The following is a 51,288-nucleotide window of genomic DNA, read 5'->3' on the forward strand; positions in this document are numbered from 1 at the left end:
CCTCGGTCTCGACGGCCGCGTGCTGGGGGAGAAGATGCCGGCCCTGCCCGAGGACACGCTCAACCTCACGCCGGCTCCGCCGATCAAGCCGAAGATCCTCGCGCCCACGCCCACCATCGTGAAGGTGATGGCCGAGCCTGCCCCTGCCGGCAAGAAGAAGAAGGCGCAGGGCACGCAGGGACGCAAACGGCGCTGACGGCGCGGCAGCCGCCTGAGCGGCCAAGGACGCGCCTAGATTTACGACCTGACCAGACCCACCGGACGGAGCACCGTTGTCTTCCACGGCGACACGCAAGGCGGCCAGCCGCCCGCAGGACGCCCGCCGGGGTGCGCCCGCGTTCCGGCTCCGCTTCGGCCTGATCGTGATCGCGATGGTGCTCTCCTTCTTCGGCGCCCGCTTGGTGCAGCTCCAGGGCATCGATCCGAACTCCTACGCCGAGATGGCGGCTGCGGAGAGCGTGGAGACTCGGATCCTGCCCGCCGAGCGCGGCGACATCCTGGACCGCAACGGGCTGCCGCTGGCCGACTCCGTCCGCGGGAAGATGGTCGTCGCGGACCCCGTGATGACAGCCGACGACGCCCCGGAGCTGGCTACCCTGCTGTCCCAGCGGCTCGACGTCGACTACTTCGAAGCCCTGGCGCGGCTGCGCGAGGGCGGCAGCCAGTTCGAGTACATCGCTCGGCGGGTGCCGAGCACGATCGCGACCGACCTGGTCGCCGAGCTGGCCGAGGCCGGCTACGAGGGCATCACGCTGCGCGACGACCCGATCCGCAGCTATCCCGCCGACGACGTGGGCGCCAACCTCCTCGGTTTCATCGGCACCGACGAACCGCTCTACGGGTTTGAGCGCACCTTCGACCGCCAGCTGTCGGGGACCGACGGCACGGCTCGCTTCACGGTGGGAGGCGGCAACCGGATCCCCCTCGGCGAGAACACGTTGGTCCCGCCGAAGAACGGCGCCCCGCTGACCACCACGGTCGACATGGACCTGCAGTGGTTCACCCAGCGCGTGCTGGCCCAGACCTTGCAGCAGTACAAGGCCCTGAGCGGCGTCGCCATCGTCATGGACTCCCGCACCGGCGAAGTCATGGCACTGGCGGACGCCCCGACCTTCGACGCCAACAAGGCGCTCGAGTCCGAGAAGGACGACCTGGGCTCACGAGCGATCAGCGACGCCTACGAGCCGGGCTCGGTCGAGAAGGTCCTCACTGCGGCCGCCCTGATCGACGCCGGGAAGGTCACCCCGCGCACCAAGCTGCGCATCCCGCCCTCCCTGCCGCGACAGGACCGCGTCATCGGTGACTGGTTCGACCACGGCAACATCAAGCTGACCATGGCCGGGGTCATCGCCAAGTCCTCCAACATCGGCACGGTGCTTGCCGCCGACGCCTTCACCCCGCTCGAGCTGGTCGGCTACCTCCAGAAGTTCGGCCTCGGTCAACGCACCGACATGGGGCTGCCAGGGGAGTCGGCGGGCATCCTGACTCCCGGTGACGTGATGACCTCCCAGACCAAGGACCGTGTCGCCTTCGGACAGTCGGTCTCGGTCAACGCAGTCCAGATGGCCGCGGCCGTCAACACGATCGCCAACGGCGGCGTACGCATCTCGCCCAGCATCATCAAGGGCTCGGCCACCACCGAGGACGGCACGGTCGTCGGCACGGACGTCGCGACCGAGACGAGGGTGGTCAGCGAGCAGGCGGCGAGGCAGACGGCCCGGATGATGGAGCGCGTCGTGGACCCGGAGGCAGGTGTCGCCCCCGGGGCACAGGTCCCCGGCTACCTCGTCGCCGGCAAGACCGGGACGGCCCAGCGGGTCTCGCCGACGTGCGGCTGCTACGACGGCTCCACGACGGTGTCCTTCGGCGGGTTCGCGCCCGCCGACGACCCGCGCTTCACCGTCTATGTCGTGGTGCACAAGCCGCAGGTCGACGGCGGTGGTGGCTCGATCGCCGGTCCCGCGTTCTCCCGGATCATGGGCTACGCCCTGAGCCGCTACCGGGTGCCGCCCACCGACGGCAAGCCGTCGCGGCTTCCGGTCGAGTGGTGAGCGGGCAGCGATACCCTCCGCTGGTGGCAGGTGATCCGAACACGCTCCCCGGGCGACCCTCCGCTCCGACCCGGACGCAGCTGAGCGACCTCGCGGACTGGCTCGCACGGTCGACGCCTTTGCACACGGACGGCGACCTCGACGTCGCGGTCACCGGCATGTCGCTGAGCACGCAGCGGATCCAGGACGGCGACCTGTACGCCGCCCTCCCGGGCACCCGCGCGCACGGCGCGACCTTTGCGGCCGACGCCCTCGCTGCCGGCGCGGTGGGCGTGCTCACCGACGAGGACGGTGCACGGCTGCTCCCCCCGGGAGCCGTGGCTGTCGTGGTCGACCAACCCCGGCGCGTGCTGGGCCGGCTGGCAGCGCGGATCTACGGCGATCCGGCGTCGGCGATGCGGATGATCGGTGTCACCGGGACCCAGGGCAAGACCACGACCACGCGCCTCCTCGACGACGGGCTGGCCGCCGCGGGGGTCACCAGTGCCGTGATCGGCACCGTAGGCACCCGCGTGGCAGGGGCCGACATCAAGACCTCGCTCACGACCCCGGAGGCACCCGACCTGCACGGCCTCTTCGCGCTGATGCGTGAGCGCGGGGTCGAGGCCTGCGCGATGGAGGTCTCGTCGCACGCGCTCGTCCTCGGTCGCGTCGACGGGGTGGTCTTCGACGTGGCCACCTTCCTCAACCTGGGGCGGGATCACCTGGACTTCCACCCCGACGTCGACGCCTACTTCGCTGCCAAGGCCTCGCTGTTCACCCCCGAGCGTGCGCGGGTGGGCCTCACCAACATCGATGACGAGTTCGGCCGGCGACTGCTCGACCATGCGTCGATACCGATGCACACCTTCTCCATGCACTCCCCGGCAGACTGGCGTGCGACCGACGTCGAGCCCGACGGCTCCGGGACCACCTTCACCGTCCAGGGCCCCGAGGGCCTCGCGGTCACGGTCCGGGTGCCCGTGCCCGGTGCGTTCAACGTCTCCAACGCGCTGGCCGCCCTCGCATCGGCCGCCCTCGCGGGTCTGGACGTCGCCCGAGTCGCCGACGGGATCGGTCAGGGTGCGGGCGTGCCGGGGCGGCTCGAGCAGGTCGTCGCCGGTCAGGACTTCGTCCTCGTCGTCGACTACGCGCACAAGCCCGACGCCGTCGAGGCTGTCCTCGCGGCGCTGCGCCCGCTCACCGACGGCCAGGTCATCGTGGTCCTCGGTGCCGGCGGCGATCGTGACCCGGGCAAGCGACCGATGATGGGCGAGATCGCGGCTCGCCTGGCCGACGTGCTGATCGTCACCGACGACAACCCGCGCACCGAGGACCCAGCCGCCATCCGCGCCGCGGTCCTGACCGGCACGACCGACGGGGCGGCCGAGGTCCTGGAGATCGGCGACCGTCGCGAGGCCATCGTCGAGGCCGTACGCCGAGCAGCCCCCGGCGACGTCGTCCTGGTCGCCGGCAAGGGACACGAGACCGGCCAGGAGATCGAGGGCGAGATCCATCCCTTCGACGACCGGGTCGTCGCAGCAGATGCGGTCGCCCGGGTGGTGGAGGAGCGATGATCGAGATGACGCTCGCCGAGATCGCCGAGGTCGTCGGCGGGACCGCTCACGGTGACGCCACGGTCACCGGCGCTGCCTTCATCGACACGCGCACGCCCGAGGCGGACGGGCTGTTCGTGGCCCTGCTCGGCGACCGGGTGGACGGACACGACTTCGTCGACCAGGCCGTGGAGGCCGGCGCGGTCGCCGTGCTGGGGAGTCGGGTCACTGGTGCTCCCACCGTCGTGGTCGAGGACGTCGTGCTGGCCCTCGGCGACCTGGCACGCCATGTCCTGCAGGAGCTCGACGGCGTGACGACATACGCCCTGACCGGTTCGCAGGGCAAGACCGGGACCAAGGACTACCTCGCGGCGATCCTGGAAGGTGACGGCCCGATCGTCGCCACCCGCGGCAACTTCAACAACGAGATCGGCGTGCCGCTGACCGTGCTGCGCGCGACCCCCGAGACCAAGCACCTCGTGGTGGAGATGGGTGCACGTCACGTGGGCAACATCGCCTACCTGTGCGGGATCGCGCCGCCGGACATCGCGGCGGTCCTCAACGTCGGCACCGCACACATCGGTGAGTTCGGCAGCCGGGAGGCGATCGCCCAGGGCAAGGGGGAGATCGTCGACGCGCTGACCTCCGAGGGCACCGCCGTGCTCAACGCGGGGGACGCGATCGTGGCCGCGATGACCACGCGCGCCGCTGGTCGCGTGATCACCTTCGGCGACCAGGGCACCGTGCGGGCGACCGAGATCTCCACCGACGACCTGGGTCGTCCCTCCTTCGACCTCCAGTGGCGGGGGAGCGGGGCCACGGTCCACCTCCCCGAGCTGGGGTTGCACCAGATCGACAACGCGCTCGCCGCGGCCGCCATGGCACTCGCGGCCGGACGTGACCTGGACGCGGTCGCTGACGGCCTGACGGATGCACAGCCGCCGTCGCGCTGGCGCATGGAGCTGCACGAGCGCGCCGACGGGACCGTCATCGTCAACGACGCCTACAACGCCAACCCGGAGTCCATGGGCGCGGCGCTGGACGTCCTCCACGGCATCCGTACCAGGACCGGTCGTCGCACCATTGCGGTGCTCGGCGAGATGTTCGAGCTGGGCACCGGCTCCGTCGCTGCCCATCAACAGGTCGGGCGCAAGGCAGCCACCGCCCAGGTCGACGTGCTCCTCACCGTCGGGAAGATGGCCCGCCACATGGCTCTGGCCGCCGAGGACGACGGTGCCTGGCACGGTGAGGCGATTGTCACGGTGGGGCGTGACGAGGCACTCGGATGGCTGCGAGACAATGTCTCGGCTGCAGATGTCGTCCTGGTGAAGGCATCGCGAGGGGCGGCCCTGGAAGTCCTGGCGCTTGCCCTCACCGACACCGACCCGGACGAGACACCTGCAGAAGGGAGCAGCACCCCGTGAGAGCGATCCTGTTCGGCGGCGGGCTGTCCTTGCTGATCTCGTTGATCGGCACCCGTTACGCCATCGCCGTCCTTGCGCGCCGGGGCTACGGCCAGGAGATCCGCGACGACGGCCCCACGACCCACCACACCAAGCGCGGCACGCCGACCATGGGCGGGCTCGTCATCATCCTGGCCTCCGTGCTGGGCTACTTCGCAGCCAAGCTCATCACCGGGCAGCTGCCGTCGGCCTCCGCCATGCTGCTGATCTTCCTCTTCGTGGGACTGGGCACCGTCGGCTTCCTTGACGACTTCATCAAGATCAGTCGGCAACGCAGCCTCGGCCTGCGCAGCCGGGCCAAGATCATCGGCCAGACCCTCATCGCGGTCGTCTTCGCGATCCTCGCGCTCTCACCCGCGCTCGCCGACGACCGGGGCAAGACACCGGCGTCGCACCACATCTCGTTCATCCGCGACTTCGACTCGTGGACGCTGCCCACGGTGCTGGTCGTGCTGATGATCTGGCTGATCGTCACCGGCACCAGCAACGCCGTCAACCTCGCCGACGGCCTCGACGGACTGGCCACGGGCGCGTGCGTGATGGTCTTCGGCGCCTACACACTGGTCAACATCTGGCAGAACAGCCAGTCGTGCGCCCTGCAGCCGGGCGGCTCCTGCTACGAGGTGCGCGACCCGCTCGACCTCGCGGTGGTCGCAGCAGCGATCACCGGCGCCTGCTTCGGCTTCCTGTGGTGGAACGCCTCGCCCGCGCAGATCTTCATGGGCGACACCGGCTCGCTGGCCCTGGGCGGGGCGATGGCCGGTTTCGCGATCATGACCCGCACCGAGCTGTTGTTGCTCGTCATCGGCGGGCTGTTCGTGGTCATCACGCTCTCGGTGATGATCCAGGTCTCGGTGTTCAAGCTCAGCAGGGCGAGTGGACTGTTCCGTTCAGTGTTCCGGGTCAAGGCCGGCCACCGGGTCTTCCGCATCGCCCCCCTCCAGCACCACTTCGAGAACCTCGGCTGGGAGGAAGTCACCATCGTGATCCGCTTCTGGATCATCACCGGCCTGTGCGTGGCGACCGGCCTGGGCATCTTCTACGCCGAATGGGTGGCCGGGATCGGATGATCACCCCACGACGTTCTTCGCCTCCTCCGCTGCGCTCCTCCGACGAACAACACCGCGGGGACCCCGGATGACGGGTCCCGACCTCGACGCCCTGGGCAGGCGCGACTCGTGGGACGGTGTCCGCGCGGTCGTTGCCGGCTTCGGTGTCTCCGGCTTCGCGGCCGCCGACAACCTCCTGTTCCTCGGTGCTGACGTCACGGCCCTGGACGAGGCCAGCTCGGACGAGAAGGCAGAGAAGGCCACCCTGCTGGACAGCCTCGGGGCCACCATCCGGCTGGAGAGCGGCGCCACCGACGTGTTGCCCGACGACGTCGACCTCGTGGTCACCTCACCGGGGTGGAAGCCCTCGGCGCCGCTGCTCGCCCAGGCCGTCTCTCGGGGCGTCCCCGTCTGGGGCGAGGTCGAGCTCGCGTGGCGGCTCCGCGACCCCGACCACGTCGCGCCCTGGCTCGCCGTCACCGGCACCAACGGCAAGACCACCACGGTGCAGATGCTCGACTCGATCCTGAAGGCGGCCGGGCTGCGGAGCGCGGCGGTCGGCAACGTCGGTCGTCCGATCGTGGAGGCGGTGATGGACCCCACGCCGTACGACGTCTTCGCGGTCGAGCTCTCGAGCTTCCAGCTCCACTACACGCACTCGATGAGTGCCGAGGCGGCCGTGGTGCTCAACGTCGCGGAGGACCACCTCGACTGGTACGACGGCCCGGAGCCGTTGTCCGAGCGGATGACCCGCTACGCAGCGGACAAGGGACGGATCTACGAGCGCGCCCAGCGGTCGTGCGTCTACAACGTCGCGGACCCGGAGACGCAGCGGCTGGTGGAGGAGGCCGACGTCGTCGACGGCGCCCGGGCCATCGGTTTCACCCTCGGGATGCCGAGCGTCGGCATGGTCGGCATCGTCGAGGACATCCTCGCCGACCGGGCGTTCATCGAGGAGCGTTCGGGCAGCGCAGCCGAGCTGTGCACGCTGGCCGATCTCGCCTCGCCCGCACCCCACTTCGTGGCCAACGCCCTGGCCGCCGCGGCCCTGGCCCGCTCGCACGGCGTCTCGCAGGAGGCCGTCCGCGACGGGCTCCGCTCCTTCCGCCCCGACGGACACCGGATCGCCCACGTGGCCCAGACGGATGGGATCACCTGGATCGACGACAGCAAGGCCACCAACCCCCACGCGGCGATGAGCTCGTTGCAGGCCTTCGAGTCAGTGGTGTGGGTCGCGGGCGGGCTCGCCAAGGGGGCGCGCTTCGACGACCTCGTGCAGGCCGTCCGTCGTCGGCTCCGGGGCGTCGTCCTGCTCGGACGTGACCGACAGGTCATCGCCGAGGCCCTTTCGCGACACGCGCCGGATGTGCCCGTCATCGACATCGGTGACAGCGAGACTGGGCTGGCGATGGCACGTGTCGTCGACGCGGCCGCACGTCTCGCCCGGACGGGAGACACCGTGCTGCTGGCGCCGGGATGCGCGTCCATGGACATGTTCGCCAACTACGGCGCCCGAGGTGACGAGTTCGCCGCCGCGGTGCACCAGTGGCTGGCGAGGCCGAGCAACTGACCACAGACTGACCACCGACTGACCGGGGAGGGACTTCGATGGCGACCACCACGCCCGAGGCCCCGACCCAGCCCGCGGAGTCGACCCGCCGTCCGTTCGGCTCGTCGATCCGGGGAGGCTGGACTGCGCTCCGCGATGCCCTCGACCGGCCGCTGTCCTCCTACTACCTGCTGGTCGGAGCGTCTGCGCTGCTGCTCACGATCGGCCTGATCATGGTGCTGAGTGCCTCGAGCGTCTACAGCTACCGCTACTACGACGACTCCTACGCCGTGGTGAAACGCCAGCTGCTGTGGGTGGTCATCGGTCTGCCGTGCGCCTTCATCGCCTCCCGGCTGTCGGTGAGCTGGGTGCGTGGGCTGGCCTGGCCGGCCTACATCGTGTCCTTGTCACTGCTCCTGCTCACCTGGATCTTCGGCCAGGAGCGCAACGGCAACCAGAACTGGCTCGAGCTCGGCCCGGTCGCCATCCAGCCGTCCGAGATCGCCAAGCTCGGCCTGATCCTGTGGGCCGCCAACGTCTATGCCCGCAAGGAGCGCCGGCTCGGCAGCGTGCACCACGTGATGATCCCCGTCGTGCCCGGGATGCTGCTGGCGACCGGCCTCGTCGTGGCCGGTCGCGACCTCGGCACCGCGCTGGTGCTCTTCGCGATCCTGCTGGGCATGCTCTGGGTGGTCGGCGCACCGGCCCGGCTCTTCATCGTCTGCATCGCGGTCATCGGTGCCGTCGCGGTGTTCCTGGCGGCGATGGACAACGAGCGGCTCTCGCGCATCACCACCTTCACCGACCCGTTCAAGGACTACCACGGCACGGGTTGGCAGCCCGCGCACGGCCTCTACGCCCTCGCGAGCGGCGGGTGGTTCGGTGACGGCATCTCGGCCTCGACGCAGAAGTGGGGCGACCTGCCGGAGGCCCACACCGACTTCATCTTCGCCGTGCTGGGTGAGGAGCTGGGACTGGTCGGCACCCTGCTCATCGTCGGCCTGTTCTTCACGATCGCCTTCGCCGCCGTGAGGATCGCCATGCGCACCGACGACCCGTTCGTCCGCTACATGTCCTTCGGCATCGTGGTCTGGTTGATCGGCCAGATGATGATCAACGTCGGCATGGTGCTGGCTGTGCTCCCGGTCATCGGCATCCCGTTGCCGCTCGTCTCGTACGGCGGCTCCGCACTGCTGCCGTCCTTGGTCGCCCTCGGCATCCTGGCCGGCTTCGCCCGTCGCGAGCCGGAGGCGGCGCAGGCCCTTGCCGCCCGCCGTCGCAACCGCTCCGCGGGGCTCTCCGCCGGTCGTTAGGAACTCCCTCACATGCGCATCCTGCTCGCCGGCGGTGGCACCGCTGGTCACACCTCGCCCCTGATCGCCACGGCCGACGCCCTGCGCCGGCTCGACCCCAGCGTCGAGATCACCTGCCTCGGCACGCCTCGCGGTCTGGAGAACACCGTCGTCCCGGCGGCCGGTTATCCCCTCGAGCTGATCCCTCCCGTGCCGCTGCCGCGGAGGCCCTCGGCCGAGCTGCTGCGCGTGCCCGGGCGGCTGGGCGGCGCCGTACGCGCCACGCTCGAGATCGTCGACCGCGTCCGGCCCGACGTGGTGGTCGGCTACGGCGGCTACGTCTCGATGCCGGCCTACCTCGCGGCCCGCCGCCGACGCCTACCGCTCGTCATCCACGAGCAGAACGCCCTGCCCGGGCTCGCGAACAAGGTCGGTGCCCGCGTGGCGACCCGGGTGGCAGTGAGCTTCCCCGGCACCCCGCTGCCGAAGGCAGAGCTCGTCGGGCTGCCGATCCGACGGATGATCTCGACCCTCGACCGGGGCGCGATGCGCGCCGAGGCCCGCGCCTTCTTCGGCCTCGATCCGGACCGCCCCACGCTGCTGGTGACCGGCGGCTCCCAGGGCGCACGTCGCATCAACGAGTCGGTCGCCGCCGCGGCGCCGGCGCTGGCTGCCGCCGGCGTGCAGGTGCTGCACGTCGTCGGACCCAAGGGTGAGGCCGCTCCTGAGGTGAGGGGAGTGCCCTACGTCGTCGTGCACTTCGTCGACCGGATGGACCTCGCGTACGCCGCAGCCGACCTGGTCCTGTGTCGCTCGGGCGCTTCCAGCCTCACCGAGGCCGCAGCCGTGGGTCTGCCGGCCGTCTTCGTCCCGCTCCCCATCGGCAACGGCGAGCAGACGCTCAACGCGCGTGCTGTCGTCGAGGCCGGGGGAGCACTGCTGGTCGCCAACGAGGCACTGACCTCCCAATGGGTCACCGCCACCATCCCGGACCTCGCCACCGACGCAGACCGGCTGGCGACCATGGGAGCAGCGGCGGCTGCGCTGGTCCCGCGCGACGCCGACGACAAGCTGGCCGCGATGATCGTGGACGTGGCGCGATGAAGCTGCCGGTCCCCGACGTGCTGCTCCCCGCCGACCAGCTCGGCCAGGTGCACTTCATCGGCATCGGCGGCGCCGGGCTCTCGGCCATCGCCCGGATCATGGCCGCCACCGGCATACCCGTCTCGGGCTCCGACGACCAGGACACCCCCTTCCTGCCGGCGTTGCGCGAGCTCGGGGTGACCTGTCACCTCGGCTACGCCCCTGAACACCTGGCGCACCTCGGCGAGGCTGACACCGTCGTCGTGACGACCGCTGCTCGCGAGGACAACCCCGAAGTGGTCGAGGCGCGTCGTCGCGGGCTGCGTCTCCTGCCGCGCTCGGCGGGGCTGGCCGCCACGATGACCGGCCGCCGTGTCATCGCCGTCGCCGGCACCCACGGCAAGACCACGACCACCGGCCTGCTGACCAACGCGTTGCTCGCCGCCGGCTCGGACCCGACCTACGCGGTCGGTGGGGTGCTGACCGCCACCGGCCGCAACGCCGACGCGGGCTCCGACGACCTCTTCATCGCGGAGGCCGACGAGTCGGACGGCGCCTTCCTCGTCTATCGGCCGCACGCCGCGATCGTCACCAACGTCGAGCCCGACCACCTGGACAACTGGGGCACCGAGGAGGCCTACCGCGCGGCCTTCGACGAGTTCACCACCACGATCGACCCCGACGGGTTCCTCGTGTGCTGCCTGGACGACCCCGGTGCCGCCGCGCTGGCACAGCGGGCCCGGGCCCGTGGGCTCGAGGTGATCACGGTCGGCGTCACCGATGCCTGCGACCTCCGACTGGACGACATCGTCTTCGAGGGGGCCACCTCGAGCACCAGGATCTTCCGGGGCGACACCGAGCTGGGGGAGATGCGGCTGCGCATCCCCGGCCACCACTACGTCCTGGACGCGGCTGCCGCACTGGCAGTCGGCCTGCGGCTGGGCTTCTCGTTCGCGGACCTCACGGCAGGGCTCGCCGCCTTCACCGGGACCGGTCGCCGGATGGAGCTCAAGGGCGAGGTCGGCGGGATCCGCGTCTACGACTCCTACGCCCACCACCACGTCGAGATCGCCGGGGACCTCCAGGCTGCGCGGTCCATCGTCGGCGAGGGCCGACTGGTGGTCGCGTTCCAGCCACACCTCGTCTCCCGCACCCGCACCCTCGGGGCCCAGATGGGCCAGGCGCTCGGGGCGGCCGACGAGGTCATCGTCCTGGACGTCTACCTCGCCCGCGAGGAGGCCGACCCGGCGGTCACCGGGGCGCTCGTCGCTGACGCCGTCCCCCTTCCGGCCGAGCAGGTCGCCTACCTCGCCGACTTCGACGCCGTTCCTGGCGAGCTCGTGCGGCGTGCCCGTCGCGGCGACGTCATCCTGACGCTCGGCGCGGGCAGCATCACCCAGCTGGGACCCCGGATCCTCACCCTCCTGCAGGCACGCGATGACTGACACCCGAGCTCCCGAGTCGCCACACCAGCGGGCCGAGCGGATCACCCGCCAGCGCTTCGCCCGCCGGCAGTGGGCCCGTCGCTGGATGCGGTGGAAGTCCGCCGTCGCGGTCGTGTCGCTGGTCGCCCTCGTGGGGGCAGCACTGTGGCTGGTCTTCTACTCCGCGACCTTGTCCGTCACCCAGGTGGACGTCGTGGGCAACAAGCTCCTCTCCGACGACCGCGTCACCCGGGTCGCGGCTGTGCCTGAGGGCGAGCAGCTCGCCACGGTCGACCTGGAGGAAGCCGCCCGGCGGGTGGAGACGTTGTCCGAGGTCGTGGACGCCGACGTCACGCGGGCCTGGCCCGACACGGTGCTTATCACGCTGACCGAGCGCGTGGCCGTCGCTGTCGTCGAGCTCGGCGGCACGATTCGCGGGCTGGACGCCGAGGGCATCCTCTTCCGCAACTACGCCGCGATGCCGCCAGGGTTGCCGCGCGTCCAACCGCAGACCTCCACCGGCACGGACGCCCTCAAGGAGGCAGCCGGCGTCGTGTCCGCGCTGCCTCGCGACCTCGGCGCCCGGGTCGACCACGTCGAGGTGCAGACCATCGACCAGATCACCCTGGTGCTGCGCGACGGTCGCGAGGTGCGATGGGGGAGTGCGGAGGAGAGCGAGCTCAAGGCCAGGGTGCTGGTCCGGCTCCTCGAGGCGCAGCAGGCGCCGATCTACGACGTGAGCGTGCCCGGGAGCCCGACCTTCAGCGCACGCTGAGGAATATCTCCGCATCGACTCCAGCATCTGTTGCAGCGGTTCGGCGTGTCTGCCCGGACCTGCCGGTCGGCCGTGCCTATGGTCATGACCAACGCGAGGTTGACATAACTATAACCCTCAGGCTCACCGTTAGAGTTCCGCGGTGCTGAGGGCTAGGCCATGACAACCGGACGACTTCCCCGAACGAGACCCACACGAAGCGACCCCCTAGTCACGAGAGGCCTGCAGCCATGGCAGCAGCACAGAACTACCTGGCGATCATCAAGGTCGTGGGTATCGGTGGAGGCGGCGTCAACGCCGTGAACCGCATGATCGACGTCGGCCTCAAGGGTGTCGAGTTCATCGCGATCAACACCGACGCCCAGGCGCTGCTCATGAGCGACGCCGACGTCAAGCTCGACATCGGCCGCGAGCTCACCCGCGGGCTCGGTGCCGGCGCCAACCCCGACGTGGGCACCCGGGCAGCCGAGGACCACGCCGATGAGATCGAAGAGGTCATGAAGGGCGCCGACATGGTGTTCGTGACCGCCGGCGAAGGTGGTGGCACCGGGACCGGTGGCGCCCCCGTGGTGGCGCGCATCGCCCGTTCGCTGGGCGCCCTGACCATCGGTGTGGTGACGCGACCCTTCGCCTTCGAGGGACGCCGTCGTGCCAACGCCGCGGAAGAGGGCATCAGCCAGCTCCGCGAAGAGGTCGACACCCTCATCGTCATCCCCAACGACCGCCTGCTCTCGATCAGCGACCGCAACGTCTCGGTCCTCGACGCGTTCAAGCAGGCTGACCAGGTCCTGTTGCAGGGCGTCTCGGGCATCACCGACCTGATCACCACCCCCGGACTGATCAACCTCGACTTCGCCGACGTCAAGTCGGTCATGGCCAACGCCGGCTCTGCCCTCATGGGCATCGGTTCGGCACGTGGCGAGGACCGCGCGGTGCAAGCCGCGGAGATGGCGGTGTCGTCCCCGCTGCTCGAGGCGTCGATCGAGGGCGCCCACGGCGTCCTGCTCTCGATCGCCGGCGGCTCCGACCTCGGCCTGTTCGAGATCAACGAGGCGGCCGCGCTGGTGTCCCAGTCGGCCCACGCCGAGGCCAACATCATCTTCGGTGCGACCATCGACGACGCGTTGGGTGACGAGGTGCGGGTGACCGTGATCGCCGCCGGCTTCGACGGGGGTATGCCGAAGCGCCGGTCCGAGGGCAACGTGCTGCGCCCCAGCGTGCCCGTGCAGACGCAGGCCGAGACCCGGGCGGCCGCCCAGGACCTTGCTGCGAGCAGGTCCACCACGCCGGACTCGGTCGTCGGCCGGTCCACGCCCAACCCGGCGCTGGTGACGGCCTCGGCACCCCACGGGTCGACGGCCCAGTCCGTCGCCCAGCCGGCGGCGGCACCCAGGCCGACCAGGTCGGTCCAGTTCGACGACGACGACCTCGACGTCCCGGACTTCCTGAAGTAGGTGTTCGTCTTCCGCAGCTCGTTGGAGGCCACGTCGACCGACTCCCGCACGTCCCGGGTCGACGTGGCCTTCACCGATTCCTCTCTCGACCTGGGGGAGGGGTCGGACGCCGACGCACCGCGCCTGGCCGACGCGCTCTCCCGGCTCGAAGCGGCCTGTGGGGTGCGCCCCGTGCGGATGCGTCAGGTGCACGGTGCTGACGTGCAGACAGTCGAGGCGTCCCCGGACTCCCCGGCCTCCCCGCCGGCGGAGGTCGACGCCCTCGTGACCCGGCAGCCGGGCCTCGCCCTGGTCGCCCGCGCGGCCGACTGCGTTCCGGTGCTGCTCGCCGACGCGGAAGCGGGGGTCGTCGGCGCCGTGCACAGCGGCCGGGTCGGTCTGGTGGCAGGCGTCGTCCCGCAGCCGTCGGCAGGATGCGCGAGCTCGGCGCCTCCCACCTCACCGCGTGGGTCGGGCCCCACATCTGCGGTCGGTGCTACGAGGTGCCCCCCGCCATGCGAGACGAGGTCGCGGCCGTGATCCCCGAGTCGTATGCCGAGACCTCCTGGGGCACACCGTCCCTGGACATCGGCGCCGGCGTCCGGGCCCAGCTGGCGACCCAGGGTGTCGCCGTCATCGCGGTCGACCGATGCACCCACGAAGACCCTGAGCTGCACTCCTACCGCCGCGACGGCGCCGCGGCGGGCCGATTCGCAGGCGTCATCTGGAGGTCGGTATGACGCGCGCCGACGAGCTCGGCGCCAACCTGCTCGCCGTACGCCGCCGCATCGCCGACGCGTGCGAGACGGCCGGGCGTTCTCCGGACGAGGTGTCGCTCACCGTGGTCACCAAGTTCTTCCCGGCCTCCGACGTGCGCATCCTGACCGAGCTCGGCGTGAGCGACGTCGGGGAGAACCGCCACCAGGAGGCGGCAGCGAAGGCGGCCGAGTGCGCCGACCTGGGTCTGCGCTGGCACTTCATCGGCGGGTTGCAGAGCAACAAGGCGGCCGCAGTGGCCACCTATGCCGACGTCGTCGAATCCGTCGACCGGACCAAGCTGGTCGCCGGTCTCCAGCGCGGTGCCCACGAGCGCAGTCACCCCGTCGACATACTCCTGCAGGTCAGCCTCGACCCACCCGGAGCCGAGCATCGCTCCGGGGTGGATCCCGGCGACCTGAGCGCTCTCGCGAGCGCCGTCGAGCAGGCGGGCGCGTTGAGACTCCGAGGGCTGATGGCCGTCGCGCCGCTGGGGGAGCAGCCGGACAGCGCCTTCGCCCGCCTGGCCGAGATCCACGCCGAGCTCGTCTCGGCACACCCCTCGGCCACCGAGCTCTCCGCCGGCATGAGCGGCGACCTGGAGTCCGCCATCCGTCACGGCGCGACACGCGTGCGTGTCGGCTCCGCGGTCCTCGGTCCGAGGCCTGCTCTCCAGTAATGTCCGAGAAGACGTACACGACCCGCGAGCGCGCAGATGCGCCTCGTCGACCGGAGGATCACTGTCATGAGCGGCGCGATGCGCAAGATCGGCGAGTACCTCGGCCTGCTCGAGGACTCCGGTCAGTACGACGACTTCGACGAATACGAGACCAGCCAGCACGACGCGGTCGACGAGCGTCCGACGCCGACTGTCCGCGACCGTCGCCCTGCCCCTGTGTCCGACCTCTCCGAGCGCCGTCGTCCGGCCTCGGTCTCACCTGGAGTGGTTGCCGAGTTGAGCCGCATCACCACGCTGCATCCCCGCAACTACAACGAGGCACGCCTCGTCGGCGAGAACTATCGTGACGGCACCCCGGTGATCATGAACCTCTCCGAGATGGACGACAACGATGCCAAGCGCCTCGTCGACTTCGCCGCCGGGCTGATCTTTGCCACCCGTGGCACCATCGAGCGCGTCACCAACAAGGTGTTCCTGCTCTCCCCGCCCAACGTCTCGGTGTCCACCGAGGACAAGGAGCGGATCGCGGAGAACGGCTTCTTCAACCAGAGCTGAGTTTACGTGTCGATCGTCGGGCAGATCCTCTCCTTCGCCTTGGGGATCTTCATCGCCTTCCTCTGGATCCGCTTCATCGTCGACTGGGTCCAGGTCTTCGCCCGCAACTGGACGCCGCGTGGGTTCCTGCTGGTGGTGCTGGAGGCTGTCTACTCGGTCACGGACCCGCCGATCAAGGCGCTGCGCCGGGTGATTCCCCCGCTGCGCCTGGGCAGCATCGTCCTCGACCTCAGCTTCCTCATCGTGCTGGTGAGTGCCATCTTGCTGCGGAGCCTGATCCGCAGTTACATGATCTAGAACCATCAGCCACACGGGTCACTGACCATGGCCGGCCTCCGGGGGCTAGTGTGTTGGCTGCAGTGAACTCCTGCTGCACGAGTTCCTCCGATTCTGGTTTTCTTCGATTCAGTTCGCCGACGTGAAAGTTTGGGTGAGGTCATGCCGCTGACGCCTGAGGACGTGAGCAACAAGCGCTTTACTCCTGTTCGCCTCCGTGAGGGGTACGACATGGGAGAGGTCGACCAGTTCCTCGACGAGGTGGAAGCAGAGCTCGCCAGGCTGACCAAGGACAACGAGGACCTTCGTTCGAAGCTCTCGGCTGCTCAGTCGGGTGCCTCCTCGGCCCCGGCCCCCGCACCGACGCCGGTTGCCGCGCCCGAGCCCGTGAGGCAAGCCCCCGCACCGGCGCCTGCGCCTGTCGCGGCTCCAGCCCCCGCCCAGCCCCAGACGCTTCGCGTCGAGACCGTGGCGCAGGCGTCCAACGCTGCTGCCCGGTTGCTCGAGATCGCCACGCGCAACGCCGACGAGCTCGTCGACGAGGCGAAGAACGAGGCCGACAAGATCGTCGGCGCCGCTCGCACCAAGGCCGAACGCCTCGAGGCGGAGTCCAAGGCCAAGGCCGACCGGCTCGAGGCCGACGCACGGCAGCGCTCGCAGATGCTCGACTCCGAGACCGCGGAGCGCCGCCAGCAGATGTTCGGCGACCTCGAGCGCGACCGCGACAAGCTCAACGGCGAGGTCGAGACGCTGCGCGCCTTCGAGCGCGAATACCGCTCGCGTCTCAAGACCTACTTCAGCCAGCAGCTGGAGGCGCTCCAGGGCAACAACTCCGTTGCTGACATGCCCAGCGGGGACACCCCGGCGCCCAAGCGGCTCCGCTCGATCCTCGGCGAGGAAGAGGCCTGAGAGTCTCAACCCCGCGCGATCACGTCCGACGAAACGGCCGGTCCCTCCTGGGGGCCGGCCGTTTTTTCACCCCTGTGGGCGAGGCGCTTTGAGCGCTGGGGTCACCAGCGACTACCCTCCACCCACGCGTGTGGCCCCGACGCCACACCCACGGCCGCCGCTAGGAGACCCGCACCCATGGCCCGCACCACTCCCAAGTCCCTCGCCGGCAGCGCTGCTGCTGCGGCCAAGAGGGTGATCGGCCGCGGCTCCGCGGCGTCCAGCGGCACGGCCTCGTCCACGACGACGAAGGCGAAGAACGGGTCGTCGGCCAACGGCACGCCGGCCAAGAGTGCCGTCAAGGCCACTGCAGCGAAGAAGGCTCCTGCGAAGGCGGCTTCCGCTGCTAAGACCCCGGCGAAGAAGGCTCTGGCCCAGGCGGCTCCCGCTGCGAAGACCCCGGCGAAGAAGGCTCTGGCCCAGGCGGCTCCCGCAGCCAAGAAGGCTCCCGCGAAGAAGACGGCTCCCGCAGCCAAGAAGGCTCCCGCGAAGAAGGCGGCTCCCGCAGCCAAGAAGGCTCCCGCGAAGAAGGCGGCTCCCGTGGCCAAGAAGACCCCGTCGAAGACGCCGTCAGTGAAGAAGGTCCCCGTGGCGAAGAGCGCTCCTACGAAGAAGTCGACCAAGAAGGCCCTCGCTGGGTCACTGGTCGTCAAGGTCGGCGAGGACTCGTGGACCAAGGCGGAGCTGGACGAGGTCATCGCCGAGCTCCATGGCCAGCACGACAAGCTCGCTCACGTCATCGAGGACGCCGAGGCTGAGCTGGCGGGGCTGATGAAGGACGCTGGAGACGGCGCCGGTCACGACCAGGCGGACATGGGTGCGACCAGCTTCGAGCGCGACCACGAGCTGACCGTGGTCAACATCGAGCGCGACATGGTGGCGCAGATCGACAAGGCGCTCGCACGCATCGACGACGGGACCTACGGCATCTGCGAGGCGTGTGCCGAGCCGATCGGCAAGATGCGGCTGATGGCTTTCCCCCGTGCCACACTGTGCCTGCCATGCAAGCAGCGCGAGGAACGTCGCTGAATTCCAGCCACGTCGACCCGGTCTCCGGGCAGACTCGACGCGGCAGCACGTGGTGGCTCTTCGCCCTGATCGGCACTGCGGCGTACGCACTCGACGTCGGCACGAAGCAGTGGGCGCTGAGCGCCTTGGCGGACCGCGACATCAAGGTCGTCGGCGACTTCTTCGTCCTGCACCTGACATTCAACCCCGGAGCGGCGTTCAGCACGGGCACCCAGTTCACGTTCGTGCTGAGCTGCCTTGCCGTGCTGGCGGTCTGCGTCGTCCTCGTGCTCAGCCTGCGGCTCGCGAGCACCTTGTGGTCCGTGGCCTTCGGGCTGCTGATCGGTGGCGTGGGAGGCAACCTCACCGACCGGATCATCCGCGACCCGGGAGTGATGCGCGGCCACGTCATCGACTGGCTGATGCTGCCCAACTGGCCCGTCTTCAACATCGCCGACATGTGCATCATGGGCGCGGCCGGCATCATCATCCTCCAGAGCATCCGGGGCGTGACCCTGCGCGGTGAACGAGTCACCGACGACAAGACCGCCACCGCGGAAAGCGATTCATGAGCAGCTACTCCGACCACCGCACCGTGCTCGTCCCCGAGGGCCTGGCGGGTGAGCGCGTCGACGCGGCGATGGCACGGATGTTCGGGCTCTCCCGCACGAAGGCCGCCGACCTCATCGCCCAAGGACTCGTGCAGGTCGACTCCGCCTCCGTCGGCAAGAGTGACCGTGTGCACGCGGGCTCGATGCTGGACGTCACGATCCCCGCTGAGACCGATCCCCTCGAGGTGGTCCCGGAGATCGTGGAGGGCATCAAGATCATTCACGACGACGAGGCGATCGTCGTGATCGACAAGCCCGTCGGGGTCGCTGTGCATCCCTCACCAGGCTGGTCCGGGCCTACCGTGGTCGGGCACCTCGCCGGCGCCGGCTTCCGGATCTCGACCTCCGGAGCCAAGGAGCGCGAGGGGATCGTCCAGCGCCTCGACGTCGGGACCTCGGGCGTGATGGTGATCTGCAAGTCCGAGCGCTCCTACTCGGTGCTGAAGAACGCCTTCCGCGACCGCACGGTCGACAAGACCTACCACGCGCTCGTCCAGGGTCATCCCGATCCGCTTGTGGGCACCGTGGACGCCCCGATCGGCCGACACCCCAGGCACGACTACAAGTTCGCGGTGATGGCCGACGGTCGCCACAGCATCACCCACTACGAGACGCTCGAGGCACACCGCTTCGCCTCGCTGCTGCAGGTGCACCTCGAGACCGGTCGCACCCACCAGATCCGCGTGCACATGGCAGCGCTCAAGCACCCCTGCGTCGGCGACGTCACCTATGGCGCCGATCCGTCGCTGAGCCGCCGCCTGGGCCTGGAGCGCCAGTGGCTGCACGCGACGAAGCTGGGCTTCGAGCACCCGAGCACCGGTGACTACGTCGAGTACGAGTCGACATACCCCGACGACCTTGCCCACGCCCTCGAGGTCATCCGAGATGAGCGCTGACGCCTCCGTCCGTCTGGCCACCGAGGCCGACCTGGCCGCGGTCGCTGAGGTCTACCTGACCGCACGCGATGCGGCCTCGATGCCGCCTCGCATCCACTCCGCCGACGACGTGCGTACGTGGGTGGGGTCGTGGGACCTGTCGGCGCGCGACGTATGGGTGGCCGAGACCGGCAGCGTCGTCGTCGGCTTCGCCAACCTGACACCGGCCTGGCTGGACGGGCTTTATGTCGCACCGGAGGCTCAGTGCGCCGGGATCGGCTCGACGCTCCTCGATCTCGCCATGGCCGTGCGACCCGACGGCTTCGGGCTGTGGGTCTTCGAGGTCAACCATCCCGCGCGCGCCCTCTACCGGCGCCACGGCTTCCTGGAGCTGGAACGCACCGACGGCGCAGCCAACGAGGAACACGCCCCCGACGTGAAGATGGTCTGGCCCGGAGCAGAACCGCTGACCTACTTCCGATCGCTGATCGACGAGGTGGACCTGCTGCTCGGCGACGTCCTGGCTCGCAGGGCAGCGCTGACCCGGGTCGTCCAGGACCACAAGCGGGCGACCTCCACCGTGCCCGATCCCTCCCGGGACTCCGCCCGGGAGCACGAGATCGTGGCGCGCATCGCTGGCGTCGTCCCCGAGCTCGGGCCCGAGCGGGTCGCCCGCATCGTGCACGCGATCATCAGCGAGTCGCTGGACGCCTCCAGATGAGCGTCCTGCTGCACCTCAACGGCGCGCCGGGCGTGGGGAAGTCGACGATCGCGGAGCGACTCGTCGCGTCCCGCCCGGGGTGGCTCAACTGCGACATGGACGTCCTGCGCACGCTGATCGGTGGCTGGCAGGACGACTTCTCCGCGGCCGGGGCGCAGATCCGGCCGGTGGCGCGCGAGATGATCGGCGTGCAGCTCGCATCGGGGCGAGGCGTCGTCCTCCCGCAGATGATCATCCAGGACCGAGAGCTCGCGCAGTTCAAGTCCCTGGCAACCCTGTGCGGGGTGCCCTACCTGCATGTGTTCATCGACGCTCCGCGACAGGAGCTGGCGATGCGGTGGCAGCGGAGCGCAGGCTCACCGTCGGCTGCCGTCTCGCGCCGGATCCTGCGCGAGCTGGGTGGCACCGATGCCGTGCTGATGGCTGGCGGCCTGGCGCGTGAGCTGGCGGTGGTCGACCGCGCCGTGTTCGTCACGTCCTGCAAGGACAGGATCGACGAAGCCGTGGAGCAGGTCGCGAACCTGTTGCCCTAGCGTTCGAGCATGCAGATGGACGGAGACATCTCGGAGCGCTATCGCGACTTCGCGTCGTACGCCGAAGGCGACTCGGACTGCTTCGTCGAGTGGGCCCTCGGGGTGGCCGACGATCCGGAGGTCCACGCCTGGCTGTCGGGGCTGCCCCGGGGCAAGCAGCAGCCCAACCTCGTGTTCGCGGCAGCGCGATGGCACGGCGCGGAGTCGCCGGCGCCGTACGCCGAGCTGAAGCGGGTCCTGCAGGAGCACAGCGAAGCGGTGATGGCGACGATCCGTGACCGGGCGACCCAGACCAACGAGGTGGGCAGGCTCGCCACGCTGGTGCCGGTCTTCGCCGGGATCGCGGCCGAGAGTGGACCGCTGAGCCTGATCGAGGTGGGGGCAAGTGCTGGACTGTGCCTGTATCCCGACCGGTACGACTACGCCTGGCCGCCCGCGGGCGCCCTGGAGGGCAGCGGCGGACCCACACTGACGGCCGCGGCGACGGGACAGCTCCCGGTGCCGACGCGACATCCGCTGATCGCGTGGCGCGGGGGAGTGGACCTCAATCCGCTCGATGTGCGGGACGAGGACGCCATGGCGTGGTTGACGAACCTCGTGTGGCCCGAGCAGGACGACCGAAGGACCCGGCTGCGGGAGGCCATCGCCGTGGCCCGGCGAGAGCCGCCGGGCATCGTCCAGGGCGACCTCCAGGCCGAGCTGCCGGGCCTGGTGCGGCGAGCCGCAGAGCACGGCAGCCCAGTGGTGTTCCACAGCGCCGTCATCGCCTACCTGGACGATGACGCGCGCCGGGCCTTCCACGACACGATGACCGAGCTGGTCGCTGACGGCACCGTGCGCTGGGTCAGCAACGAGGGACCGCGGGTCCTGCCCGGTGTGACCCAGGGCCTGGACGTCCCGGCGGGGCGGTTCGTGCTCGGTCTGGACGGGCGCCCGGTGGCCCTGACGCACGGCCACGGGCACTCGATCACGTGGCTCTAGAAGCGGCGCGTGTGTCGTGTCGGTGGGCCCTGCCACACTGACGTAGGCTGGCGCTCTTCCCCCTCAGACGCGTCTGCGAGCCCAGATGCGTGCGTTCCTGCAACCCTTCGGAAGGTGTGGAAGTCCCCTCATGTCGGCAGGTTCAGGAGACAACTTCGCGCACCTGCACGTCCACACCGAATACTCGATGCTGGACGGTGCAGCCCGGCTGAAGGACCTCGCCGAGCGCACCGCTGAGCTGGGCATGCCGGCCATCGCGATGACCGACCACGGCAACGTCTTCGGTGCCTACGAGTTCTACAAGCAGTGCAAAGCCGCCGGGGTGAAGCCGATCATCGGCATGGAGGCCTACTTCACCCCCAACATCAGCCGGTTCGAGCGCAAGCGCGTCAACTTCTACAAGGGCGGTCCCGACGACGTCAGCAGCCGCGGTGCCTACACGCACATGACGTTACTCAGCGAGAGCACCGAAGGCATGCGCAACCTCTTCCGGCTCTCGACCGGCGCCTGGCGTGACGGCTTCTTCCAGCACCCCCGCGCCGACCGGGAGCTGCTCTCGCAGCACAGCGCGGGGATCATCGGCACGACCGGCTGCCCCAGCGGCGAGGTGCAGGTGCACCTGCGCCACGACAACTACGAGGCGGCCCGTCAGACCGCTGCCGACTACCAGGAGATGCTGGGCCGCGACAACTACTTCCTCGAGCTGATGGACCACGGCCTCGACATCGAGCGCCGGGTCCGCGACGGTCTCCTGCGGTTGGCCAAGGACCTCCGGATCCCTCTCCTGGCCACCAACGACTCGCACTACGTCAACAAGGAGGATGCTGCCAGCCAGGAGCACCTGCTGTGCATCAACTCCGGCTCGACGATGGACATCCCGGCCGGTGACGGTCCGGGCCAGCGCTTCGCCTTCTCCGGCGACGGCTACTACATCAAGTCGCCTGCCGAGATGCGGGCGCTGTGGGTCGACAAGTACGACCTGCGCGAGGCCTGCGACAACACGCTGTGGATCGCCGAGCGCTGCGATGTCTCCTTCACCGAGGGCAACGGCACCTACATGCCGCGGTTTCCCTGCCCGGAGGGGCACACCGAGGAGACCTGGCTGATCGAGGAGGTCGGCCGAGGGCTGGCCGCGCGCTATCCCGGCGGCGTCCCTGAGGCCTCTCGCGCCCGTGCCGATTTCGAGATCGGCGTCATCCTCCAGATGGGGTTCCCGGGCTACTTCCTCGTCGTCGCCGACTTCATCAACTGGTCCAAGAAGCAGGGCATTCGGGTCGGTCCCGGCCGCGGGTCCGGCGCCGGCTCGATCGTCGCCTACGCGCTCCGGATCACCGATCTGGATCCGCTGGTCCACGGTCTGCTCTTCGAGCGCTTCCTCAACCCCGAGCGCATCTCGATGCCCGACTTCGACATCGACTTCGACGAGCGTCGGCGCGGTGAGGTCATCAAGTACGTCACCGACAAGTACGGCGACGACCGCGTCTCCTACATCGTCACCTACGGCACCATCAAGGCCAAGCAGGCCGTCAAGGACTCCAGCCGCATCCTGGCCTACCCCTTCGCGATGGGCGACCGCATCACCAAGGCCATGCCCGCCGCGGTGATGGGCAAGGACGTCCCGCTCAAGGAGATCTTCAACCCGGAGCACAAGCGATACGGAGAGGGCGGGGAGTTCCGCGCCCTCTACGAGAACGACGGTGACGTCAAGCGGGTCGTCGACACGGCGATCGGGATCGAGGGCCTCAAGCGGCAGTGGGGCGTGCACGCGGCTGGCGTGATCATGTCCAGCGAGCCTCTGCTCGACATCATCCCGATGCTCAAGCGCCCTGCCGACGGGGCCATGATCACGCAGTTCGACTACCCGACCTGTGAAGCACTCGGCCTGATCAAGATGGACTTCCTCGGGCTGCGCAACCTGACCGTCCTCGACGACGCAGTGAAGAACATCAAGGCCAACCGCGGCGAGGAACTGGTTCTCGAGGACCTCCTGCTCGACGACGAGGCGTCCTACGAGCTCTTGGGCACCGGCAACACCCTCGGGATCTTCCAGCTCGACGGCGGGCCGATGCGCAGCCTGCTTCGTCTGATGCGACCCGACAGCTTCGCCGACATCTCCGCGGTCCTGGCGCTCTACCGGCCCGGCCCGATGGGCGTCGATTCCCACACCAACTACGCCCTGCGCAAGAACGCGAAGCAGGACATCACGCCGATCCACCCGGAGCTCGCCGAGCCCCTGGCAGAGATCCTCGAGCCGACCTACGGCCTGATCGTCTACCAGGAGCAGATCCTGGCCGTGGCCCAGAAGCTCGCCGGCTACTCGCTCGGACAGGCCGACCTGCTCCGCAAGGCCATGGGCAAGAAGAAGAAGGAGATCCTCGACGCGGAATACGTCCCGTTCTCCGACGGGATGAAGGCCAACGGCTACTCCGAGTCGGCCGTCAAGGCGCTCTGGGACGTTCTGGTCCCCTTCTCCGACTACGCCTTCAACAAGGCCCACACGGCGGCGTACGGCCTGATCTCCTACTGGACCGCCTATCTCAAGCAGCACTACGCACCTGAATTCATGGCCGCGCTCCTCACGTCCGTCAAGGACGACAAGGACAAGATGGCCATCTACCTCAACGAGTGCCGCCGGATGAAGATCCAGGTCCTCCCGCCCGATGTCAACGAGTCGCAGGCCGACTTCACCCCGGTCGGGCACGACATCCGCTTCGGCCTGACGGCCATTCGCAACGTGGGCGCCAACGTCGTCGACGGGGTGGTCTCCGGCCGCCGCGAGCACGGTCGCTACGCCGACTTCAACGACTTCATGGACAAGGTCCCCGTGCACGTGTGCAACAAGCGGGTCATCGAGTCGCTGATCAAGGCCGGCGCCTTCGACGAGATGAAGCACAAGCGGCGGGCACTGGTCACGATCCACGAGACGGCCGTCGACCAATACATGGACATCAAGAAGAACGAGGCGATCGGCCAGGACTCGCTCTTCGGCGCAGTTGATGGAGACGGCGACGAGTCAACTGGTTGGGGTGTCAACGTCGTGGTCCCCGACATCGACGACTGGGACAAGACGACCCTGCTCGGCCACGAGCGCGAGATGCTCGGGCTCTATGTCTCCGACCACCCGCTGCTCGGTCTCGAGCACGTGCTCCAGGTGGGCACGGACTGCTCCATCGGTCAGCTGATGCTGGACGAGGAGCGTCCGCACGGGACGACCCTGACGATCAGCGGCCTGGTGACCAGCGTGCAGCGCAAGATGACCAAGAAGGGCGACTCCTGGGCGACGGTGACCCTGGAGGATCTCGACGGCGCCATCCAGGTGCTGCTGTTCCCCAGCGCCTACCAGCTCGCCTCGTCCTATCTGGTCGAGGACGCCATCATCCGGGTCAAGGGGCAGCTCTCGCGGGACAAGGACCAGCCGGAGCTCCGAGCCCAGGAGATCACCGTCCCCGACCTCTCCGACGGCCCGTCGGGCCCCGTCTCGGTCAACCTGCCCCAGACGCGCATCAATCCGGCGGTCGTGGACAGCCTCAAGGACGTGCTGGCGACCCACCCGGGCGTCACCGAGGTGCTGCTCAACGTCCGGATGCGCGACAAGACGATCGTGCTGAAGGTGGGAGACCATCACCGGGTGACCCCCTCGCCGGCGCTGTTCGCCGACCTGAAGCAGTTGTTGGGACCCGGGTGCCTGGCCGGGTGAGCGACCGGATGAGTGACCGGCTGCGCGCCGTCGTCCAGGCTTCTGGCTTCGTCCTGGCCTTCGCCGCGTCCGGCGCAGTCGCTGGCGTGGTGTGGGAGCTCCTGTGGGACGCCCCGGACGGCCTCGTCTTCGAGGGCAAGTGGTACCTCGAGCCCGCCGGACCGGACTACGCCTTCTCGGGGACGGGATGGTACGTCGTCGTGGCCCTCGTCGCCGGCGCCCTCACGGCCCTGGCCCTTGGGTGGCTGTGGCCGCGACACGAGCTGACCAGCCTGGCCGCGATGGTGGTGGGCTCGCTGCTGGCCGGCTGGGTGATGTTCAAGGTGGGGCATGCGCTGGGTCCGCAGGATCCACAGCTCCTTGCTGCGGGCAAGGAAGATCTGAGCACCCTTCCCAGTGACCTCTCTCTCGTGGGGGCGGGCGACGAACCGCGGTTGCTGCTCTTCGACTCGAGCGCGCTCGCCGCCTTCCCGCTGGGCGCCATGACCGCGGCGATCTTCCTCTTCCTGGCGGTGTCGGGCCGCCGGTCGGCCCAGTCGCCGGATGATCGCCCGAGCACGTACGAGAACCCCTACGCTGGGTAGGCTGCAGCCGTCTCGCATCCAGCTTCACTACACGGGGGTTCCCATGTCCAACACCACACCGCCCAGCTCCGGCGGACCCGAATATCTCGAGTCGTCCGCGGGGTCTCCCGTCGAACGAGAAGGAACCTCGGCCGATCGACGCAAGCGGATCATCGCGCTCGGCGGCCTCGCCGGTGTGCTGGCCCTGGGCGGTGGTGCAGTGTGGGCGGCGACCTCCTTCCTCGGCACCGGCGCACAACCGGCCGAGGCACTGCCCGCCGGCACTCTCGGCTATGTCAGCGTTGACCTGGACCCCAGCGGCGACCAGAAGGTCGAGGCCATCCAGACCCTGCGCAAGTTCCCGGCCTTCAAGGACGAGATCAACCTCGACACCGACGACGACCTGCGCGAGCGCCTCTTCGAGGAGATCACCGACTCCGGAGAGTGCGAGGGCCTCGACTACAAGGCCGACGTCGAGCCCTGGCTGGGATCGCGCGCCGCGTTGGCTGCGGTCGACACCGGCGACGACGCACCGTCCCCGGTCGGGGTCGTCCAGGTCACCGACGCGGGCGGGGCCGAGGACGGTCTGGCCAAACTCGTCGAGACGTGCGGCGGTTCCGACGAGACCAGCACCGGCGGCTGGGTCGTCGCGGGGGACTGGGTCGTGATCGCAGAGACCGAGGCCATCGCCCAGAAGGTCGTGGACGCGACCGAGAAGGGTGCCTTGGCCGACGACGACGCCTTCGCCAAGTGGACGGGCGAGGCAGGCGCCGACGGCATCATGTCGTTCTACGTCGCTGCGGAGGCTGCTGACTATCTTGGGCAGGTCCTCGCCAGTCCCGGAATGGGCATGCTTGCGGGAATGGGGGCGGCCCCCCTCACCGCGCTCCCCCCGGGCGCCGAGGGTATGGACGAGAATGGGGAAGTCACCGAGCCGATGCCGACCGAAGTGCCGGAGGAGCTCCAAGAGATGCTCGACAACTTCGACGGTGCCGCCGCCACGGTGCGCTTCGAGGACGGTGCTCTGGAGGTCGAATACGCTGCGTCCAACTACCAGCCCGAGCTCAGCAAGCACTTCACCAACGAGGCCGGCGTCGAGCTGATCGGCGGGCTGCCGGACGACACTGTCGCGGCGTTCGCGCTCGGCTTCGAGCCCGGCTGGGTCGACGGCATGATCGACTACTTCGCGTCCGTGATGCCTGAGTCCGACGGCATGAGCGTGGACGAGCTGATCGCCGAGGCCGAGACGGCCACCGGCCTGGAGTTGCCCGAGGACGCCGAGACGCTCATGGGCGAGGGCATTGCGGTGTCGCTCGGCGGTGGCATCGACGTGGACGCCTTCACCAACGGCGGCCCGGGCGAGCTTCCGCTGGGGGTGACGATCGACGGCGACGCCGACGACATCCAGGCGGTGCTCGACAAGATGAAGGACGCAGCCGGACCGGAGGTCGCCCCCTACCTCGAGGCCACCGAGGTTGATGGACACGCCGTCATCGCGCTCAACGACGACTACCGCGGCAAGCTCGACTCAGGTGGCTCGCTCGGCGACACGGACGTCTACGCCGACGTCGTCGAGGGCGACGAGGCCCAGAGCGTGATGTTCGTCAACTTCAACGCCGACGACGACTGGCTCACCAGGGTCGTCGAGGACGACCCCGAGACCAGCGAGAACCTCGACCCGTTGGCGGCCTTCGGCGTCAGCCAATGGATCGACGGCGACACGATGCACGGCCTGTTCAAGCTGACCACGGACTGAGGCTCCGCAGGTTCACCGGCCGATCGGGGCCGTGATCGCTTCGGTGGTCACGACCAGGTCGGCCGGTGCCAGCTCCACGTCCAGCCCGCGACGACCGGCGGACACGAAGACCGTGGTGTGGTCGAGGGACGACTCGTCCAGGACGGTCCGGTGGGGCTTCTTCTGCCCCAAGGGAGAGATGCCGCCTGCGACGTACCCCGTGGCGCGCTCGGCGGCGGCCACGTCGGCCATCACTGCTTTCCGCCCGCCGAGCACCCGTGCCAGTGCCTTCAGGTCCAGCGAGCGTGCCACCGGCACGATGGCGACCACGAGCGTGCCGTCCAGGTCGGCGAGCAGTGTCTTGAAGACGCGCGACGGCTCGACGGCCAGCGCCTCCGCAGCCTCCAACCCGTAGGACGTGGCGCGCGGGTCGTGCGCGTAGCGGTGCAGCTCGAAGGCAACCCCGGCCGCCGTCAGCACGAGAGTCGCTGGGGTGCCGGAGGTCCGCTTCCTGGCCACCGGGAGGACTAGTTGGGCGACCAGGCGGTGCGGGCCACGTCCGTGGCCGGCAGCGAGGGGATGACGTTGATCGCCCGCAGTTCCTCGCGCAGGAAGCGGGTGACGAGCTCGAGCCGGGCGTGGGGGCTCTCGGCCTCAAGGAGTGCCTGGCGCTCGGCCATCGGCAACGGTGCCAGGGCGGCGAGCGTCCAGGACAGGTTGCCCGGGTCGCGGGGGAGGTGGCCATCGAAGGTCGTGCCCTGCATCTCGCTCAAGGCCGCCCGGTAGGCGGTGAACGTCGCCCGGGCGCGGTCGTGCAGGGCCGCGGTCCCCTCGTCGGGCTCGTCGGGGGAGTCGGTGACGGCACCGTTCGCGAACCCGCCGGTCGTCTCGAGGCCGCCGAGGACGATGCGGTCGCGGGCGGTCGCCACGATCTCGAACGTGCCGTCCTCGTTGCTCTCCACCTCGTTCAGCTGCATGCGTACGCCGACGCGGTAGAGCGACTGGGCACCGTGGTCGCCGACCTCGTAGCCCTCCCGGATGGCCACCGACCCGAAGACCCGGTCGGCCGGGTTCGGGATGCTCAGCAGGTGCTGCACCAGGGCGCGATAGCGGTCCTCGAACACGTGGAGCGGCAGCGTGACGCCGGGAAATAGCACGGTGTTGAGCGGAAACATCGGCAGCGTGTCGGTCACGGTGCCAACCTAACGCGCGCCTGTCCATGTCCACCGGTGGTCGGCGTTGCTGGGTCGTGAGCGGTGACTCCCTAGGATCGGACCATGGATGAGAGCGGTACGCCGACGCGCATGCGCCGGATCGACCTGAGGGCTGCCGATGCCGGCACCTTCGACTACCGCGCGGTCGTCCCGCGCGCCGAGTTCGACGTCGAGGCCGCCACCCATGCCGTCATCCCGATCATCGAGGCGGTTCGCACCCGCGGAGTGGACGCGATCCGGGAGTACTCCCAGCAGTTCGACGGCGTCGACCGCGAGGACATCGCCGTACCCCAGGAAGCGCTGACCCGGGCGCTCGACGAGCTGGACCCGAAGATCCGCGCCGGCCTCGAGGAGGCCATCCGCCGTCTGCGGACCACCTGCGCGGCGGAGCTGGAGGGCGACGTCACCACGCAGCTGGGGGACGGCGCGATCGTCACCCACCGCAAGGTCCCGGTCGACAGGGTCGGGCTCTACGTGCCGGGGGGACTCGCGCCGCTGGTCTCCAGCGTCGTGATGAACGTCGTCCCGGCGCAGGTCGCTGGTGTCGGGTCGATCGCCCTGAGCAGCCCGCCTCAGAAGAACGCAGACGGCCTGCCGGAGCCCACCATCATGGCGGCGTGCGCGCTGCTCGGAGTCGACGAGGTCTATGCCGTGGGCGGGGCCCAGGCGATCGCGATGTTCGCCCACGGGGCGGGTCCCTGTCGGCGCGTCGACCTCGTCACCGGGCCGGGCAACATCTACGTCGCAGCAGCGAAGCGGGTGCTCCGTGGGGTCGTCGGCATCGACTCGGAGGCCGGCCCGACCGAGATCGCGATCCTGGCCGACGACTCGGCTGATGCGGCGTATGTCGCCGCTGACCTGATCAGCCAGGCCGAGCACGACCCGATGGCGGCCTCGGTGCTGGTCACCGACTCGTCCGACCTGGCCGACGAGGTCGACCTCGAGCTGGAGAAGCAGGTGTACGCCACGCGGCACACCAGTCGCATCCGGACCGCGCTGGGTGGGCAGCAGTCCGCGATCGTGATGGTCGACGACATGGCGCAGGGTCTGGAGGTGGTCAACGCCTACGCCGCGGAGCACCTCGAGATCCACACGCGCAACGCCGGCGACGTGGCGGCTCGCGTGCGCAACGCCGGCGCGATCTTCGTCGGCCCGTTCGCGCCCGTGTCCCTCGGCGACTACTGCGCCGGCTCCAACCACGTCCTGCCGACCGCGGGCTGCGCGTGTCACAGCAGCGGCCTGTCCGTGCGTGCGTTCCTCAAGTCGGTGCACGTCATCGACTACAGCCGCGACGCGCTGGCCGAGGTCGCCGAGCACGTCGTCACTCTCGCCGAGGCCGAGGACCTCCCGGGTCACGCCCAGGCGGTCGCGGTGAGGTTCGACCTCCGCAGATTGTCAGGGGACCCGACGTGAGCTTCCCGCCGATCCGGGACGAGCTGCGTGGGATCGAGCCGTACGGCGCACCCCAGCTCTCCCTCGAGCAGGCCCCCGTCCAGCTCAACGTCAACGAGAACCCCTACGGGCCCTCGGCAGCCGCAGTGGCGGACATCGCGACAGCCGTGGCGCACGCCGCGATGACGCTGAACCGCTACCCCGACCGTGAGTTCACCCAGCTGCGGGAAGGGCTTGCCGCCTACCTCAACACCTCCGGCGGCAGCGGGATCACCCCGGAGATGGTGTGGGCTGCCAACGGTTCCAACGAGGTGATGCTGCAGATCCTGCAGGCCTTCGGCGGGCCGGGGCGGACGGCGCTGAGCTTCGCCCCGACGTACTCGATGTATCCCGAGTATGCGCGGGACGCCATGACCGACTGGGTGGTCGGGCACCGTGCCGAGGACTTCTCGCTGGACCTCGACGCAGCGCGCGACCTGATCCACCAGACGCGCCCCAGCGTGGTGCTCCTGCCGTCACCCAACAATCCCACCGGCACGGCGTTGCCGCCCGAGGCGGTCTCGATGCTCTGCGAGGCGGCCGGCGACGGCATCCTGGTCGTGGACGAGGCGTACGGCGAGTTCCGCCGGTCAGGCACGCCGAGTGCGCTCGAGCTGCTGCCGCGACACCGCAACCTCGTGGTGAGCCGGACGATGAGCAAGGCCTTCGCCTTGGCCGGCGCCCGTCTCGGCTACCTCGCCGCCGACCCGGCGATCTGCGACGCGATCCGGGTGGTACGGCTGCCCTACCACCTCTCCGCCGTCACCCAGGCGACCGCGCTGGCAGCCCTGCGCCACGCCCCCGAGCTGCTGGGCCGGGTCGACGATCTCCGGGCCGAGCGGGACCAGACCGTCGCGTGGCTCCGCGAGGAGGGACTCGAGGTGGCAGACAGCGACGCCAACTTCGTGCTCTTCGGCAGGTTCGCCGACCGGCACGCGGTCTGGCAGGGTCTGCTGGGGCACGGCGTGCTGATCCGGGAGACCGGGCCCGACGGCTGGCTGCGGGTGTCCGTCGGCACGGCCGATGAGATGACCGCATTCAAGAACGCACTGACCGACGTGAGGGACAAGACATGAGTCGCAAGCCGAGCCGCACAGCCAGCATCGAGCGCACGACCAGTGAGTCGAAGATCAAGCTCGAGGTCGACCTCGACGGCACCGGACGCTCCGACATCACCACCGGCGTCGGCTTCTACGACCACATGCTCACCGCGTTCGCGCGGCACTCCCTGGTCGACCTCACGGTGCGCGCGGACGGCGACACCCACATCGATGCGCACCACACGGTCGAGGACACCGCCATCGTGCTCGGGCAGGCACTGCGCCAGGCGCTGGGGGACAAGGCCGGCATCCGGCGCTTCGGCGACGCCACCGTGCCGCTGGACGAAGCGCTGGTCCAGGCCGTGGTCGACGTGTCCGGCCGTCCCTACTGCGTCCACACCGGCGAGCCGGAGGGTCAGGTCTACGTCGCGATCGGCGGCCTCCACGGCGCGGCCTACCAGGGCTCGCTGACCCGTCACGTGTTCGAGACGATCTCCTTCCACGCGCACCTGGCTCTGCACGTCCGCGTGCTCGCCGGCCGCGACCCCCACCACTTGGTGGAGGCACAGTTCAAGGCGTTCGCGCGGGCCTTCCGCGCCGCCATCGCCCTCGACCCGAGGGAGCAGGGAGTGCCGTCGACCAAGGGGACGCTGTGAGCAGCGTCGTCGTCCTGGACCACGGGTCCGGCAACCTCCGCTCGGTCGTGCGGGCGGCCGAGCGGGCGGGGGCCGACGTCAGCCTGACCAGCGACTTCCAGGCCGCTCTCGACGCGGACGGGCTGATCGTGCCTGGGGTCGGGGCCTTCGCCGCCTGTATGGCTGGACTCCGTGCGGTGAAGGGGGATCGCATCATCGGCCGCCGCCTCGCCGGCGGACGACCGGTGCTGGGGATCTGTGTCGGCATGCAGATCCTGTTCGGCAAGGGTGTGGAGCACGGGGTCGAGACCGACGGCTGCGACGAGTGGCCCGGGACGGTGTCGCGACTGGAGGCGCCGGTGGTGCCACACATGGGCTGGAACACCGTCGACGCGCCCACGGGGACTTCCTTGTTCGCCGGCATCGAGGGCGAGCGCTTCTACTTCGTCCACTCGTATGCCGCCCGCACGTGGGACCTCGTCACCAACGATCGCACCCAGGCGCCCCTCGTCACCTGGGCCGAGCACGGCGGGGACCGCTTCGTCGCGGCGGTCGAGAATGGCCCGCTGAGCGCCACCCAGTTCCACCCGGAGAAGTCCGGCGATGCCGGGGCGGCGCTGCTCGCCAACTGGGTCGCTTCCTTGCCGTCCACGACCTAGTTTCGTTCGGCTCTTCCCACATCCTTCCCAGCACGCTTGACTGGGCCCCACCTTCTCGGACAACGGGGGATCCATCGTGCGTCGAAGCATGCGCTTGTGTGTCACTGTCCTGGCCGTCGCCCTTGCTGCTGTCCTGACGCCCCTCGGTGCGGTGTCGGCTGGAGCGGCCGACCCGCTGGTCGGTGCGCCCGTGGTGGGCCAGTGCTCTAACTACGACTACAAGGCCATGGTGAAGGAGACGGCCCCCAGCGGGGGCCCGGTGGACTGCGCGAGCGTTCACACAGCCATCACCGTGGCCGTGGTGCCGTTGCCCGATCGCCTGCCTCTCACCGGCGACACGGGCAAGACTTTCGCCTATCTGATCAAGCAGTGCAGGCCGGCCTTCACCGCTGCAATCGGCGTGAGCCACAAGAAGCAACACATTGCGGCCTTCATCCGCACCCTCTACCTCCCGTCGAAGGCGCTGGTCGAGCAGGGCGCGCGCTGGGGACGATGCGATGTCGTGTCGATGGCCGGCACGAAGCTCGTCCCGATCGGTGCTGCGACCCCGCTCGTGACGTCCACGCTGCAGGGCGACACGTTGCGCTGTCTCAACAAGAAGAAGCTCTCCACGCCCTGCTCGCGCGCGCATGCCTGGGAGCCCACCAAGATCATCACGCTGAGGGGATCGTCGTTCCCGGCGGAGGCAAAGCAGATCCGCATCGGCCGGCGGCAGTGCGATGCCGCGACCAGGCGACGAAGCACCTACATCTTCTGGGACATCTCCCGGGCCTCCTGGAAGCACGGCGAGCGGCACATCGTGTGCTGGCAGAGCACCTGAGGCGCTCGTCTGCCAGGGCGCCCCTATGCTCGTGATCGAGCAGGACTCGCGCCCCGAACGACCAGAACGGAATCCCCATGACGATTCAGCAGGCGAACGACCTGACCGACGCAGCCATGCTCGGCCTGGGTGTCTACCGGCCCGAGCGGGTCGTCACGAACGACGAGATCTGTGAGGTCCTCGACTCCTCCGACGAGTGGATCCAGTCCCGCTCGGGGATCAAGACGCGACGCTTCGCGGGTCCCGACGAGGACCTCATCACCATGGCGACCGCCGCTGCCCAACGGGCGCTGACGGTTGCTGGCGTGAGCGCCGACCAGCTCGGCTGCGTCATCGTCGCCACGTCGACCTACCCCGAGCACACGCCTGCATCAGCTGCCCAGATCGCCGACCGGCTGGGCTCGACCTGTGCGGCCTTCGACATCTCGGCGGGCTGTGCCGGCTTCTGCCACGGACTCAACCTGGCCACGTCCATGGTCCGGTCGGGGGCCGAGAGCCACGTGTTGGTCATCGGAGTCGAGCAGCTGAGCCGCTTCATGGATCCCACCGACCGCGGTACGGCGTTCATCTTCGCCGACGGCGCGGGGGCAGTGGTCGTGGGACCGTCCGAGACGGCGGGGATCGGCCCGACCGCCTGGGGCTCGGACGGCTCCCAGGCCCACGTCATCAACCAGACCCCGAGCTGCATCGGGGGAGGCGCCGACCACCCGGTCGTGCAGATGGAGGGTACGGCCGTCTTCCGCTGGGCACCGTTTGCGATGGCGGAGGTCGTCCACGAGGCGCTCGCGAGCGCCGGTGTCTCGATCGACGACCTGCACGCGTTCATCCCGCACCAGGCCAACCTGCGCATCACCCAGACCTTGTCGCGCAACATCAAGCTGCCGGAGTCGGTTGCGGTGGCGACCGACGTCGTGGACTCCGGCAACACCTCCGCCGCCTCCGTGCCGCTCGCGATGGAAGCCATGCTCCGCACCGGCCAGGCCAAGGCCGGTGACCTGGCCCTGCTGATCGCCTTCGGTGCGGGCTTGAGCTACGCCGGGCAGGTCGTCACCCTGCCGCCACACGAGTAGGCCTCGCGACCGATGCATCTGGGCGTGGACAGTTTCGTCTCCGAAGTCACCGACCCCTCCACCGGGGAGGTGATCGGCGCTGTCGAGCGGATGGAACACCTGCTCGAGGAGATCACGCTGGCCGACCGGGTCGGCCTCTACTCCTTCGGCATCGGCGAACACCACCGCAGCGAGTACTACGACTCCGCTCCGGCAGTCATCCTGGCGGCCGCCGCTGCTCGCACCGAGCGCATACGACTCGGCAGCGCCGTGACCGTGTTGAGCGCGGCCGACCCGGTGCGGGTGTTCCAGCAGTTCGCCACCCTGGACATCATCTCGAAGGGGAGGATCGACCTGGTGGTGGGACGCGGCTCCTTCACCGAGGCCTTCCCGCTGTTCGGGTTGGACCTCGCCGACTACGACACGCTCTTCACCGAGAAGCTCGATCTGCTGCTGAAGCTCCGCGACGCCACCCAGGTGACATGGTCGGGCAGGCACCGTCCGCCCATGGCCGCCCAGAGCGTCTATCCGCGCCCCGTCCAGGACCCGCTCCCCGTGTGGGTGGGGGTCGGTGGCACGCCCGAGTCATTTGCTCGGGCCGGACTGCTCGGCCTGCCGCTGATGGTGGCGATCATCGGCGGCGAGCCGCGCCAATTTGCCCCGCTCGTCGATCTCTACCGGCGCGCCGGCGCCCAGGCAGGACACCCGCCCGAGCAGCTCCAGGTCGGGCTGCACGTCTTCGGCTTCGTCGCCGAGACGACGCAGCTGGCCTCGGACACCATCTATCCGGGATGGGAGGAGATGTTCACCAAGGTCTCGCGGGAACGAGGATTCGCCCCTCCGACCCGGCAGCAGTTCGACGCCACGTCAGGGCCCGACGGGGCCTTCTTCATGGGCGACCCCCAGACGGTGGCCGACAAGATCCACCGGGTCTCCGAGCAGCTGGGTGGCGTGGACCGGCTGTCCCTCCAGATGACCAACCCGCGGCTCGCCCATGACGACCTGCTGCGCGGCATCGAGCTGCTCGGGACCGAGGTCGCCCCGATGGTCAGGACCGCGTAGCGCACGTCCGTCCCGGCTGAGGGGGACCTGTCAGCCCGAGCGCCCCGTCACAGAGGACGTTCGCGCACGAAGTCGTCCTCGACCCGGTCGCCGATGCGGAACTGCTTGCGTCCCACCTGCTCGAACCCGTGCTTGGCGTAGAAGGCGTTGGCGCGGACGTTCTCCTCACTGACGCCCAGCCAGACTCCGGCGGCCCCGGACTCCCGTGCTTCCGCCAGGGTTGCCGCCATCAGCCGGCCGGCGGTCCCGTCACCGTGGTGGTCAGGGTGGACGTACATCCTCGACAGCTCGATCGTCGGGTGGTGGCGTAGCGCGGCCGCTACCTCCACATCGGCGGGTTCCCCGCTGGTGAGCATCGAGTAGCCGATCAGCTCGGGCGACGCGTCGTCGACCGCGACGAGGAGGGTCCGCTTGGGATCATCGAGGTGGCGGCCGAAGGCGGACTCCGTCAGCTGCTCGCCGATGTAGGACTCCTTCTCCGACGCAGGCGTGTGCGGTGTGCACGCGAGCGGGAAGGTCAGCGCCGCGATGCGGTGAAGCGCGGCGGCATCGTGGGTGGTGGCGAGGCGGACCGAGGCAGGCATTTCGTGAGTGTAAGGAGAAGCCGGCGCCGACGGGCGTGAGCACGACTGTCGATGAGGGGTTACCAGTTTGGGCAAATCGCAACAAGTTGGCGGGAGTAGTCCTAGTCTCGCAAGCATGACGCGACTACGAGGACTGGCCGGCCCGCTGTGCTTGTGGTTGCTCGTCATGGTCGCGCTCGGTCTGATGGTCGTCCGCAGTCAGGCACAGGAGCGAGACGCGCTTGTCGACCGCTTCCAGAGCCGCGCAGACGCCGGCAGCAGCGTGGTGGAGACCTACGTCGACGACGTCTTCATGGCCGAGAGGCGACTGGTTCGGGAGGTGTCGCGGGAGACCTGGAAGCCAGCAGACTTCGGCGCCAACACAGACCTCCTCGGCATCCCCTCGGCCGTGCTGCTCGACCGCGACGGTCAGGTCGTGGCACAGGCGCCCGAGGTGACTGAGGGCCCGAGGACCGACCTGGCATCGACGTACCCCCACCTGCAGGCAGCTCTCGAGGGTTCGTCGGCCGTCTCGGACGTCGTCGCGTCGATGGTGGACGGCGAGCCGGTGGTCGGCTTCGCCCTTCCCGTCATGACGTCCGACCAGATCACCGTGCTGTCGACCGAGTTCGACCTCACCGGAGGCGCCCTGGCCGCGTACATCGCCCGCCAGCCCGTCGCCGGCACCAACGCCGTGCTGCTCGACTCCACCGGCGACGTGATCGCCTCATCCGGCGGGACCGCCATGGCCCAACGGATGTTCTCCACCTTCCGCGATTCCGACCAGGGCCCGGTGGAGGCTGGGGACCGCGTGCTGGCCGCCCAGGCCGTCCAGGGCACGGAATGGACCTACGTCGTCGATGCGCCTCGCGCTGCGCTGCTTGCCCCGGGCGCCGAGAACGACCTGAACGAGTGGGCCCTGCTGTTCGCGGCCGCCATCGCCAGCCTCGCTGGTCTGGTGATCGCGCAGCGTGCCAGGGCCGACCGTTCCAAGGCTCGGCTCGAGAAGGAGCAGCTTGACCAACGACTGCGCAACACGGTCGAGAACGCCCCGGTCGGTATGACGCTCGTCGACCTCGATCACCGCTTCGTGGAGCCCAACAAGCGCCTGTGCCAGATGCTGGGCTACTCCGCCGACGAGCTGACCAACCTGTCGTTCCACGACGTCACCCACGCCGACGACCAGACGCTCGACCTGGCGCTGCTCGACCAGCTCGTGGCCGGCGAGATCGACAGCTACGAGCTCGAGAAGCGATACGTGCAGCAGGACGGGTCCGTGCTGTGGGGCCGGCTGGCCGTCAGCGTGCTCCGCGACGAGAGCGGCGGCCTGGCCTACTTCGTGAGCCAGATCGAGGACGTCACCGAGGTCAGGAAGGCCCGCTACGACCTGCAGCACCGGGCTCTGTACGACCCGCTGACAGGTCTTGCGAACCGCAGCCTGCTGATGGACCGGTTGACGGTCTCCCTCGGCAACGATCGAAACCAGGTCAACGTCGGGGTGGGCTTCTGCGACCTCGACCACTTCAAGAGCATCAACGACACGCACGGGCACCAGGTCGGCGACGAGGTCCTCAAGGAAGTCGCCCGTCGCCTGCAGGAGTCGGTCCGCGCGGAGGACACGGTCGCCCGCCTGGGGGGCGACGAGTTCGTCATCGTGCTCCACGACGTCGCCTCCCTTGACGAGGCCAACGGAGTGCTGGAACGGGCGAGTCGCGCGATCCAGGAGCCCATCCTCGTCGACGGGCTGGTCCTGCGGACGAGCCTCAGCGTCGGGTTGGCCGTCGCCGCCCACGGCGACGACCCCGACGTGCTGCTCCGTGACGCCGACGCCGCGATGTACGTCGCCAAGCACGGCGGTCGCGGCCGCATCGAGACGGCACCACTGCCCTCGAGCTTCCAGGCCGCCAGCAGCTTCTGAGGCGTTCGCTAGCCTCCCGGGGTGCGGACCTTGAACATCGACGTGTCCGATTCTCTGGTTGCGCAGTGGGTCGGGTGGTTCGCTCCGTTGGTCCAACCGTTCCTGGCGAGTGCCGATCTGGCCGGCTCCGTCGACGAGCAGACGGTGGGGGCCCCGCTCACCGTCGAGGTGCGCGACACCTACTGCCTCTACGGACTTCCGAGCGGTCTGGAGTACGTCTGGCTCAGTGAGGCTCAGTTCAGGTCTCTCGCGCGGCCGCAACGAGCGGCATTCGTGCGTGCTCAGCGATCCCATGGCCGTGAGCTCGTGCCGAGTGTCCGGGCATGGGCCGACGTGGTGGGTGACGACGCCCGTGCGCAGGCCGACGGGCACCGATTCGTGTGGTGGCGCTCGCTGCTGGACGGACGTGAGGAGCAGGTGCTCAAGGCCTACATCGAGGACGGTCGCCTGGCCAGTCGGCACCATCAGGTCCCTGAGGACGTCTGGGACGCGGCAGCCCGCCGACTCCCCAGCGCCCGCCGCCACGCAGGCACGTTCCCTCCCGGGAGCGGCCCGAACTGCTTCGGGACCGTGATGGCCGCAGCCGGGATCGTCGGGGCCGACGCCGTGTGGATGCTGCGCGAACCGTTCGAGCACTGGCTCGCCGAGAAGACGCGCCCCGGCGGGGACGACGACGAGCCCGGCACGGTGCTCGTCTGGCGCTCGCCGGACGGCCTCGTCCAGCACGCCGCTGTCACCCTCGGGGCCGACTGGGTCCTGCACAAGCCTTCACAGGGCTGGATGAGTCCCACGAAGGTCCTCACGACCGCCGAGTGCAAGGCCAGCTCCCGTGGGTCGGGTCGCCGTTTGCAGCGATACACGATCCTGGACTGAGGCTGCGCGGGGCCGCCGTCGTCAGTTCACGTTTCCCAGGTAGCCCGGGCGCGTGTCCTCCGGGGAGTGCAACCACCGCGCCAGCGCCTTGGGCCACAGCGGCTGGTCCGCCAGGTCCGCCAGGTCGGCCAGAGGAAGCCACGCGACCCCGGTCTGCCAGGTGTCGGCCTCGGATGTGAGCTGCGGCTCCGCCCCGGGAGCGAGCTCGCAGAAGAAGTAGGCCTCGAGCTGGTGGTGATCACCGTCGTGCTCCGCAAATTCGTGATCGGCCCCGATGTAGTCCCGGAGGAACGCGAAGTCACCGACCAGCACGTCACAGCCGATCTCTTCTCGGCACTCCCGTCTCAGGGCTTCGTGAGCGTCCTCGCCGTGTTCCTGACCGCCACCGGGGCACAGGTAGAACGTGGGGAACTCGCCCGAGTTCACGGTGACGAGGAGGTGCCCGTCCCGGATGATGATGGCCTTGGTCGCGGCCCGGACGGCGCGCGCCGCTGTGACAGGGGCGGGATCGGGAACTGCGACGGGTGCGGTCGTGTCGGTCATTGCGGCATCTTGGCACGGGCTGCGCGCATGATTTGCGTCCTCCGTGGGCACGTCAGGGTGTGACCTCGCAGACGGACCGCCCCGACCACCTTGACCGCAAGGACGCCCCCGCCGAGGGCGCCGACACGCCTGACTCGCCTGCTCAGCTCACGAAGCCGTCGTGGAAGTACGTCCTGCGCAAGACCTTCCGCGAGTTCTCAGACGACCAGTGCACGGATCTGGCAGCCGCCCTGACGTACTACGCGGTGCTGGCACTCTTCCCGGCGGTGATCGCGCTGCTGTCCTTGGTCGGACTGGTGGGGCAGGGTGAGCAGACCATCAAGACCCTGCTCGACATCCTGCGGGACGTGGGGGCCGGCACCGTGGCCGATACCCTCAAGCCGAGGCTGGAGGACCTGAGCGCGACCGAGACCGCCGGCTTCGGGCTTGCATTCGGGCTCGCCGCGGCGCTGTGGTCTGCCTCCGGCTACGTCGGGGCCTTCGGCCGCGGGATGAACCGGGTGTACGAGATCGACGAGGGCCGACCCTTCTGGAAGCTGCGCCCGATGATGCTGCTGGTCACCGCCGTCACGGTGCTCCTGGTGGCGATCGTGGCTCTCGGGCTCGTCATCTCGGGGCCGGCCGCCGAGGCAGTGGGAGATGCCCTGGGACTCGGCTCCGCCACGGTCACGGCCTGGAACATCGCCAAGTGGCCCGTCCTGCTGGCCGTCGTCGTCCTCATCGTGGCGCTGTTGTACTACGCGACCCCGAACGTCAAGCACCAGAAGTTCCGCTTCATCAGCGTCGGGGCGGTGGTGGCCATCGTGGTGTGGGTGATCGCATCTGCGCTCTTCGGCTTCTACGTCGCCAACTTCTCCAGCTACGACAAGACCTATGGCTCGTTGGCCGGTGGCATCGTCTTCCTGCTCTGGGTGTGGATCACCAACCTGGCGCTGCTCTTCGGAGCGGAGCTGGACGCTGAGCTCGAGCGCGCCCGCGAGCTCCAGGCCGGACTGCCGGCCGAGGAGGAGATCCAGCTGCCGGCACGGGACACCTCGAAGATCGAGAAGGCGGACGAGAAGGAGCGCGAGGACATCGAGCGTGGTCGTACCCTCCGCCGCACCCGAGGTGAGGAGTCTGAGCCGGGCGCGGAGTCGGGGGAGGCGTCGGGGGAGCAGCCCGAGAGCAAGGCCGGGCAGGATTCCGAACGCTCACAGCGCTGAGCGCCCGCTGGCGGCCTAGCCTTCGACCATGCGCGCCGACAACCAACCCTCGGGCTATCAGCAGGTGGATGCTGCCCCAGACCCGCAGGCTCTCCTGGAGAGCATGGTCGTGACTGCTTCCTGGCCGGCGACCATCGACCTCCGGACCTGGGAGTGCGACCGGTTGGCACTGGCTCCGGGCGAGCGACTGCTGGACGTCGGGTGCGGTCTCGGCGAAGCCGCACGCACCCTGGCGGCAGCTCTCGGTCCGGCCGGCGAGGTGCTGGGGCTCGACACCAGCACCGCCATGCTCGACGCGGCCCGCACCGGCTGGGATGTCGAGTGCCCTGCCCGCTTCGCGCCGGGCGATGCCATGGCGCTGGGCGTCCCGTCCGGGTCGTTCGACGCAGCTCGCGCCGAGCGCGTCCTCCAGTGGTTGCCGGAGCCCCGGTCGGCACTCACCGAGCTGGCCCGGGTGCTCCGGGACGGGGGACGCGTCTCCCTGATCGACACCGATTGGGGATCCCTGCGCCTCGACATCGGTGACGAGGGGCTGACGGCGGCGGTCGAGCAGACGATGGCCGTCGAGCGCCACCGGCCGTCCCGGGTGGGCCGACGCCTGGTCGACCTGGCGAGGGCCGCCGGCTTCTGCGACGTCGAGTCGACTCAGGCGACCCAGGTGTGGTCGGACTGGGACCCGGACACCTCACCGGCGCCTGACGGCTGCTTCTCCATGCGTGACCTCGGCGAGGACATGGTCGACGCCGGCGAGCTCGACCCGAGCGACCTCGAGGGATTCGTTGCGACCGCGCATGATGCGGCCCGAGACGGACGCTTCTCCATGTCTCTGACGATGTACGCGGTCGTCGGCACGCGCTGAGCATCACCACGCTGCCCTCGCCGTGAGCACTGACGCGAAGCACTCAGCGATAGCGGCGCGGCGGGTGCCAGTGGCGACCGAACTCCAGGTTGAACGACTCCGGCTCGAACGGGCTGTCCCCGCCGGCCGGGAAGCTCGACAGCTCCCCGAAGACGATCCGATCGGGGAGGTCGTAGAGGTCCACCCGCACGAAGTCGGTCCCGCCACCCAGACGCTCGGCCAGCTCGAGCATCTCCTCGAGACGCTCGGGGCGCGCGATGGAGGGGGCGGCCCAGGGGTTGCCGCCGCTGAGGGGCAGGTGACTCCAGTCCGGGGTGAAGAAGTCCTGGGTCCGGCGGTCGAAGCGACCCCGGTCGACCTGGACGTAGCGACAGGTGCCGTGGAAGACGAAGAACTTGTAGTCGTCCGGGACGGCCCCGTCCGGTCCGACCAGGAACTCCTCCACGATGATGCGACGGGGGACGTTGCCGTAGACCCACTCCCGGTTGGGACCCTGGCCGTACAACTGCTCCAACCAGGACTCGCCCAGTGCTGCGAGCTGCTCGGTGGGCGCGAACTCGGGTCGTATGTGTGTGTACGCCCAGCTGTGCTGGCGAGCGGGGAGCCGGGCAGCTGGGTCGGCGGTCGGCGAGACGATGATCGCGACGCCGCTGCCGTGAGTGGGCTTGATGACGTATGCGGAGGGCAGGGTGGCGTCGACGAGGGCCTGAGGATCGTCGAAGACGTGGAGCAGTCCGGGCAGGAAGTGCGTGCCCACGACGGAGGCGACGTGATCACGCACGGCGGCCTTGTCGGCGTAGGTCACCATGAGCTGGCGATGGTCGCGCAGCATCTTGTAGCGGACCTTCTCGTTGAAGGTGCGCGGGTTGCGCGTGCGCCACAGGCGCCACGAGCGGACCACCCGGCTCCGCTCGCGCCACGCCACGGGCCGCGCCGAGTCAGGTAGGGAGCCCACGAATGCGATCACTGCTGCATCCTGCCCGGTGCCCCCAACCCGAGGGCTCAGGCGCGGCTGCGCCCGCCGCGGGTGGCCAAGGGGCGCCGAGGCATCTTCGGCAGCTGGGTCGCCCGTCCGTGCAGGGCGGTCAGCATCGAGGCGACCAGGGTGTCCTGCTCCGGCGTGCGGTCGAACGTGGTGAGGTTCAGCGCTGGCTTGAACCGCACGCGGGTCACGGCCTTGGCGTAGGTGAACTCCTTGAGCCCGTCGGGTCCGTGGATGCGACCGAAGCCCGAGTCGCCGACCCCGCCGAAGGGCAGGCCTGGTACGGCGGCGAAGGAGATCACCGAGTTGATCGAGGTCATCCCCGTGCGCAGGCGACGCGCCAGCTCCGGTCCGCGCTTCTGGGAGAAGACCGCCGACCCGAGGCCGTAGCGGGAGGCGTTGGCCAGCTCGACCGCCTCGTCCATGTCGCGCACCCTGCGCACGGTGACGGTGGGGCCGAAGGTCTCCTCGAGGACGGCTGCGGAGTCCTCTGGTACGTCGACCAGCACGGTGGGCTGGATGAAGCGGTCGCCGACGGCGTCGGCCCCGCCGACCACCGCGCGACCGCCGCGGGCGAGGGCGTCCGCCACGTGGCGGCGTACGACGTCAACCTGGCTCGGCATCGTCATCGGTCCGATCTGGGCGCCGGCGTCGGTGCCGGCATGGACAGTGCCGGCTCGGCGAGCCAGCTCCTCGAGGAACTGGTCGTGGACCTTGTCGTGCACGTAGACCCGCTCGATGCCGGTGCAGGTCTGGCCGGCGTTGGCGAAGGCTCCCCACGCCGCAGCGTCGGCGGCGGCGACCAGGTCGGCGTCCTCGTCGACGAGCAACGCGTCCTTGCCACCGGCCTCGATCAGCACCGGGGTGAGGTTCTCCGCGCAGGTGGCCATCACCAACTTGGCGGTCGCGGTCGAGCCGGTGAAGGCGAGCTTGTCGATGTCGGCGCGGCACAGCGCCGCGCCGGTCTCACCGGACCCGATGACGACCTGCAGGAGGTCGTGGTCCGGCACCACCTCGCGCAGGCTGTCCGCCAGCCAGATGCCGACGCCCGGTGTCAGCTCGCTGGGCTTGAACACCACGGCGTTGCCGGCGCCGAGGGCGTAGGCGATCGAGCCCATCGGTGTGAAGACGGGGTAGTTCCAGGGGCCGATGACACCGACGACACCGAGCGGGAGGTATTCCACCGACGCGGCCTGGTTGGCCATCAGCAGGCCGGGGGAGACGCGCTTGCGGCCGAGCACCTTCTCGGCATGCGAACCGATCCAGGCGAGGTGGTCGAGAGCGAGGCCGATCTCGAGCTGCGCGTCGCCGTGCGGCTTGCCGGTCTCCTGGTGCACGACGTCGGCGAGCTGTGCCATCCGACGGGTGAGGACGCTGCGCCACTGGCCGAGCACCTCCCGGCGGGCGTCGAAGCCGAGGCCGGCCCACCACTTGCTCGCCTCGCGGGCGCGGGCGACCGCCGCGTCCACGGACTCGGCGGTGTCGATCCGGTGCACCCCGACGACGTCGCCGGTGGCGGGGCTGAGGGACTCGAGCGTCTGGACGCCCTCGCTGGTGCTCGTCTCGGTGCTCATGTCGGTGCTCATGTCAGGCCTTTCCGCGCAGGAGGTCGGCCGCACGCTCGCCGACCATGATCGAAGGAGCGTTGGTGTTGCCGCGGGTGACCACCGGCATCACGCTGGCGTCGGCGACGCGCAGGCCGTCCACCCCACGCACGCGCAGCTCGGGATCGACGACGGCGCGCTCGTCGCTGCCCATGGCGCAGGTGCCCACCGGGTGGTAGAGCGTCTGGGTGTAGGCACGCAGGTGCGTCTCGATCTGCGTGTCCGTGGGGTCATCGCCCCAGTCCGCCATGGTGGGGAGCCCGGGGCCCGCGACGTGCTCGGCCAGCGGCCCGGTGGAGACCGTCTCGAGCAGGCGGCGTACGCCCGCGACCATCGCCGCGAGGTCGATCGGGTCGTCGTAGTAGCGCGGGTCGATGTCCGGGTGCCAGCGCGGATCGAGGGAGCGCAGGCTGAGCGTGCCGCGGCTCTGCACGTCGACCAGGGTCGGGGCGACGGTCACGGCGCGACTCGTCGCCTCGTGGAGGCCGTTGTCGTAGAAGCCGCTGGGTGCCACGTGCACCTGCAGATCCGGCGCGGAGAGGTCATCGCGAGTGCGCCAGAACCCGCCACCCTCACCGATGTTGGACACCAGCGGCCCGGTGCCGGTCGCCTTCGCCCGGGCGAACTGGACGAGGTTGTTGTGGTCCATCAGGTCCGAGATGCCCCGGGTGCGGAAGACCATCGGGGCCGCGGGGTGGTCGTGGAGGTTCTGTCCGACGCCGGGGAGGTCGACGAGGACGTCGACGCCGACCTCGCGGAGGTGGGCTCCGGGTCCGACCCCGGAGAGCATGAGCAGCTGGGGTGAGTTGACCGCGCCGCCGGAGAGGACCACCTCGGCATCGACGTACGTCGTGTGGCTGGCCTGTCCGTACTGATAGGTGACACCCACGGCGCGGCCGTCCTCGATGACCACCTTCTCCACGAGCGCCCCGGTACGAATGGTCAGGTTCGGCCGGGTCCGCGCCGGCTCGAGATAGGCCTTCGCGGTCGACCAGCGTCGGCCCTTGCGGCAGGTCACCTGGTAGAGCCCGGCACCTTCCTGCTCCGCGCCGTTGAAGTCGTCGTTGGGCTTGAAGCCCGCAGCGACGGCCGACTCGACCCACGCGGTCGTCAGCGGATGGGTGTAGCGGCGGTCCTCGACGTGCAGCGGCCCGTCCTGGCCGTGGAAGCGCCCTCCCAGTCGGGTGTTGCCCTCCGACCGGATGAAGGCAGGCAGGACGTCGTCGTACCCCCACCCGGTTGCGCCGTACGCGTCGCGCCAGGTGTCGTAGTCGGCGCGGTTGCCGCGGATGTAGATCATCGCGTTCATCGACGAACACCCGCCGAGCGCCTTCATCCGCGGCCAGTAGGCCCGACGCCCCTCGAGCTGCTTCTGCTCGGTCGTCGTGTAGTTCCAGTCCCAACGGGTCTTGAAGAGGTTGGGAAACGCGGCCGGGATGGTGATCTCGTCGGCGACGGCCTCACCGCCCGCCTCGAGCAGCAGCACCGAGGTGCTGGGGTCCTCACTCAGTCTGGCCGCGACGACGGCGCCGGCGCTGCCGGCCCCCACCACGATGTAGTCGAAGCGTTCCCGGTCGGCCACGGCAGTCCTCCTAGCCCGAGCGGCCGGCGCGGCCGCGATCCTTGAACCCTAGGCAGGGGGACCACGCGCAACAAGGGAGGAAGCCACCCGAATGGACAGCCAGCCCTACTTCGGCTGCCTCCGGACGGTGACGGTGAAGCTGGTCGAGGACCCTGATGCAGGTTCGTCCGTGTCGTCGTCGACCATGTTCACGACCTGCAGGCCCGCCCCTTCGCAGAGGCCAGCGAAGGACGGGGGAGACGCTTCTATGTGTGTCAAGCAGCCAGGGCCGGGTCCGGGGTGTCAGGGGTGTTGGCGGCGGCGAGGGTGCGGAAGATCTGGCGGGCGATGTAGCGCTTGAGGCAGCGTCGGATGCGTCGTTTGCTGAGTCCTTCTCGGGTGCGTCGCTCGATGTAGGGCTGGGTGTCGGGGTCGCGTTCCATGCGGGTCTTGGCGATCGAGTGCAGGGCGCGGTTGAGTTGTCGGTCGCCGCCGCGGTTGAGCCGGTGCTCGCTCGAGCCTCCCGAGGCCATCTCGATCGGGGAGACGCCGGCGATGCGGGCCAGGGCTGCTTCGTGGTGGATTCGACCGGCGTGGGACCACACCGAGAGCACGATGGCGGCGTTGATGGGCCCGGCGCCGTAGATCTCCAGCAGCACCGGGGCCTGGGCGGCGACGATCTGGCGTAGTTGGGTCTTGTTCGCGTCCAGTTCGGAGTGCAGTTGGACGATCCTGGTGGCCAGCCGGACGGCCTCGGCGCGGGCGATCGCGATCACCGGGGACTCGGTGCGGGTGCGCCACCGGCTGATTTGGCTGATCTGGGGCCTGGTGGGTTTGCGGCGGGCGTCGAGGCCGAGGTCGTGGATACGCAACAGCGCGGTCAGCGCGTTGATCGAGCGCGTCGATTCCTTGCTCATCCGTTCTCGTGCGGCCAGCAGCACTTTCAATGCCTCCTGGAGCTCCCCGTTGCGGACGTCGGCGAGCCGGTCGGCGCGCTTGGGCAACGGGCTGCGGGCGGCCTTGATCGCGTCGATGGTGTCGTTCTTGTTCCCACCGCGCTCCCGTTTGGGTGAGGGCGCGTCGACGACCCGGTAGCCGAGATCGGTCAGTGTCTTGGCCAGGCGGGCGCCGTAGCTGCCGGTGCCTTCGCAGCTGACCAGCACTGCCTCGACCTGACCTGCGGTGCGGCGTCCGATCCACTCTGCGGCCCTGCCCAGTCCGGCCCGGCTGGTGGGGAACGCGGCCTCATCGAGGACCCGGCCGGTGCCGGCTTCCACAAGGGCGTAGCAGTGGAACCTGGCGTGGGTGTCGACTCCGATGACGAACCTGTAGGCATCGGCTACCACCGGTGCTGGCGTCGTCAGGGTCGGCGCCGGGGCCTTCCCGGTGTTGTCTGCGAGCATGGTCATGGCGATCTGTTCCTTCCTCTCGTTGGGACCTTTCGTCGGACCGGTGGTCATCGCTGAGGAAGTCACTGCACGGCATCACTGTGATGAGCCACGTCTCGAGTAAGAGACGGGCAAGCTTCTGATCAGGCCAGGCGGTGGGCAGAGATCGACCACCGGTCCACCGCCACGACCGGACAGGTCTCCGCGAAGACACCCACGCAGTGGGGTCAAGCGTGCCAGGAGTCACGAGCACGGCAGCAGGCCAGCGATCTCACCCTGCCGGTCGACCTCAGGTCAACCGCTCCCAACACTCACAGTGTGCCAGTGGATGATCCACTCCCTGTCCGCGCGTTCCGTTCCCTGCGGTGTGACCCGCTCGTAGCGGGACGTGGTCACTCGCGTACGGCGAGGCTCGTCGTAGGTCTCCGAGAGCGGCGTGTACCTGAGCTCGGCCGCTGACGCGTCCTGGGCCACGCGCGTGACCCCGAGTTCCTGGTCCGGCGTGGGCTGGGGGATCCACAACGGGATGAGTGCCGCCCCGTCCTCGGTCAGGTGCTCACTGATGGCGCGGAGGGCGCGCCCGGCCGTCTCGTCGTCGGGCAGCAGGTTGAACGTCGGGCCCGCCAGGTAGATCGAGGCATAGCGACGCTCCAGGTCCATCGACTCGACGCGCTGGTGGAAGACCTGGGTGTCGAGCCCGCGCGCAGCTGCGTTCTCGCGGCAGCGCTCGACCATGTCCGCCGAGGAGTCGACACCGTCGACGTCGAGGCCTTCGGCGCAGAGGTCCAGCAGCGGTTCGCCGTCACCGCAGCCGAGCTCCAGTGCTGGTTCGCCGTACGTCCTGACGAACTCGTCGTAGGGCTCGGCATCAAACGTGGATGACTTCAGCTTGGCGTACGCGTCGACGACGATGCCGGAGTAGAAGTCTGCGGGTTCCATGGTCACAGGGTCTCAGTCGTCATCTTGACGGCCGCGCGGCTCAGGGCTCGACGCAGAACTCGTTGCCCTCCGGGTCGGCCATGACGACCAGATCGTCGCCCTCGACCAGGACTCGCGCCCCCAACGAGCGCAGCCTGTCGACCTCGGCGCGAAGGTCTCCTGGGGCGCGGAGATCGAAGTGCTGACGATTCTTCGCCGACTTGGCCTCGGGTACTCGGCGGAACCAGAGGTTGGGACCGCCCCAACCAGGGGGCTCCACCCACGCCCGATCAACTGTGCTCTCTTCGTCAACGCTTGATCCGAGGACGGCGGCCCAGAACGTCGCGACGACCAGAGCGTCCTCACAGTCGAAGGTCACTGACTTGATGAACGACACCATCGGCTCACCGTACCGAGGCGTCCGCGGGTCTGGCGCCGGCTGCCAGGAACTATGGCGGTCGTCTTCGGGGGACGGCGGGATGCCAACCGATGTGACCTTCGGCGATAGGCGGCGGTGCTCTGCGGTCGCTCAGTGGCAGTCCATGGATCGTGTCGTTTGAGGATGGGCGCGCGCTGATCCTTCTTCGATGATGGTGCTGCCGCAGTGGCCGCACTCGTAGGCTGTGCTGGTGCCAGAAACCGTCGCCTGTCGTCCTGTCGATCCGATGTCGGACGCGGTCGCCGAGCTGGCGAGCCTGTTCGAGCTGTACCGGATCCACTACGGCCAGTCGTCGGCTCCGGCCGCCACACGGGCGTGGGTCGGCGAGACGGCCAGATCCCGCGAGCTTGAGTTCTACGGCGCTTACCACGGTCCGCGGATGGTCGGATTCGCAGCCGTTCACCAGGTCCCGGCATCTCTTGGGCTGGGTCGGTTCTGGCAGCTACGCGACCTATTCGCCGAGCCTGCGGTGCGTCGCCAAGGCATCGCCCGTCGGCTGGTCGAAACCATCCAACAAGCCGCCAGCGATGCCGGTGCGCTGCGGCTGTCTCTGCAAACCGAACCGGACAATGTCGCGGCACTCGCGCTGTACCGCCAGTGCGGTTTCACGATCAACGCCGACCTAGCGACGCTGAGCCTCAACATCACCAGATAGCGATCGGCGGATCCTTGAACGGGACGATCGCGCGGATCGCGGCGGATTCGGATGCTGACGTGACGATCGGGGACGGAGTGTCACCCGGGTGCAACGAACTGCGCCGCGCTCGCGTGAATAGGTTGTGCAAATGATCGCGGCGGCGCCGTCCCAGGAGGAGTCTGACGACTTCGAGACGTGGGTGGCCGCCCGTGGCCCGGCGTTGACGCGGTACGCGTACTTGGTGTGCGGCGATGTATCGGAGAGCCAGGACCTCGTTCAGGCGGCGCTGGAGAAGGCGTGGCCCCGGTGGCGAAGCATCAGCCGCCAGGGCGATCCTGAGGCCTACCTCCGCCGAGCCATCACCAACGGGGCAATCTCCAGGTGGAGGAAACTTCGCCGGCTGAGGGTCGTCTCGCAACCTCCCCTCGAAGCAGTTCACGAATCACCTGACAGCGACGTCGCCTGGCAACTGTGCGCTGAGCTACCTGCCAGGCAACGGGCTGCAGTGGTTCTGCGCTTCTACGAAGACCTGACCTACGCCGACATCGGCAAGGTCCTGGGGTGTCCCGAGGCCACTGCACGCTCACACGTTCACCGCGCTCTGACCACTTTGCGCGGGCGCCTGTCCCCGGGAGATGTCCGGTGACCGAGTTCAGGCGCGAGGAAGGCGCCTTCCGCAACGCCTTGGCGAAGCACGCGTCGGAGGCACCCGCCCTGGCCGCCCTCAACCGATCCGCTCGTCGACGTCGCGAGGTCGCGGTCATCACCGCCGCAGTGGCATCAGTCGTGGTTGGCGCATTCCTGGTGGTTCCCGCCCTCGTCGGCGGTCAAGATTCCCCCGACCCGTCCGTTGCAGAGAGCACGACGGTGGTCGATGAGTCCGAGTGGAAGTGGATAGGACTGCACGCCGTCGAGGTCCGCGCTCCAGCCCGATGGGACTTTGGCCGTGAGGTTGTCAGGCCCGACTGCATCGACCCTGACGACCCCAACGACCCATGGGCAGAGGGAGTCCCGACCGCGCCATATGTAACGGTGACCCCGGTGCAACGAGCCTCCCCGATGATCGGTTGCACTGCGCCGCGTCCCGGCAACCCCGACCCGGCGTTCGGCGATCTGCCCCTCCCGCTGTGGCAGCCACACGTCCGACTGGATGTTGCCGTTCCCGACGCGAGCCAGCTGCCCGACCGGGTCGACGGGCAGTGGACACATCAGGGGTGGCGCCTCTCGCGCCGGACTTACGACGATGTACAGATCTCGGTGCTCACTTCTCCGGATGCGGCAGACATCGCCGAGCAGGTATTCGACTCCGCACGCACGGTCGAGACAAACCACGTCGGCTGCCAGACCAGCTCGCCCTTCACCGCCGGGTTCCCACAACCAGACGGTGACCCCGTGCCACCAGCGGTGGACGTTCAGTCGATCGCAGTCTGCGACTACTCCCGCATCAGCGGCGCCGAGTGGCTGCAAGGCTCATGGCGCATGACAGGACAACAAGCCCAGGATCTGGCTGCCGCGATCGTCGCCTCGCCCGCGGGGCAAGGACCGGACGAGCCGCAGAACTGCTCGCCGGACATGTTCGGCGACTCCGCGGTGGTCCTCCGCTTCTTCGACGCGGACGACTCGTTGCTCGCGGACGCCTACGTCTATACCCAGTGGTGCTTCGGCAACGGCATCGTCACCTCGTCCGGATCGCACATGCTGACCGCGAAGAACTGCCCACCGATCTTTTCCCGCCCAGAGGTCACCTGGTGGGGCGGGCAGGCTCAAGTGATGCGGGTGTGTCGGCAGTAGGCGACCTCGTCGGCCCTCTGCTCACGTCGCGTTTCGGCAACCACAGGGTCTGCCCCGGGTTTGGTTGACACCAGGGGTTGATGGTTCTCAGGCCGCGTCTGCGGCTGCGTAGATCATCTCAAACTCGACGGGAGTGAGCTTGCCCAGGGCTCGTTGGCGACGGCGGCGGTTGTACTTGGTTTCGATCCAGGTCACGATCGCGAGACGGAGTTCCTCGCGGCTATCCCAACGTCTGGTGTCGAGCACGTTCTTTTGCAGCAGGCTGAAGAAGGACTCCATGGCGGCGTTGTCCCCGGAGGACCCGACGCGGCCCATCGAGCCGCGCAGGCCGTTGTTCTTCAGCAGTCGCACGACCTTCTTCGAACGGAATTGGGCGAGTTCAACTGGTCGATGCAACACCGGGTTGTTGAAGGGAGCGTAGTTGCTCCTCGAAGACCTCAGCAGGTGTCTTCCACCCGAGGACCTTGCGGGGCCGATTGTTGAGCGCATAGGCGACAGCCTCGAGGTC

48 protein-coding genes and 2 pseudogenes (1 of these 50 only partly in view) are annotated in these 51,288 nt (G+C 69.2%); 39 read left to right on the plus strand and 11 right to left on the minus strand.

Annotation, left to right across the window (positions count from 1 at the left end):
- The 25 genes and pseudogenes from VNJ48_RS06060 to VNJ48_RS06180 all read left to right on the plus strand — a co-directional run.
- Positions 1-196 carry the end of a hypothetical protein gene (locus tag VNJ48_RS06060; protein WP_325600104.1) on the plus strand. It extends 347 nt beyond the left edge of the window, so only the last 196 of its 543 coding nucleotides appear in the window; its start codon lies beyond the left edge, outside the window; its stop codon occupies positions 194-196.
- Between the two features lie 76 nt (positions 197-272).
- Positions 273-2,051, plus strand: coding sequence for a penicillin-binding protein 2 (locus tag VNJ48_RS06065; protein WP_325600105.1), 1,779 nt, complete (start codon positions 273-275; stop codon positions 2,049-2,051).
- A 23-nt stretch (positions 2,052-2,074) separates the two neighbouring features.
- Positions 2,075-3,607, plus strand: a complete 1,533-nt coding sequence (locus tag VNJ48_RS06070) for a UDP-N-acetylmuramoyl-L-alanyl-D-glutamate--2,6-diaminopimelate ligase (protein ID WP_414689915.1) — start codon at positions 2,075-2,077, stop codon at positions 3,605-3,607.
- Positions 3,604-5,010, plus strand: coding sequence for a UDP-N-acetylmuramoyl-tripeptide--D-alanyl-D-alanine ligase (locus tag VNJ48_RS06075; protein WP_325600106.1), 1,407 nt, complete (start codon positions 3,604-3,606; stop codon positions 5,008-5,010). Before VNJ48_RS06070 ends, VNJ48_RS06075 begins: the two co-directional genes overlap by 4 nt.
- Complete coding sequence (mraY, locus tag VNJ48_RS06080; protein WP_325600107.1) at positions 5,007-6,119, plus strand: phospho-N-acetylmuramoyl-pentapeptide-transferase; 1,113 nt, start codon at positions 5,007-5,009, stop codon at positions 6,117-6,119. Before VNJ48_RS06075 ends, mraY begins: the two co-directional genes overlap by 4 nt.
- Positions 6,120-6,186: 67 nt before the next feature.
- Positions 6,187-7,668, plus strand: a complete 1,482-nt coding sequence (gene murD, locus VNJ48_RS06085; RefSeq protein WP_325600108.1) for a UDP-N-acetylmuramoyl-L-alanine--D-glutamate ligase — start codon at positions 6,187-6,189, stop codon at positions 7,666-7,668.
- A 38-nt stretch (positions 7,669-7,706) separates the two neighbouring features.
- Positions 7,707-8,960: a putative lipid II flippase FtsW gene (gene ftsW, locus VNJ48_RS06090; RefSeq protein ID WP_325600110.1), complete on the plus strand. Its 1,254-nt coding sequence runs from the start codon at positions 7,707-7,709 to the stop codon at positions 8,958-8,960.
- 12 nt (positions 8,961-8,972) lie between these two features.
- Entirely contained in the window at positions 8,973-10,043 is a 1,071-nt protein-coding gene (murG, locus tag VNJ48_RS06095; RefSeq protein WP_325600112.1) for an undecaprenyldiphospho-muramoylpentapeptide beta-N-acetylglucosaminyltransferase, read from the plus strand.
- Positions 10,040-11,467 carry a UDP-N-acetylmuramate--L-alanine ligase gene (gene murC, locus VNJ48_RS06100; protein WP_325600114.1) on the plus strand — a complete coding sequence of 476 codons (1,428 nt, stop codon included), beginning with the start codon at positions 10,040-10,042 and terminating at the stop codon, positions 11,465-11,467. The genes murG and murC overlap by 4 nt, the downstream gene beginning before the upstream one ends.
- The gene (locus VNJ48_RS06105; RefSeq protein WP_325600116.1) at positions 11,460-12,221 is read left to right on the plus strand and encodes a cell division protein FtsQ/DivIB; all 762 of its coding nucleotides are present in this window, start codon (positions 11,460-11,462) and stop codon (positions 12,219-12,221) included. The genes murC and VNJ48_RS06105 overlap by 8 nt, the downstream gene beginning before the upstream one ends.
- 230 nt (positions 12,222-12,451) lie before the next feature.
- Positions 12,452-13,675: a cell division protein FtsZ gene (gene ftsZ / locus VNJ48_RS06110; protein WP_325600118.1), complete on the plus strand. Its 1,224-nt coding sequence runs from the start codon at positions 12,452-12,454 to the stop codon at positions 13,673-13,675.
- 63 nt (positions 13,676-13,738) lie between these two features.
- Positions 13,739-14,394, plus strand: a pseudogene (gene pgeF, locus VNJ48_RS06115) (peptidoglycan editing factor PgeF).
- Positions 14,391-15,089, plus strand: coding sequence for a YggS family pyridoxal phosphate-dependent enzyme (locus VNJ48_RS06120; protein WP_325600120.1), 699 nt, complete (start codon positions 14,391-14,393; stop codon positions 15,087-15,089). The pseudogene pgeF and the gene VNJ48_RS06120 overlap by 4 nt, the downstream one beginning before the upstream one ends.
- A gap of 66 nt (positions 15,090-15,155) precedes the next feature.
- Positions 15,156-15,644, plus strand: coding sequence for a cell division protein SepF (locus VNJ48_RS06125; protein ID WP_325600121.1), 489 nt, complete (start codon positions 15,156-15,158; stop codon positions 15,642-15,644).
- 6 nt (positions 15,645-15,650) lie between these two features.
- Complete coding sequence (locus tag VNJ48_RS06130) at positions 15,651-15,941, plus strand: YggT family protein (protein ID WP_325600123.1); 291 nt, start codon at positions 15,651-15,653, stop codon at positions 15,939-15,941.
- Between the two features lie 141 nt (positions 15,942-16,082).
- Positions 16,083-16,829, plus strand: a complete 747-nt coding sequence (locus tag VNJ48_RS06135) for a DivIVA domain-containing protein (protein ID WP_325600125.1) — start codon at positions 16,083-16,085, stop codon at positions 16,827-16,829.
- A 177-nt stretch (positions 16,830-17,006) separates the two neighbouring features.
- The gene (locus VNJ48_RS06140; protein ID WP_325600127.1) at positions 17,007-17,897 is read left to right on the plus strand and encodes a TraR/DksA family transcriptional regulator; all 891 of its coding nucleotides are present in this window, start codon (positions 17,007-17,009) and stop codon (positions 17,895-17,897) included.
- A complete protein-coding gene (locus VNJ48_RS06145; RefSeq protein WP_325600129.1) occupies positions 17,870-18,448 on the plus strand; it encodes a signal peptidase II in 579 nt (192 codons plus the stop codon). Before VNJ48_RS06140 ends, VNJ48_RS06145 begins: the two co-directional genes overlap by 28 nt.
- Complete coding sequence (locus VNJ48_RS06150; protein WP_325600131.1) at positions 18,445-19,383, plus strand: RluA family pseudouridine synthase; 939 nt, start codon at positions 18,445-18,447, stop codon at positions 19,381-19,383. The genes VNJ48_RS06145 and VNJ48_RS06150 overlap by 4 nt, the downstream gene beginning before the upstream one ends.
- A complete protein-coding gene (locus tag VNJ48_RS06155) occupies positions 19,373-20,083 on the plus strand; it encodes a GNAT family N-acetyltransferase (RefSeq protein ID WP_325600133.1) in 711 nt (236 codons plus the stop codon). The genes VNJ48_RS06150 and VNJ48_RS06155 overlap by 11 nt, the downstream gene beginning before the upstream one ends.
- Positions 20,080-20,616, plus strand: a complete 537-nt coding sequence (locus tag VNJ48_RS06160; protein ID WP_325600135.1) for an AAA family ATPase — start codon at positions 20,080-20,082, stop codon at positions 20,614-20,616. The genes VNJ48_RS06155 and VNJ48_RS06160 overlap by 4 nt, the downstream gene beginning before the upstream one ends.
- 9 nt (positions 20,617-20,625) lie before the next feature.
- Positions 20,626-21,597 carry a DUF2332 domain-containing protein gene (locus VNJ48_RS06165; protein WP_325600137.1) on the plus strand — a complete coding sequence of 324 codons (972 nt, stop codon included), beginning with the start codon at positions 20,626-20,628 and terminating at the stop codon, positions 21,595-21,597.
- Positions 21,598-21,727: 130 nt separating this feature from the next.
- Positions 21,728-25,294, plus strand: a complete 3,567-nt coding sequence (dnaE, locus tag VNJ48_RS06170) for a DNA polymerase III subunit alpha (protein ID WP_325600139.1) — start codon at positions 21,728-21,730, stop codon at positions 25,292-25,294.
- An 8-nt stretch (positions 25,295-25,302) separates the two neighbouring features.
- Positions 25,303-25,878 carry a hypothetical protein gene (locus VNJ48_RS06175; RefSeq protein WP_325600141.1) on the plus strand — a complete coding sequence of 192 codons (576 nt, stop codon included), beginning with the start codon at positions 25,303-25,305 and terminating at the stop codon, positions 25,876-25,878.
- A 43-nt stretch (positions 25,879-25,921) separates the two neighbouring features.
- On the plus strand, positions 25,922-27,613 hold the full coding sequence (locus tag VNJ48_RS06180) for a DUF3352 domain-containing protein (RefSeq protein ID WP_325600143.1): 1,692 nt from the start codon (positions 25,922-25,924) through the stop codon (positions 27,611-27,613).
- Between the two features lie 12 nt (positions 27,614-27,625).
- On the opposite strand, the gene ybaK is transcribed toward VNJ48_RS06180, so the two are convergent.
- Entirely contained in the window at positions 27,626-28,111 is a 486-nt protein-coding gene (gene ybaK / locus VNJ48_RS06185) for a Cys-tRNA(Pro) deacylase (RefSeq protein WP_325600145.1), read from the minus strand.
- 8 nt (positions 28,112-28,119) lie between these two features.
- Positions 28,120-28,785 carry an LON peptidase substrate-binding domain-containing protein gene (locus VNJ48_RS06190; protein ID WP_325600147.1) on the minus strand — a complete coding sequence of 222 codons (666 nt, stop codon included), beginning with the start codon at positions 28,783-28,785 and terminating at the stop codon, positions 28,120-28,122.
- An 84-nt stretch (positions 28,786-28,869) separates the two neighbouring features.
- Between VNJ48_RS06190 and hisD the strand changes: the two genes are divergently transcribed.
- The 7 genes from hisD (at position 28,870) to VNJ48_RS06225 (ending at position 35,502) form a co-directional block, all read left to right on the plus strand.
- Positions 28,870-30,219, plus strand: a complete 1,350-nt coding sequence (gene hisD, locus VNJ48_RS06195) for a histidinol dehydrogenase (protein WP_414689917.1) — start codon at positions 28,870-28,872, stop codon at positions 30,217-30,219.
- Complete coding sequence (locus VNJ48_RS06200; protein WP_325600149.1) at positions 30,216-31,313, plus strand: histidinol-phosphate transaminase; 1,098 nt, start codon at positions 30,216-30,218, stop codon at positions 31,311-31,313. Before hisD ends, VNJ48_RS06200 begins: the two co-directional genes overlap by 4 nt.
- Positions 31,310-31,933: an imidazoleglycerol-phosphate dehydratase HisB gene (gene hisB / locus VNJ48_RS06205; protein WP_325600151.1), complete on the plus strand. Its 624-nt coding sequence runs from the start codon at positions 31,310-31,312 to the stop codon at positions 31,931-31,933. The genes VNJ48_RS06200 and hisB overlap by 4 nt, the downstream gene beginning before the upstream one ends.
- Positions 31,930-32,571: an imidazole glycerol phosphate synthase subunit HisH gene (hisH, locus tag VNJ48_RS06210; protein WP_325600153.1), complete on the plus strand. Its 642-nt coding sequence runs from the start codon at positions 31,930-31,932 to the stop codon at positions 32,569-32,571. Before hisB ends, hisH begins: the two co-directional genes overlap by 4 nt.
- Positions 32,572-32,659: 88 nt before the next feature.
- Positions 32,660-33,391: a septum formation family protein gene (locus VNJ48_RS06215; RefSeq protein WP_325600155.1), complete on the plus strand. Its 732-nt coding sequence runs from the start codon at positions 32,660-32,662 to the stop codon at positions 33,389-33,391.
- A gap of 77 nt (positions 33,392-33,468) precedes the next feature.
- On the plus strand, positions 33,469-34,461 hold the full coding sequence (locus VNJ48_RS06220) for a beta-ketoacyl-ACP synthase III (protein WP_325600157.1): 993 nt from the start codon (positions 33,469-33,471) through the stop codon (positions 34,459-34,461).
- 24 nt (positions 34,462-34,485) lie between these two features.
- Positions 34,486-35,502, plus strand: coding sequence for an Atu2307/SP_0267 family LLM class monooxygenase (locus VNJ48_RS06225; protein ID WP_325600159.1), 1,017 nt, complete (start codon positions 34,486-34,488; stop codon positions 35,500-35,502).
- Between the two features lie 47 nt (positions 35,503-35,549).
- Here VNJ48_RS06225 and VNJ48_RS06230 read toward each other — a convergent pair whose 3' ends face one another.
- Positions 35,550-36,086, minus strand: a complete 537-nt coding sequence (locus tag VNJ48_RS06230; RefSeq protein WP_325600161.1) for an N-acetyltransferase — start codon at positions 36,084-36,086, stop codon at positions 35,550-35,552.
- 115 nt (positions 36,087-36,201) lie between these two features.
- On the opposite strand from VNJ48_RS06230, the gene VNJ48_RS06235 reads away from it, so the two are divergent.
- Together VNJ48_RS06235 and VNJ48_RS06240 are read left to right on the plus strand one after the other, a co-directional pair.
- Positions 36,202-37,983 carry a diguanylate cyclase domain-containing protein gene (locus VNJ48_RS06235; RefSeq protein ID WP_325600163.1) on the plus strand — a complete coding sequence of 594 codons (1,782 nt, stop codon included), beginning with the start codon at positions 36,202-36,204 and terminating at the stop codon, positions 37,981-37,983.
- Between the two features lie 21 nt (positions 37,984-38,004).
- Positions 38,005-38,856 carry a hypothetical protein gene (locus tag VNJ48_RS06240; RefSeq protein WP_325600165.1) on the plus strand — a complete coding sequence of 284 codons (852 nt, stop codon included), beginning with the start codon at positions 38,005-38,007 and terminating at the stop codon, positions 38,854-38,856.
- A gap of 21 nt (positions 38,857-38,877) precedes the next feature.
- On the opposite strand, the gene VNJ48_RS06245 is transcribed toward VNJ48_RS06240, so the two are convergent.
- On the minus strand, positions 38,878-39,399 hold the full coding sequence (locus VNJ48_RS06245; RefSeq protein WP_325600167.1) for an NUDIX domain-containing protein: 522 nt from the start codon (positions 39,397-39,399) through the stop codon (positions 38,878-38,880).
- A 59-nt stretch (positions 39,400-39,458) separates the two neighbouring features.
- Here VNJ48_RS06245 and VNJ48_RS06250 point away from each other — a divergent pair, with 59 nt between their 5' ends.
- Both VNJ48_RS06250 and VNJ48_RS06255 read left to right on the plus strand, forming a co-directional pair.
- Positions 39,459-40,601, plus strand: coding sequence for a YihY/virulence factor BrkB family protein (locus VNJ48_RS06250; RefSeq protein WP_325600169.1), 1,143 nt, complete (start codon positions 39,459-39,461; stop codon positions 40,599-40,601).
- Between the two features lie 28 nt (positions 40,602-40,629).
- A complete protein-coding gene (locus tag VNJ48_RS06255; protein ID WP_325600171.1) occupies positions 40,630-41,460 on the plus strand; it encodes a methyltransferase domain-containing protein in 831 nt (276 codons plus the stop codon).
- Between the two features lie 43 nt (positions 41,461-41,503).
- Here VNJ48_RS06255 and VNJ48_RS06260 read toward each other — a convergent pair whose 3' ends face one another.
- The 6 genes from VNJ48_RS06260 to VNJ48_RS06285 all read right to left on the minus strand — a co-directional run bounded on the left by VNJ48_RS06260 (position 41,504) and on the right by VNJ48_RS06285 (position 48,313).
- On the minus strand, positions 41,504-42,427 hold the full coding sequence (locus VNJ48_RS06260; RefSeq protein ID WP_325600173.1) for an ATP-grasp fold amidoligase family protein: 924 nt from the start codon (positions 42,425-42,427) through the stop codon (positions 41,504-41,506).
- A gap of 35 nt (positions 42,428-42,462) precedes the next feature.
- A complete protein-coding gene (locus VNJ48_RS06265; RefSeq protein WP_325600175.1) occupies positions 42,463-44,028 on the minus strand; it encodes an aldehyde dehydrogenase family protein in 1,566 nt (521 codons plus the stop codon).
- 1 nt (position 44,029) lies between these two features.
- The gene (locus tag VNJ48_RS06270; RefSeq protein WP_325600177.1) at positions 44,030-45,628 is read right to left on the minus strand and encodes a GMC family oxidoreductase; all 1,599 of its coding nucleotides are present in this window, start codon (positions 45,626-45,628) and stop codon (positions 44,030-44,032) included.
- 254 nt (positions 45,629-45,882) lie between these two features.
- Positions 45,883-47,016: an IS110 family transposase gene (locus VNJ48_RS06275; protein WP_325600178.1), complete on the minus strand. Its 1,134-nt coding sequence runs from the start codon at positions 47,014-47,016 to the stop codon at positions 45,883-45,885.
- Between the two features lie 273 nt (positions 47,017-47,289).
- A complete protein-coding gene (locus tag VNJ48_RS06280) occupies positions 47,290-47,934 on the minus strand; it encodes a class I SAM-dependent methyltransferase (protein WP_325600180.1) in 645 nt (214 codons plus the stop codon).
- A gap of 40 nt (positions 47,935-47,974) precedes the next feature.
- Positions 47,975-48,313, minus strand: coding sequence for a VOC family protein (locus VNJ48_RS06285; RefSeq protein ID WP_325600182.1), 339 nt, complete (start codon positions 48,311-48,313; stop codon positions 47,975-47,977).
- Positions 48,314-48,542: 229 nt separating this feature from the next.
- Here VNJ48_RS06285 and VNJ48_RS06290 point away from each other — a divergent pair, with 229 nt between their 5' ends.
- The 3 genes from VNJ48_RS06290 to VNJ48_RS06300 all read left to right on the plus strand — a co-directional run bounded on the left by VNJ48_RS06290 (position 48,543) and on the right by VNJ48_RS06300 (position 50,780).
- A complete protein-coding gene (locus VNJ48_RS06290; RefSeq protein ID WP_325600184.1) occupies positions 48,543-49,007 on the plus strand; it encodes a GNAT family N-acetyltransferase in 465 nt (154 codons plus the stop codon).
- Between the two features lie 130 nt (positions 49,008-49,137).
- Complete coding sequence (locus tag VNJ48_RS06295) at positions 49,138-49,635, plus strand: SigE family RNA polymerase sigma factor (RefSeq protein ID WP_325600186.1); 498 nt, start codon at positions 49,138-49,140, stop codon at positions 49,633-49,635.
- Entirely contained in the window at positions 49,632-50,780 is a 1,149-nt protein-coding gene (locus VNJ48_RS06300; protein ID WP_325600188.1) for a hypothetical protein, read from the plus strand. The genes VNJ48_RS06295 and VNJ48_RS06300 overlap by 4 nt, the downstream gene beginning before the upstream one ends.
- Positions 50,781-50,867: 87 nt before the next feature.
- Here the strand turns inward: VNJ48_RS06300 and VNJ48_RS06305 are convergent.
- Positions 50,868-51,155 (minus strand): annotated as a pseudogene (locus VNJ48_RS06305) (transposase); the annotation flags it as partial.
- Positions 51,156-51,288: the final 133 nt, after the last annotated feature.

This window comes from Nocardioides sp. (genome assembly GCF_035576065.1).
Taxonomy (GTDB): Bacteria; Actinomycetota; Actinomycetes; order Propionibacteriales; family Nocardioidaceae; genus Nocardioides.

Excerpts from the sequence above, each read along its gene's own strand:
- VNJ48_RS06265 (WP_325600175.1), bottom strand. The coding sequence starts at position 44,028 with ATGAGCACCGACATGAGCACCGAGACGAGCACCAGCGAGGGCGTCCAG.
- VNJ48_RS06165 (WP_325600137.1), top strand. The coding sequence starts at position 20,626 with ATGCAGATGGACGGAGACATCTCGGAGCGCTATCGCGACTTCGCGTCG.
- ftsZ (WP_325600118.1), top strand. The coding sequence starts at position 12,452 with ATGGCAGCAGCACAGAACTACCTGGCGATCATCAAGGTCGTGGGTATC.
- VNJ48_RS06285 (WP_325600182.1), bottom strand. The coding sequence starts at position 48,313 with ATGGTGTCGTTCATCAAGTCAGTGACCTTCGACTGTGAGGACGCTCTG.
- VNJ48_RS06075 (WP_325600106.1), top strand. The coding sequence starts at position 3,604 with ATGATCGAGATGACGCTCGCCGAGATCGCCGAGGTCGTCGGCGGGACC.
- VNJ48_RS06280 (WP_325600180.1), bottom strand. The coding sequence starts at position 47,934 with ATGGAACCCGCAGACTTCTACTCCGGCATCGTCGTCGACGCGTACGCC.
- VNJ48_RS06220 (WP_325600157.1), top strand. The coding sequence starts at position 33,469 with ATGACGATTCAGCAGGCGAACGACCTGACCGACGCAGCCATGCTCGGC.
- VNJ48_RS06295 (WP_325600186.1), top strand. The coding sequence starts at position 49,138 with ATGATCGCGGCGGCGCCGTCCCAGGAGGAGTCTGACGACTTCGAGACG.
- ftsW (WP_325600110.1), top strand. The coding sequence starts at position 7,707 with ATGGCGACCACCACGCCCGAGGCCCCGACCCAGCCCGCGGAGTCGACC.
- hisD (WP_414689917.1), top strand. The coding sequence starts at position 28,870 with ATGGATGAGAGCGGTACGCCGACGCGCATGCGCCGGATCGACCTGAGG.
- VNJ48_RS06275 (WP_325600178.1), bottom strand. The coding sequence starts at position 47,016 with ATGACCATGCTCGCAGACAACACCGGGAAGGCCCCGGCGCCGACCCTG.
- murD (WP_325600108.1), top strand. The coding sequence starts at position 6,187 with ATGACGGGTCCCGACCTCGACGCCCTGGGCAGGCGCGACTCGTGGGAC.
- VNJ48_RS06215 (WP_325600155.1), top strand. The coding sequence starts at position 32,660 with ATGCGCTTGTGTGTCACTGTCCTGGCCGTCGCCCTTGCTGCTGTCCTG.
- VNJ48_RS06145 (WP_325600129.1), top strand. The coding sequence starts at position 17,870 with ATGCAAGCAGCGCGAGGAACGTCGCTGAATTCCAGCCACGTCGACCCG.
- VNJ48_RS06230 (WP_325600161.1), bottom strand. The coding sequence starts at position 36,086 with ATGCCTGCCTCGGTCCGCCTCGCCACCACCCACGATGCCGCCGCGCTT.
- murG (WP_325600112.1), top strand. The coding sequence starts at position 8,973 with ATGCGCATCCTGCTCGCCGGCGGTGGCACCGCTGGTCACACCTCGCCC.
- VNJ48_RS06140 (WP_325600127.1), top strand. The coding sequence starts at position 17,007 with ATGGCCCGCACCACTCCCAAGTCCCTCGCCGGCAGCGCTGCTGCTGCG.
- VNJ48_RS06150 (WP_325600131.1), top strand. The coding sequence starts at position 18,445 with ATGAGCAGCTACTCCGACCACCGCACCGTGCTCGTCCCCGAGGGCCTG.
- VNJ48_RS06235 (WP_325600163.1), top strand. The coding sequence starts at position 36,202 with ATGACGCGACTACGAGGACTGGCCGGCCCGCTGTGCTTGTGGTTGCTC.
- hisB (WP_325600151.1), top strand. The coding sequence starts at position 31,310 with ATGAGTCGCAAGCCGAGCCGCACAGCCAGCATCGAGCGCACGACCAGT.
- VNJ48_RS06255 (WP_325600171.1), top strand. The coding sequence starts at position 40,630 with ATGCGCGCCGACAACCAACCCTCGGGCTATCAGCAGGTGGATGCTGCC.
- VNJ48_RS06180 (WP_325600143.1), top strand. The coding sequence starts at position 25,922 with ATGTCCAACACCACACCGCCCAGCTCCGGCGGACCCGAATATCTCGAG.
- dnaE (WP_325600139.1), top strand. The coding sequence starts at position 21,728 with ATGTCGGCAGGTTCAGGAGACAACTTCGCGCACCTGCACGTCCACACC.
- VNJ48_RS06175 (WP_325600141.1), top strand. The coding sequence starts at position 25,303 with ATGAGTGACCGGCTGCGCGCCGTCGTCCAGGCTTCTGGCTTCGTCCTG.
- VNJ48_RS06155 (WP_325600133.1), top strand. The coding sequence starts at position 19,373 with ATGAGCGCTGACGCCTCCGTCCGTCTGGCCACCGAGGCCGACCTGGCC.
- VNJ48_RS06105 (WP_325600116.1), top strand. The coding sequence starts at position 11,460 with ATGACTGACACCCGAGCTCCCGAGTCGCCACACCAGCGGGCCGAGCGG.
- VNJ48_RS06135 (WP_325600125.1), top strand. The coding sequence starts at position 16,083 with ATGCCGCTGACGCCTGAGGACGTGAGCAACAAGCGCTTTACTCCTGTT.
- VNJ48_RS06120 (WP_325600120.1), top strand. The coding sequence starts at position 14,391 with ATGACGCGCGCCGACGAGCTCGGCGCCAACCTGCTCGCCGTACGCCGC.
- VNJ48_RS06245 (WP_325600167.1), bottom strand. The coding sequence starts at position 39,399 with ATGACCGACACGACCGCACCCGTCGCAGTTCCCGATCCCGCCCCTGTC.
- VNJ48_RS06160 (WP_325600135.1), top strand. The coding sequence starts at position 20,080 with ATGAGCGTCCTGCTGCACCTCAACGGCGCGCCGGGCGTGGGGAAGTCG.
- VNJ48_RS06125 (WP_325600121.1), top strand. The coding sequence starts at position 15,156 with ATGAGCGGCGCGATGCGCAAGATCGGCGAGTACCTCGGCCTGCTCGAG.
- murC (WP_325600114.1), top strand. The coding sequence starts at position 10,040 with ATGAAGCTGCCGGTCCCCGACGTGCTGCTCCCCGCCGACCAGCTCGGC.